The sequence below is a fragment of the Bradyrhizobium sp. MI1.10 genome, assembly GCF_055811035.1.
The window spans coordinates 99618-157288 of the sequence record NZ_JBVVPN010000010.1 but is presented as its reverse complement, the minus strand read 5'-3'; the positions used below and the strand labels follow the sequence as shown (position 1 = coordinate 157288).

At 63.9% G+C, this 57671-nt stretch carries 50 protein-coding genes; 21 read left to right on the top strand and 29 right to left on the bottom strand.

From position 1 onward, the window contains the following. Positions 1-75: 75 nt before the first annotated feature. On the top strand, positions 76-555 hold the full coding sequence (locus AC0L3K_RS13240; protein ID WP_473366225.1) for a secondary thiamine-phosphate synthase enzyme YjbQ: 480 nt from the start codon (positions 76-78) through the stop codon (positions 553-555). Between the two features lie 127 nt (positions 556-682). On the opposite strand, the gene AC0L3K_RS13235 is transcribed toward AC0L3K_RS13240, so the two are convergent. Then, positions 683-2308 (bottom strand): MFS transporter, encoded by a 1626-nt coding sequence (locus AC0L3K_RS13235; protein WP_198288262.1) that lies wholly within the window; start codon positions 2306-2308, stop codon positions 683-685. A 343-nt stretch (positions 2309-2651) separates the two neighbouring features. Between AC0L3K_RS13235 and AC0L3K_RS13230 the strand changes: the two genes are divergently transcribed. Then, entirely contained in the window at positions 2652-3323 is a 672-nt protein-coding gene (locus AC0L3K_RS13230) for a response regulator (protein ID WP_007599462.1), read from the top strand. A 1091-nt stretch (positions 3324-4414) separates the two neighbouring features. Here the strand turns inward: AC0L3K_RS13230 and AC0L3K_RS13225 are convergent. After that, entirely contained in the window at positions 4415-7255 is a 2841-nt protein-coding gene (locus AC0L3K_RS13225) for an ATP-binding protein (RefSeq protein WP_473366200.1), read from the bottom strand. A gap of 197 nt (positions 7256-7452) precedes the next feature. Between AC0L3K_RS13225 and AC0L3K_RS13220 the strand changes: the two genes are divergently transcribed. From AC0L3K_RS13220 to AC0L3K_RS13210, 3 genes are all read left to right on the top strand, one after another. Continuing rightward, positions 7453-7872 carry an organic hydroperoxide resistance protein gene (locus AC0L3K_RS13220; RefSeq protein WP_473366199.1) on the top strand — a complete coding sequence of 140 codons (420 nt, stop codon included), beginning with the start codon at positions 7453-7455 and terminating at the stop codon, positions 7870-7872. 37 nt (positions 7873-7909) lie between these two features. Then, positions 7910-8941 carry an alpha/beta fold hydrolase gene (locus AC0L3K_RS13215; protein WP_473366198.1) on the top strand — a complete coding sequence of 344 codons (1032 nt, stop codon included), beginning with the start codon at positions 7910-7912 and terminating at the stop codon, positions 8939-8941. A gap of 117 nt (positions 8942-9058) precedes the next feature. Next, positions 9059-9562, top strand: coding sequence for a cytochrome P460 family protein (locus tag AC0L3K_RS13210; protein WP_219681159.1), 504 nt, complete (start codon positions 9059-9061; stop codon positions 9560-9562). Between the two features lie 10 nt (positions 9563-9572). Here AC0L3K_RS13210 and AC0L3K_RS13205 read toward each other — a convergent pair whose 3' ends face one another. The 7 genes from AC0L3K_RS13205 to AC0L3K_RS13175 form a co-directional block, all read right to left on the bottom strand. Next, entirely contained in the window at positions 9573-13082 is a 3510-nt protein-coding gene (locus AC0L3K_RS13205) for a PAS domain-containing hybrid sensor histidine kinase/response regulator (protein ID WP_473366197.1), read from the bottom strand. A 395-nt stretch (positions 13083-13477) separates the two neighbouring features. Continuing rightward, positions 13478-14707 (bottom strand): 5-aminolevulinate synthase, encoded by a 1230-nt coding sequence (gene hemA, locus AC0L3K_RS13200; protein ID WP_354200516.1) that lies wholly within the window; start codon positions 14705-14707, stop codon positions 13478-13480. Positions 14708-14897: 190 nt separating this feature from the next. After that, positions 14898-15515 carry a HEAT repeat domain-containing protein gene (locus tag AC0L3K_RS13195; protein ID WP_354200515.1) on the bottom strand — a complete coding sequence of 206 codons (618 nt, stop codon included), beginning with the start codon at positions 15513-15515 and terminating at the stop codon, positions 14898-14900. Positions 15516-15530: 15 nt separating this feature from the next. Further along, the gene (locus AC0L3K_RS13190; protein ID WP_354200514.1) at positions 15531-16592 is read right to left on the bottom strand and encodes an MBL fold metallo-hydrolase; all 1062 of its coding nucleotides are present in this window, start codon (positions 16590-16592) and stop codon (positions 15531-15533) included. Positions 16593-16686: 94 nt separating this feature from the next. After that, a complete protein-coding gene (locus tag AC0L3K_RS13185) occupies positions 16687-18840 on the bottom strand; it encodes a methyl-accepting chemotaxis protein (RefSeq protein WP_354200513.1) in 2154 nt (717 codons plus the stop codon). Between the two features lie 163 nt (positions 18841-19003). Further along, the gene (locus tag AC0L3K_RS13180) at positions 19004-19729 is read right to left on the bottom strand and encodes an outer membrane protein (protein ID WP_007599475.1); all 726 of its coding nucleotides are present in this window, start codon (positions 19727-19729) and stop codon (positions 19004-19006) included. Between the two features lie 223 nt (positions 19730-19952). After that, entirely contained in the window at positions 19953-20273 is a 321-nt protein-coding gene (locus tag AC0L3K_RS13175; protein WP_007599476.1) for a hypothetical protein, read from the bottom strand. A gap of 236 nt (positions 20274-20509) precedes the next feature. Between AC0L3K_RS13175 and AC0L3K_RS13170 the strand changes: the two genes are divergently transcribed. Continuing rightward, complete coding sequence (locus AC0L3K_RS13170) at positions 20510-20857, top strand: hypothetical protein (RefSeq protein ID WP_007599478.1); 348 nt, start codon at positions 20510-20512, stop codon at positions 20855-20857. Between the two features lie 124 nt (positions 20858-20981). Next, positions 20982-21275: a hypothetical protein gene (locus AC0L3K_RS13165; protein WP_007599485.1), complete on the top strand. Its 294-nt coding sequence runs from the start codon at positions 20982-20984 to the stop codon at positions 21273-21275. Between the two features lie 91 nt (positions 21276-21366). Here the strand turns inward: AC0L3K_RS13165 and AC0L3K_RS13160 are convergent, their stop codons facing one another. Both AC0L3K_RS13160 and AC0L3K_RS13155 read right to left on the bottom strand, forming a co-directional pair. Further along, positions 21367-21576 (bottom strand): hypothetical protein, encoded by a 210-nt coding sequence (locus AC0L3K_RS13160; RefSeq protein ID WP_007599488.1) that lies wholly within the window; start codon positions 21574-21576, stop codon positions 21367-21369. Then, entirely contained in the window at positions 21573-21737 is a 165-nt protein-coding gene (locus AC0L3K_RS13155; protein ID WP_007599491.1) for a hypothetical protein, read from the bottom strand. The genes AC0L3K_RS13160 and AC0L3K_RS13155 overlap by 4 nt, the downstream gene beginning before the upstream one ends. A gap of 346 nt (positions 21738-22083) precedes the next feature. Between AC0L3K_RS13155 and AC0L3K_RS13150 the strand changes: the two genes are divergently transcribed. Then, a complete protein-coding gene (locus AC0L3K_RS13150; RefSeq protein ID WP_246648674.1) occupies positions 22084-22353 on the top strand; it encodes a hypothetical protein in 270 nt (89 codons plus the stop codon). Between the two features lie 18 nt (positions 22354-22371). Here the strand turns inward: AC0L3K_RS13150 and AC0L3K_RS13145 are convergent, their stop codons facing one another. The 5 genes from AC0L3K_RS13145 to AC0L3K_RS13125 all read right to left on the bottom strand — a co-directional run bounded on the left by AC0L3K_RS13145 (position 22372) and on the right by AC0L3K_RS13125 (position 27973). Then, entirely contained in the window at positions 22372-23991 is a 1620-nt protein-coding gene (locus AC0L3K_RS13145) for an ABC transporter ATP-binding protein (RefSeq protein WP_354200511.1), read from the bottom strand. Between the two features lie 2 nt (positions 23992-23993). Then, entirely contained in the window at positions 23994-24833 is an 840-nt protein-coding gene (locus AC0L3K_RS13140) for an ABC transporter permease (protein WP_018458168.1), read from the bottom strand. Next, on the bottom strand, positions 24830-25801 hold the full coding sequence (locus AC0L3K_RS13135) for an ABC transporter permease (RefSeq protein ID WP_007599498.1): 972 nt from the start codon (positions 25799-25801) through the stop codon (positions 24830-24832). Before AC0L3K_RS13135 ends, AC0L3K_RS13140 begins: the two co-directional genes overlap by 4 nt. A 91-nt stretch (positions 25802-25892) precedes the next feature. Continuing rightward, positions 25893-27443, bottom strand: a complete 1551-nt coding sequence (locus tag AC0L3K_RS13130) for an ABC transporter substrate-binding protein (RefSeq protein WP_007599500.1) — start codon at positions 27441-27443, stop codon at positions 25893-25895. A 218-nt stretch (positions 27444-27661) separates the two neighbouring features. After that, positions 27662-27973, bottom strand: coding sequence for a hypothetical protein (locus tag AC0L3K_RS13125; protein WP_354200510.1), 312 nt, complete (start codon positions 27971-27973; stop codon positions 27662-27664). Positions 27974-28150: 177 nt separating this feature from the next. Between AC0L3K_RS13125 and irr the strand changes: the two genes are divergently transcribed. Next, on the top strand, positions 28151-28633 hold the full coding sequence (irr, locus tag AC0L3K_RS13120; protein ID WP_007599502.1) for a Fur family transcriptional regulator Irr: 483 nt from the start codon (positions 28151-28153) through the stop codon (positions 28631-28633). 7 nt (positions 28634-28640) lie between these two features. Here irr and AC0L3K_RS13115 read toward each other — a convergent pair whose 3' ends face one another. After that, positions 28641-30191, bottom strand: coding sequence for a winged helix-turn-helix domain-containing tetratricopeptide repeat protein (locus tag AC0L3K_RS13115; RefSeq protein ID WP_354200509.1), 1551 nt, complete (start codon positions 30189-30191; stop codon positions 28641-28643). A 134-nt stretch (positions 30192-30325) separates the two neighbouring features. Between AC0L3K_RS13115 and mddA the strand changes: the two genes are divergently transcribed. Both mddA and AC0L3K_RS13105 read left to right on the top strand, forming a co-directional pair. After that, positions 30326-31111, top strand: coding sequence for a methanethiol S-methyltransferase (mddA, locus tag AC0L3K_RS13110; RefSeq protein ID WP_007599504.1), 786 nt, complete (start codon positions 30326-30328; stop codon positions 31109-31111). A 229-nt stretch (positions 31112-31340) separates the two neighbouring features. Beyond that, positions 31341-31763 (top strand): GFA family protein, encoded by a 423-nt coding sequence (locus tag AC0L3K_RS13105; protein ID WP_354200508.1) that lies wholly within the window; start codon positions 31341-31343, stop codon positions 31761-31763. A 42-nt stretch (positions 31764-31805) separates the two neighbouring features. Here AC0L3K_RS13105 and AC0L3K_RS13100 read toward each other — a convergent pair whose 3' ends face one another. After that, complete coding sequence (locus tag AC0L3K_RS13100) at positions 31806-33365, bottom strand: winged helix-turn-helix domain-containing tetratricopeptide repeat protein (protein ID WP_354200507.1); 1560 nt, start codon at positions 33363-33365, stop codon at positions 31806-31808. Between the two features lie 431 nt (positions 33366-33796). Here AC0L3K_RS13100 and pcaB point away from each other — a divergent pair, with 431 nt between their 5' ends. Beyond that, a complete protein-coding gene (pcaB, locus tag AC0L3K_RS13095; protein ID WP_473366196.1) occupies positions 33797-35158 on the top strand; it encodes a 3-carboxy-cis,cis-muconate cycloisomerase in 1362 nt (453 codons plus the stop codon). Positions 35159-35271: 113 nt separating this feature from the next. Next, a complete protein-coding gene (locus tag AC0L3K_RS13090; RefSeq protein ID WP_473366195.1) occupies positions 35272-36528 on the top strand; it encodes an aminopeptidase in 1257 nt (418 codons plus the stop codon). Here AC0L3K_RS13090 and AC0L3K_RS13085 read toward each other — a convergent pair whose 3' ends face one another. After that, positions 36529-37083, bottom strand: coding sequence for a hypothetical protein (locus AC0L3K_RS13085; RefSeq protein ID WP_354200506.1), 555 nt, complete (start codon positions 37081-37083; stop codon positions 36529-36531). Positions 37084-37318: 235 nt separating this feature from the next. Between AC0L3K_RS13085 and AC0L3K_RS13080 the strand changes: the two genes are divergently transcribed. Then, positions 37319-37774 (top strand): cupin domain-containing protein, encoded by a 456-nt coding sequence (locus AC0L3K_RS13080; RefSeq protein ID WP_219681121.1) that lies wholly within the window; start codon positions 37319-37321, stop codon positions 37772-37774. Between the two features lie 98 nt (positions 37775-37872). Here AC0L3K_RS13080 and AC0L3K_RS13075 read toward each other — a convergent pair whose 3' ends face one another. The 8 genes from AC0L3K_RS13075 to AC0L3K_RS13040 form a co-directional block, all read right to left on the bottom strand. Beyond that, entirely contained in the window at positions 37873-38922 is a 1050-nt protein-coding gene (locus tag AC0L3K_RS13075) for an amidohydrolase family protein (RefSeq protein ID WP_354200505.1), read from the bottom strand. A gap of 117 nt (positions 38923-39039) precedes the next feature. Beyond that, positions 39040-39561 (bottom strand): hypothetical protein, encoded by a 522-nt coding sequence (locus AC0L3K_RS13070; protein ID WP_007599519.1) that lies wholly within the window; start codon positions 39559-39561, stop codon positions 39040-39042. Between the two features lie 76 nt (positions 39562-39637). Next, positions 39638-40582: an EamA family transporter gene (locus AC0L3K_RS13065; RefSeq protein ID WP_354200504.1), complete on the bottom strand. Its 945-nt coding sequence runs from the start codon at positions 40580-40582 to the stop codon at positions 39638-39640. A gap of 70 nt (positions 40583-40652) precedes the next feature. After that, on the bottom strand, positions 40653-41468 hold the full coding sequence (locus AC0L3K_RS13060; RefSeq protein WP_354200503.1) for an MBL fold metallo-hydrolase: 816 nt from the start codon (positions 41466-41468) through the stop codon (positions 40653-40655). Between the two features lie 58 nt (positions 41469-41526). After that, on the bottom strand, positions 41527-41931 hold the full coding sequence (locus AC0L3K_RS13055) for a type II toxin-antitoxin system VapC family toxin (RefSeq protein WP_007599522.1): 405 nt from the start codon (positions 41929-41931) through the stop codon (positions 41527-41529). Next, entirely contained in the window at positions 41928-42182 is a 255-nt protein-coding gene (locus AC0L3K_RS13050; RefSeq protein ID WP_007599523.1) for an AbrB/MazE/SpoVT family DNA-binding domain-containing protein, read from the bottom strand. The genes AC0L3K_RS13055 and AC0L3K_RS13050 overlap by 4 nt, the downstream gene beginning before the upstream one ends. Before the next feature lie 68 nt (positions 42183-42250). Further along, positions 42251-43777, bottom strand: coding sequence for a permease (locus tag AC0L3K_RS13045; RefSeq protein ID WP_219681131.1), 1527 nt, complete (start codon positions 43775-43777; stop codon positions 42251-42253). Beyond that, entirely contained in the window at positions 43774-44523 is a 750-nt protein-coding gene (locus AC0L3K_RS13040; RefSeq protein ID WP_219681133.1) for an ABC transporter ATP-binding protein, read from the bottom strand. The genes AC0L3K_RS13045 and AC0L3K_RS13040 overlap by 4 nt, the downstream gene beginning before the upstream one ends. A gap of 263 nt (positions 44524-44786) precedes the next feature. Here AC0L3K_RS13040 and AC0L3K_RS13035 point away from each other — a divergent pair, with 263 nt between their 5' ends. From AC0L3K_RS13035 to AC0L3K_RS13010, 6 genes are all read left to right on the top strand, one after another. Continuing rightward, positions 44787-45662, top strand: a complete 876-nt coding sequence (locus tag AC0L3K_RS13035; protein WP_354159640.1) for a branched-chain amino acid ABC transporter permease — start codon at positions 44787-44789, stop codon at positions 45660-45662. 4 nt (positions 45663-45666) lie between these two features. Further along, positions 45667-46818, top strand: coding sequence for a branched-chain amino acid ABC transporter permease (locus AC0L3K_RS13030; RefSeq protein ID WP_027515317.1), 1152 nt, complete (start codon positions 45667-45669; stop codon positions 46816-46818). After that, on the top strand, positions 46815-47573 hold the full coding sequence (locus AC0L3K_RS13025) for an ABC transporter ATP-binding protein (RefSeq protein WP_007599535.1): 759 nt from the start codon (positions 46815-46817) through the stop codon (positions 47571-47573). The genes AC0L3K_RS13030 and AC0L3K_RS13025 overlap by 4 nt, the downstream gene beginning before the upstream one ends. A 4-nt stretch (positions 47574-47577) precedes the next feature. Beyond that, entirely contained in the window at positions 47578-48366 is a 789-nt protein-coding gene (locus AC0L3K_RS13020) for an ABC transporter ATP-binding protein (RefSeq protein WP_007599536.1), read from the top strand. Positions 48367-48455: 89 nt separating this feature from the next. Beyond that, on the top strand, positions 48456-50294 hold the full coding sequence (locus AC0L3K_RS13015) for an AMP-dependent synthetase/ligase (RefSeq protein ID WP_354200502.1): 1839 nt from the start codon (positions 48456-48458) through the stop codon (positions 50292-50294). A gap of 79 nt (positions 50295-50373) precedes the next feature. After that, entirely contained in the window at positions 50374-51573 is a 1200-nt protein-coding gene (locus AC0L3K_RS13010) for an ABC transporter substrate-binding protein (RefSeq protein WP_354127139.1), read from the top strand. 160 nt (positions 51574-51733) lie between these two features. Here the strand turns inward: AC0L3K_RS13010 and AC0L3K_RS13005 are convergent, their stop codons facing one another. Together AC0L3K_RS13005 and AC0L3K_RS13000 are read right to left on the bottom strand one after the other, a co-directional pair. Continuing rightward, positions 51734-52858, bottom strand: a complete 1125-nt coding sequence (locus tag AC0L3K_RS13005; RefSeq protein ID WP_354200500.1) for a lysozyme inhibitor LprI family protein — start codon at positions 52856-52858, stop codon at positions 51734-51736. A 212-nt stretch (positions 52859-53070) separates the two neighbouring features. Beyond that, positions 53071-53802: a transglutaminase-like cysteine peptidase gene (locus tag AC0L3K_RS13000; RefSeq protein WP_354200499.1), complete on the bottom strand. Its 732-nt coding sequence runs from the start codon at positions 53800-53802 to the stop codon at positions 53071-53073. A 620-nt stretch (positions 53803-54422) separates the two neighbouring features. Between AC0L3K_RS13000 and AC0L3K_RS12995 the strand changes: the two genes are divergently transcribed. Then, positions 54423-57671: VCBS domain-containing protein (locus tag AC0L3K_RS12995; protein ID WP_473366194.1), on the top strand; the 3249-nt coding region annotated here is incomplete at its 3' end.

The following is a 57671-nucleotide window of genomic DNA, read 5'->3' as shown; positions in this document are numbered from 1 at the left end:
CTCCGTTGAGTGAGTCGGTGGGCACGCTTCGCTTTGCCCACCCTACGGCAGCTTTCCGAATTGAGAGTGATGATGATGACATCAGCCAAATCCATCTCGCGCTCGGCGCCGTCGTCAGGGCCGGCCACCACCATCGCATCTTCGCTGCTGACCGTGCAGACGCCGGGGTGCGGCTTCAGCGACCTCACCGCCGAGGCGGCGCGGTTCATCGCCGACGTTCATGCGCGGGACGGCGTGCTCACGCTGTTCATCCGTCACACCTCGGCGTCTCTGACAATCCAGGAGAATGCCGACCCGTCGGTGCTGGTCGACCTCACTACGGTGCTGGCGCGGCTCGCGCCCGACGATGAAGATGCGGGCTGGACTCACGACACCGAAGGGCCGGACGACATGCCGGCGCATATCAAAACCATGCTGACGGGGACGTCGCTCCAGGTGCCGGTGCTGAACGGTAGGCTGGCGCTTGGCACCTGGCAGGGGATCTATCTGATCGAGCATCGCGCCCGCCCGCATCGGCGCGAGGTGGTGCTGCAATTTCTCGGCAGCAATCAGTAGCGCGTTTTCGAGCGAAGTGGCTGCCGGTTCGCGTCAAGAAAACGCGTCAAAACAAAGAATCTGGAGTTCAAAACAAAACCGGCCGCGGAGACCGCGGCCGGTTGGTGTTGATCTCGATCTGCGTCGATCAGGTCGACTTGATGTCGACGTCCTTGGTCTCCGGCAGGAAGAACAAGCCGATCACGACGGTAATCGACGCGAAGATGACCGGATACCAGAGGCCCGCATAGATATCGCCCGTCGAGGCCACGATGGCGAAGGCGGTCGCCGGCAGCAGGCCGCCGAACCAGCCGTTGCCGATATGGTAGGGCAGCGACATCGAGGTGTAGCGGATGCGGGTCGGGAACAGTTCGACCAGCATCGCGGCGATCGGGCCGTACACCATGGTGACGAAGATCACCAGGACGAACAGCAGTCCGACAACCGCCGCCACCTGCGGACGGAAGATGTCGAACGGATGCGCCATCTTCACGATGCCCGCATCGCCGGCCTTCGGATATCCGGCTGCCTGCACGGCGGCGAGGACTGCCGGATTGCCGTCCTTGGCGTTGGCGTAGGCAACTTCCTTGCCGTTGACCATCACCTTCACGCCGGAGCCGGCCGGACCTGGCGTGGTCGAGTACTTGACCGACGATTGCGACAGGTAGGCACGCGCGGTGTCGCAAGGCGAGGTGAAGACGCGGGTGCCGACCGGGTTGAACAGGTCGCCGCAACCTGCGGGATCCGCCACGACGTCGACCTTGACCGACTCGATCGCCTTTTCCAGCGCCGGGTTGGCGTTGGTGGTGATCATCTTGAAGATCGGGAAGAAGGTCAGCGCCGCGATCAGACAGCCGCCGAGGATGATCGGCTTGCGGCCGATCCTGTCGGAGAGCATGCCGAACACGATGAAGAAGCCGGTCCCGAGCAGGAGCGACCAGGCGATCAGCAGGTTGGCGGTGTAGCCGTCGACCTTGAGGATCGATTGCAGGAAGAACAGCGCGTAGAACTGGCCGGTGTACCAGACCACGCCCTGGCCCATCACGCCGCCAAGCAGCGCCAGCAGCACGAGCTTGCCGTTCTGCCAGTTGCCGAAGGCTTCCGTCAGCGGGGCCTTCGAGCTCTTCCCCTCGTCCTTCATCTTCTGGAAGATCGGGGATTCGTTGAGGCGGAGCCGGATCCAGACCGAGACGCCGAGCAGCAGCACGGAGACGAGGAACGGAATGCGCCAGCCCCATGCCGCGAAGTCGGGTTCGCCGAGCGCGGAGCGCGTGAACAGGATCACCAGCAGCGACAGGAACAGGCCGAGCGTCGCCGTGGTCTGGATGAAGGAGGTGTAGTAGCCGCGCTTGCCGTTCGGAGCATGCTCCGCGACGTAGGTCGCCGCACCGCCATACTCACCGCCGAGCGCCAGGCCCTGGGCGAGACGCAGCGCGATCAGGATGATCGGGGCCGCGATGCCGATGGTCGCCGCATTGGGCAGCAGGCCGACGATGAAGGTCGACAGACCCATGATCAGGATGGTGACGAGGAAGGTGTATTTGCGGCCGACGATGTCGCCGACACGGCCGAACACGATTGCGCCGAACGGGCGCACCAGGAAGCCCGCCGCGAAGGCCAGCAGCGCGAAGATGTCGCGGGTTGCCGGCGGATAGGCCGAGAAGAACTGCGCACCGATGATGCTAGCCAGCGAACCGTAGAGATAGAAATCGTACCACTCGAAGACGGTACCGAGCGAGGAGGCGAGAATGACGAACCGTTCGTCCTTCGTCATCCCTCCCGCGCCTGCTTGAGACACAGCCAATGTCGACATGTTGAGTCGCTCCCCGAAAAATCGTTTCCTCGCGCCCTGGATGTCCGGTCATGCCGGATCAACCCAAGCCTTGCCCCCAAGGTAACATTGGCGTGAAACCCGCCCCAATACGACTTTCGGCCTTTCGCACTGACGCTCGCCTGACGCCGCGGCCGTTCCATCCGGCAACATAGTGCCGGCTTGTGGATTAACCCCGTTGCCGCAAAGGGATAATGTCCACTTGCATGCCACGGCTGGTCGGGAAACAATTGACCAAGGCCCTGCGCCGGCCTACTGGCCCGGTGCGATTGCCAGCAAGAGAACGATGAACGCTCCCTCGACCCATCTCGTCATTGCCGATGACCATCCATTGTTCCGCGCCGCGCTGCGGCAGGCAGTGGCGGGCGTCCTGAGCTCGGCCAGGATCGACGAGGCTGGATCGTTCGAGGATCTGACCAAACTTTTGGAACAGACCTCCGACGTCGACCTGATCCTGCTCGACCTCTCGATGCCCGGGATCTCCGGCTTTTCCGGCCTGATCTATCTGCGCGCACAATATCCGGCCATTCCGGTGGTGATCGTCTCGGCGTCCGACGACAGCGCCACCATCCGCCGCTCGCTCGATTTCGGCGCCTCCGGTTTCATTCCGAAGCGATTCGGCGTCGAGACCTTGCGCGACGCCATCCTCAAGGTGATGGAGGGCGACGTCTGGGTTCCCGCCGACACCGATCTGTCGGCGGTCGCCGATCCCGACATGACGCGCCTGCGCGACCGGCTGGTGACGCTAACGCCGCAGCAGGTCCGGGTTCTGATGATGCTGTCGGAGGGGTTGCTCAACAAGCAGATCGCTTATGAGCTCGGCGTCTCCGAGGCCACCATCAAGGCGCATGTCTCGGCGATCCTGCAAAAGCTCGGCGTCGAAAGCCGGACCCAAGCCGTGATCGCTGCCGCGAAAATTGCCGGCGGCCAGTGGAAGCAGGGTACCCCGACGGGGTGAGCCTGGAAGAGGGCCTCTCGCAGCCTGTAGCCCGGATGAGCGAAGCGACATCCGGGACCGCTAGTGCGGCTAGCTAGCGAAAACCCCGGATTACGCTTGCGCTCCATCCGGGCTACCGGATCTTGCTGTGTCGCTCCCCCTGTCAATCCGCCGCCGCAAAAATATTCCACTTTACCGAAATTCGGTTTTGGCGTATGTGTCGCTCATCCCGGCTCATCCTTGAGGGGCGATCTTGTGGTCGTCACGTTCGCGAGCCGGGCTTGCGGTGGACGCGGCAGCGTTCGGGTGCGAGTGGCCAAGGGCAGGGCGGATTGCTCTCCGTGAGCCCAAGGCTTCGTTCCGACGAGCGGCGCTGCTAGGCTTCGTCTCGTCTGTAAGTTTCCGGCTCCGTCGACAGGGCTGGAAAAACTGCGGCGAAATGGCGGGCCGTGCGTACGGCAAAACCGTGTGGTCCTGGCCGTCGTTGCTACGGTCAAGCCCTGGCGAATGCGGCATCCGCGTCAACCGGCGCGGTGCCGGTGAATTTCGCGAAGGCGAGGGAGGCCAAAAGGAACTCGGCTCCCGGGAGAGCACGGCATAAGCCGTCCAACCATCGCGCAGGGAAGGCCGAGTGATTGGCACCACCTGTATGCTGCTGTGCGGTTTCCTTGCGCACCATTTTCGCGCAGCGGACCGCGGGTGCGAGGTCAGCACCCGGCCTTTCCTGCGCCCCCTTGGCTTAGAGGGTGGAGTGACGAAGCAAAGCTCGGGCGAAACACGTCGCGAGGACGCGAAGGTGTGTCTGCAAGTTGAATCTGCATTGGAGGATGACGATGCTGCCCCTTGCTCCGTCATTGCGAGCGCAGCAATCCAGTGTCTTTCCGCAGAGGGATTCTGGACTGCTTCGCTGCGCTCGCAATGACGATGTGGAGAGAACGTGCGACATACTCCGCTCTCGTGCCCCGGACGCAGCGCAGCGTCCCTTCGACGATGCGCTGCAGAGCCGGGGCCCATCTCGCCGCACTGTATCATGTCACTGCTGGGTCCCGGTTCTGCGCAGCAACGCAAGAGCGTTGCAGCGCGCCCAGGACACGAGCTGCACCGAGTCCGCGTCACAATGTTTGCAACAACTTGTCGGCGGCCCGGATATCGGCTGTCTCTGAGCCCTGGGCGAAGCCTTCATACGCCAATTGAAGCCATCGCTTCGCTTCCTCGCGCCGGCCGCGTTCGGCAAGGAGCCCCGCGAGATCGATCGCGGCCCGCAGCTCCCAGGCTTTGGCGCCTTTGCGACGACTCAATTCGAGTGATTGGACGAAGTGGGCTTCTGCCTGATCAGCGTCGGGCTGGGGCCTCGCCAAGAGAACCCTTCCCTTCATGCGCAGCAGCTCGGGCATGTACAGATGATCGCCGCTTTGCTCGACGAGGCGGATCGCATCGTCGATCAGGCCCGCACTCCGCTCGATCTGCCCAAGCGCCATCAAGCCCTGAACAAGCGCGATGTTGAACGTCGTGGTGAGCAGCTCGTAGCCGGCATCGTGGAGCTCACGCAGACACGTCCCGATCGTCTCGACGCCTTCGGCGGCATGGCCGCGCCGGATCGCCAGTTCGCCTTTGACGCCGCGGCCGACCGCAAGATAGGGGCCCATGGAGCGCGATTCGGCATGGGCGATGAAGCGGTCGATGTTCTCTTCCGCGGCATCGAGGTCTCCGCTCCAGAGATCGATCGAGACCGCCCAGATCAACGCAATGCAGAGCGTGATCGGATGGTCCATCTGCGCGGCCTCGACGACCGTCTGTCGGGCCAGTTGCAGCGCATCCGCGGGGCGGCCCTGCAACCAGAACTCGCGCGCGAGCGAGATGCCGGCCCGGTTGCGGTGATCGAAGCCATAGACGGTGCTGATCCGTTCCGTGCCCGGCCCATGCCAGGCGGCCTCCAGCATCGTCAGCGCGTCGCGGTGCTCGCCGGCAAGATGCAAGGAGACACCGAGGAGCGAATGGGCGAGGGCGAGGGAGGCGGCATCGCCGAGTGTCCCGGCGACCGTAAGGCTTTGCTGCGCATAGCCGAGCGCGGCGTCGAACTGTCCCATCCGCTCGTGGAAGATATGCATGCGCCCGAGCAGCTGGAGCTGGTTCGGCGCGTCGCCGCGCGCCTCGGCGATCGCAAGGCTTCGGCTCAAGGCGGCACGCGCCGCTTCGCTGCCGCCGCGCGTGAACATCAAGGTCAGTCCGAGCGCGGCCTGGATGTGCATTTCCTCGGCGCCGCCGCGCGAGAAGGGATCTATCGCAAGCAGCGCCCGTTCAGACCAGCGCCGGCACTCGACCAGCAACGACATCGCGAGAAAAATTGGCGCTGCAGCTGCGGCCAGTGCAATGCCGATGCTGGCATCGCCGTCCGTGCCAAAACACCAGTCCAGCGCCGCGCGCACGTTGTGAAGCGCGGAAAAGTGGATCGCGCGCTCGTCGGCGCTCGGCACCGTGGCCCACGTCGTGCCGGCCTGCTCCAGCCATTGCCGGTAATAGGTCGCGTGCCGGGCGGCGAGCGCCGCGTCATCAGGCTCGATCTCGAGCAGATAGGCGCGCGTCGTGTCGAGCAGACGGTAACGCATCATGGCGCCGACCGGCCGCGCCGCGACCATCGACTTGGCCACCAGGCCGTCGATGGCGTCGAACAGGCGGGAGCGGTCGACACGTTCGTCCGGCACGATCTCGAGTGCGGCGTCGATGGTGAAGTGACCGGCGAAAACCGCGAGCCTGCGCAGCACGAGGCGTTCGATGTCGGACAAGAGCCCGTAGCTCCATGCCAGCGTCGCCTGCAACGTCTTCTGTCGCGGCGGCGCCGTGCGCTGGCCCTGCCAGAGCAGATTGAGGCGCTCGTCGAGCAGTGCTGCGGTCTGCTCCAGGCCGTAGGCTTCGACGCGGCCGGCGGCGAGTTCGATCGCCAGCGCCATGCCGTCGAGCTTGCGGCAGATCCCGGCGACGATCGCGGCATTGACGTCGTCGAGCGCGATCTGCGCGCCGCCGGCCGTGGCACGTTCGAGGAAGAGTTGAAGCGCGGGATAAGTCTGCGCCGCGGCCGCCGTCAGCCCAGGATTGTCGGGCGGAACGGCGAGCGGCGCCAAGCGATAGACCTGCTCGCCCTCGACCCGCAGGGCTTCGCGGCTCGTCGCCAGGATATGGACATGCGGTGCGGCGTGGAAGATGTCGGCGGCCAGCGGCGCCGCCGTGGCGATGACGTGCTCGCAATTGTCGAGGATCAGCAGCATCCGCTTGTCCCTGAGATGCGCGAGCAGCGCAGGCAGAGGATCCTCGGTTTGCGCCGGCAAGCCCAGCATCAGCAGGATCGAGGTGATTACGAGATCGGGATCGCTCAGCGCGGCAAGATCGACGAAATGTGCGGCGTCGGAAAATGTCGCGAGCAGATCGTGAGCAATCGCAACCGCAACGGCGGTCTTGCCGACACCGCCCGGGCCGGCGATCGTGACGAAGCGCGAGCCGACGAGCCTGTCGGAGACGGCGGCGACCGCATCGTCGCGCCCGACCATCCGTTGCAGCCGGTTCGGCAGTTTGACGGGCGGCAATTCCGTTTGCGCGGCGGTGCGCCGCTCTGCCGGGATATTCACCTGCGAGATTGGCGCCACGAAGCAATAGCCGCGGCCGGAGAGTGTGGTGATGTAGCGGGCACCGTCCTTGCCGTCGCCAAGGGCCTTACGAAGCGCCGCGACGTGAAAGCGGAGATTGGCGTCCTCGACCGTCATGCCGGGCCACACCAGCGCCATCAGATCATACTTGCTGACGACCTGGTTCGGCCGCGACATCAGTGCGAGCAGCGTGTCGAAGGCCTTTGCGCCGAGCGGCAGCGCGACGCCGTCGCGCGTCACAAGTCTTTCATTTGGCGTCACGGTGAATGGCCCAAACGAGAGGGTTCCCGTTGCGGTGCCGGCCGGCTCGGTCATGGCGGAATCCTGATCCCTTCGAGCGGATCGGATAGCCAGATGATCGCAATCCGGCAAGGCCGTCCGCCGCCGCGATCAGACCGCGAATGCAGGCCCTTTGAGGAGCGCGAACCGGGACCTCACAACTTCTCACAAGTCCCAACGGGTGTGTCGCGGCAGCCGCTGCTAGTCAGTTGTGCGACGGCAAGGAGACCTTCATGACCCAGGCGGCAAAGTTGCTTTACACGTCCCGGACCCACACCAGCGGCGGGCGACAGGACGGGATATCGCGCAGTTCCGACGGCCGCCTGGATGTCAAGCTGTCGCCGCCGGGCGGCACCGGCATCGGTACCAATCCCGAGCAATTGTTCGCGGCCGGCTGGTCGGCCTGCTTCGAGGGCGCGATGGAGATCGCGGCCCGCAAGCGGAAGATCGAGCTCCCCAGGAAATGCGCGATCGATGCGGAGATCGACCTGGTGCTCGACGAGGGCGCTTATTCCCTCAGGGCACGCCTCGATGTCAGCCTGCCCGGCCTCGATCGCGAGATCGCGCGCGGGATCGTCGATGAGGCGCTTCAGACCTGTCCCTATTCCAAGGCCGTCCGCGGCAACATCGACGTCACGGTCGCGCTGATCTGACGGCACCACCTCCAACCATCAACAAGGTAGCACCATCATGAAACAGATCATCGATCAGCACCGCCGCCAGTTTTTCGGCATCGCCGCCGGAACCGTCGCCACCGGCCTCGGCGTGATCGGCCTCGCCCACGCCGAATCGCAAGCGCCGCGCTCTTCCGCGACGAACGCGTCGTTCGGCGCGATCAAGCAGATCGATGCCGGCGTCCTCAACGTCGGCTACGCGGAGGCCGGTCCTGCGAACGGCCCCGTCGCGATCCTGCTGCACGGCTGGCCCTACGACATTCACGCGTTTGTCGACGTCGTGCCGATCCTGGCAAGGGCAGGCTATCGTGTCATCATCCCCTATCTCCGTGGTTACGGCTCGACCTACTTCCTCTCCGCCGAGACGCCGCGCAACGGCGAGCCGGCGGCAATGGCCGCCGACATCATCGCGCTGATGGACAAGCTCGACATCAAGAAAGCGGTGGTCGCCGGTTTCGATTGGGGCGCGCGCACCGCCGACATTATCGCCGCGCTGTGGCCGGAGCGCTGCCGCGCGCTGGTGTCGGTCAGCGGCTATCTGATCTCCAGCCAGGCCGCGGGCAATGCGCCGCTGCCGCCGTCGGCCGAGCTGCTGTGGTGGTACCAGTTCTATTTCTCGACCGAGCGCGGCCGCGCAGGATACGCGAAGTACACGCATGATTTCGCAAAACTGATCTGGAAGCTGGCTTCGCCGCGGTGGAAGTTCGACGACGCCACCTTCGACCGCAGCGCGGCGGCGCTGGACAACCAGGATCACGTCGCGATCACGATCCACAATTACCGTTGGCGGCTCGGGCTCGCTCAGGGTGAAGCGAAATACGAGGAGCTCGAAAAGAAGCTCGCGGCAGCTCCCGTCATCGACGTGCCGACGATCACGATGGAAGGCGACGCCAATGGCGCGCCGCATCCCGACCCAAGCGCCTATGCCAAGAAATTCTCGGGCCGGTACGACTACCGCCTGATCACCGGCGGTATCGGCCACAATCTGCCGCAGGAAGCCCCAGAAGCGTTTGCCAAGGCCGTCATCGACGCCGACGGCGGTGCTTGATGATTTTGGCCACTTCGGTCCGGCAAGGCCGGCCCGAGGCCTGACATGCGATCGCAGTTCAATGAAGCGTCAGCGAAAATGAAATCCGGAAAGTCAAGAATTCCATCCTCTACGGCGATGATCGTGTTGGCCGTGCTCCTCCTCGTCGTTGTCCTGACCTGCGTGCCGTATCTGGTCACGATCGCGTTCGCGCACGGGCAGGCCGATGCCTCGCCGATCTTCGGCGTCACTGTCCCGGAAGGCTACAAGCAGTGGGAGCTGATCGCGCCGGCCGAGGAGGCGGCTCCCCTGGACGAGCTGCGTGCCGTCGTCGGCAACAGGACCGCGATCGATGCTTATCAAGACAACAAGCTTCCGTTCCCGGACGGCACAATTCTGGTCAAGCGGGCCTGGAAGCGGAAGCAATCGCCCGAATTTGCGTCCGCGACGATTCCCGGTGAGGCCACCACCGTCCAGGTGATGGTGAAGGATTCCAGAAAATATGCCTCGACCGGCGGCTGGGGATTTGGTCGCTTCGTCAACGGCAAGCCGGTCGACGAGGCCCAGCATCGCACCTGCTTCGCCTGCCACGAAGCTCGTGTGAAGAGCCGCGACTACGTGTTTACGAGGCTTGCACCTTGAGTGCGGAAGTTCACTCCGCCGCCACCATCTGCTGCGTGCGCCACTGGCCGAGCAGGGCGCGCAGCGAAGCCGGCTTGACCGGCTTGTTGAGCACCGCGACCTTTTCGTCGCGCGCAGCCATTTGCACGGCGGGGCTGCGGTCGGCGGTGATCAGGATCGCGGGGATGCCGTCACCGAAGCGGCGGCGGATGTCGCGGATCGCCGCGATGCCGTTGCCGCGGTCGAGGTGGTAATCGACCAGCAGGCCGGTCACGCGGCGGCCGGCAGTTTCGATCGCGGCGATCGCGCCCTCGGGATCGGCGACCGCGATCACTTCGGCGTCCCAGGCCTTCAGCAGCGTGCGCATGCCGTCGAGGATCGCGGCGTCGTTCTCGATGCAGACGATCAGGGTCCCCGAGATCGAGGTGCGTGCGAGCGGCGTCGCACTGGTCACGGCCGCGGTGTGGGTGATCGCCTTTGCCGTCGGCACCGTCACGGAAAATACCGAGCCGCCGCCGACATTGGAATCGATGGCGATGTCGTGCTTGAGCACGCGTGCCAACCGCTCGACGATCGACAGGCCCAGGCCGAGGCCGCGGGCAATTCGGGCGCCCTGCTCGAGGCGGTGGAATTCCTTGAAGATCTCGCCGCGCTTGACCGCCGGGATGCCGACGCCGGTGTCGTAGACGCAGATCTTCAGCGTGGCGCCGCGGCGGCGGCAGCCGACCAGCACGCGCCCGCGCGGGGTATATTTGATGGCGTTGGAGATCAGGTTCTGCAGCAGCCGCCGCAGCAGGAGACGATCCGACTCCACCGGCAGCGAGCACGGCACGAAGACGAGCGCCAGATTCTTGGCGCGCGCGATCGGCGCGAACTCGATCTCCAGCGAGCGCATCAGGTCGGCCATCTTGAAGCTCGAGATCGAGGTCGTCATCGCGCCGGCGTCGAGCCTGGAGATGTCGAGCAGCGCGCCGAGGATCTCCTCGATCGCCTGGAGCGATTCGTCAATGTTCTCGACCAGCCGCGTCTCCTCGCCGCTGTGCTGACGCTCGACCAGGCTCGTGACATAGAGCCGCGCCGCGTTCAGCGGCTGGAGAATGTCGTGGCTGGCGGCGGCGAGAAAGCGCGTCTTGGAGATGCTGGCGTCTTCGGCCGCGCTCTTGGCCAGCGCCAGCTCGGAATTCAGCCGGGTCAGCTCCTCGGTGCGGTCGCGCACCCGCTTCTCCAGCGTCGCATTGGCCCGCTCCAGCGCTTCGGCCGCCTCGAACGTGGGCGTGACGTCGGTGAAGGTAATGACGAAGCCGCCGCCGGGCATGCGGTTGGTCAAGATCTCGATCACCATGTGGCGGTCGGGCAGGCGCTCGAGATAAGGCTCGCCGTCGGTGGTGTAAGCCAGCAGCCGGCGCTCCAGCATGGCCTCGCGCTCGATCGGATCGGTCGGCTCGCTCACGCCCATGAATTCCAGGATTTCACGCAAGGGCGTGCCGAACTGGATGAAATGCGGGGGAACATTGAGGAGATCGCCGAACTGCCGGTTGGAGCAGATCAGTTGCAGATCGGCATCGAACACCGCGATGCCCTGGCGCACATGGTTGAGCGCGGTCTGGAGGATCTCGCGGTTGAAATGCAGCGCCGCATGGGAATCGTCGAGCAACTTGAGCGCAGCCTTCGCCGACACCGTCCGTTTGCGCAACAGCAGCGACATCACCAGACGCGAGGAGGCTGCGCCGATCGAGGAGGCGATCAGGTGCTCGGCGTGCTGCAGCAGCTCGAAATCGGCGGGCGCCCCGGACTCGAGCCGCACATTGCGCCGCGCGGAGAATGCCTCGAACGAATGCCGCGCGCGGTCAGGCCCGAGATATTGCGCCACCGTGGTCTGGATGTCCTGCACCGTGACGGTGGTGCGCCAGCGCCGGAAATTCGGGGAAATCGGCGCGAGCGTGTTGGGGACGAACAGATCGGCCTGGACCAGCTCGATCGAAGACGGCCGGCGCGCCAGCGACAGCAGCACATAGGTGAGGATGTTGAGCGACAGCGACCAGACGACGCCGTGCATCAGCGGCGGCAAATCGGCGCCGAACAGCGCCTGCGGCCGCAGCGCCTCGATCCCGAACGGGCCGTGCTGGAGCAGCAGGATGCCCGCCGTCGAAGTATCCATGAAGCTCGGGATGAACAGCGTGTAGAGCCACACCGCGAAGCCGACCAGCATGCCGCCGATCGCGCCGCGCGCGGTCGCGCGCCGCCACAGCAGCCCGCCGAAGAAGCTTGGTGCAAGCTGGGCGATGGCGGCAAAAGACAGCAGGCCGATCGCCGCGAGCTGAGTGTTGCCGAGCGCGCGGTAGTAGAAATAGGCCATCACCATGATGGCGAAGATCGCGAGCCGGCGCGAACGCAACAGGAAGTCGCTGAAATCGGCGCCGCCGGTGCGCCCCTCGGGTCGTCGTTGCAGCACCAGGGGCACCACGAGGTCGTTCGAAACCATGATGGAGAGCGCGACGCATTCGACGATCACCATCGCGGTCGCCGCCGACAGCCCGCCGACGAAGACGGCGACGCTGAGCAGATCCGCACCGCCCTCCATCGGCAGTGCCAGCACGTACATATCAGGATCGGCGGCGCCGAACGGGAAGCTGACGAGGCCGGCGAACGCGATCGGGATCACGAACAGATTGATGGCGATAAGATAGAGCGGAAACAGCCAACGCGCGCGGCCGACCTCGGCATCCGAGGAATTCTCGACGACGCTGACGTGGAACTGGCGCGGCAGTAGCATGATCGCGCAGAGCGACAGCAGCGTCATGGTCAGGAAGTTGCCGATCGACGGCGAATAGTTGATGACGCGCACCGCCTCCGGTGTCTTCATCGCGCGCTCGATCAGTTCGTGCGGCGAGAACATCCAGAACGTGACGAAGATGCCCGCGGCGAGGAAGGCGACCAGCTTGATGATGGATTCGGTCGCGACCGCCAGCATCAGGCCGTGCTGGTGCTCGGTGGCGTCCGTCTGCCGCGTGCCGAACAGCACCGCGAAGGCCGCCATCGCCAACGTCACCATCAGCGCCACGTCGCCGACGATCGGGATGTGGGAGAAGGCCTGGTCTTCGCTCAGGATGGTTTCGAGCGAGGAGGCGACCGCCTTGAGCTGCAGCGCGATGTAGGGCACCGAGCCGATGATCGCGATCAGCGCGACGGTTGCCGCCACCGCCTGGCTCTTGCCGTAACGCGCGCCGATGAAGTCGGCGATCGAGGTGATGTTGTGGGCCTTGGCGAGCTGGATCACGCGGCGGAGGACGCCGGCGCCGAGCCCGATCATCAGGATCGGGCCGACATAGATCGCGAGGAAGTCGGTGGAGGTGCGGGTGGCGAAGCCGACCGAGCCGAAGAAGGTCCAGGAGGTGCAGTAGATCGCCAGCGACAGCGGATAGATCAGCCCCGAGGCGCGGCCCCGCCCGGCCCGCGAGCGGCGGTCGCCATGGCTCGCCACCAGGAACAGAAAGCCGATATAGCCGAAGGCGGCGGCGATCACGCCCCAATCGTGCAGCATGGCGAGCGTGCTTCTCCCGGGGGCGCGCTGGCCGCGCCCGATCTCATTTTCCCTGTAAATCTAGCGCGTTGGGCGGGTGGAGGCGACAGCGAAATGCCGCGCGGGCGCGGGAACCGGGGTTGTCGTTAAGCGGTGCGCTGCCCCAAAGCTGCGCTGCCTCGGGCTCACCGAGAGAGTCCCCGCGCGGTACCCCCCTCCCTGACCCTCCCCCACAAGGGGGGAGGGAACGGAGAGAGCGTCCGCGTCGCAAGAATTCGAGACCGACCGTTACGCTGTGCGGCTACCCGATGTAAGGAGCCGCAACTCTCTCGCTCCCTCCCCCCTTGTGGGGGAGGGTGGGGAGGGGGGTAGCTCCGGGGACGGTGAAACTTAGATCGAAGAGAAGGCGAAGAAGCCTACTCCGCCGCCAGCGACTTCTCGCGCAGCGGCAGATCCAGGCGGTCCCACACCTGCAGCAGGGCTTCGGCGAGCTGATCGATCAGGCCATCGTCGTGATAGGGCGAGGGCGTGATGCGCAGGCGCTCGGAGCCCTTGGCGACCGTCGGATAGTTGATCGGCTGGATGTAGATGCCGTGCTGTTCGAGCAGGAGGTCGGAAGCCTGCTTGCACTTCTCGGCATCGCCGATGAACAGCGGGACGATGTGGGTGTCGCTCGACATCACCGGCAGGCCGGCGGCGTTGAGGATCGCCTTGACCCGGGCGGCGCGGTCCTGGTGACGCTCGCGCTCCCAGCTTGAGGTCTTCAGGTGCTTGATCGCGGCGGTCGCGGCCGAGCAGATCGCCGGCGGCAGCGCGGTGGTGAAGATGAAGCCCGGCGCATAGGAACGCACGGCGTCGATGATCTGGCCGTTGGCGGCGATGTAGCCGCCGAGGCAGCCGAACGCCTTGGCGAGCGTGCCTTCGAGAATGTCGATGCGATGCATCACGCCGTCGCGCTCGGCGATGCCGCCGCCGCGCGAACCGTACATGCCGACGGCGTGGACCTCATCGACATAGGTCATCGCGCCGTACTTCTCGGCGAGGTCGCAGATCTTGGCGAGCGGGGCGATGTCGCCGTCCATCGAGTAAAGGCTCTCGCAGGCGATCAGCTTGGGCCGGCTCGGGCCTGCAGCCTGCAACAGCGCTTCGAGATCGGCGAGGTCGTTGTGGCGGAACACGACCCGCTCGCAGCCGGACTGGCGGATGCCTTCGATCATCGAATTGTGGTTGAGCTCGTCGGACAGGATCAGGCAGTTCGGAATGAGCTTTGCGATGGTCGCGATGCCGGTCTGGTTCGAGACGTAGCCGGACGTGAAGAGCAGCGAGGCTTCCTTGCCGTGGAGATCGGCGAGCTCGGCCTCGAGCTGCACCAGCGGATGATGCGTGCCGGCGATGTTGCGGGTGCCGCCGGCGCCGGTGCCGACGCGAGTTGCGGTCTCGACCATCGCGCCCACCACTTTCGGGTGCTGGCCCATGCCGAGATAATCGTTGGAGCACCAGATCACGACGTCGCGCTTGCCCTTGGGCGAGTGCCAGAGCGCATGCGGGAACCGGCCGGCGATGCGCTCGAGATCGGCGAACACGCGGTAGCGCCGCTCGGTGTGGAGACGATCAAGGGCGGAATTGAAGAACTGGGCGTAATCCATCGTCAAACCTGCAGCGGAACCGACCAAAGACCCGCATATCCTTAGAGCTTTTCCAGCTCCAATGTCTATGCGCTATCCCACATTTGGACCTGCGGGGCATTTGGGCAAAATGCCCTATCGTGCGATTTGAAACTTGATCCGGATCAAGTTCGCGCGAGATGCAATGTTGCTCTGCACCATTGTGCCCAGGCTAATTGCGCGCCCCGATCGCCTGATGGGCGTGCGCGGCGGACTTGCGCACATGTCCGTCGTCATCGTTCAGCAGCAGGGTCAGCGCGGGTAGGACGTCCGGATCGCCGAAAGTCTCGGCGATCTCGCAGGCCCACAATCGATGCCGCGGAAGCTCATCCCTGGAAAAAGCATCGAACAGCAGCCGCCAATTGCCCGCGGCGGCGCCTCGCCGTAAGGTCCGCGCGGCTTCCTTCCGAACTCCGATTTCCGGATCGCGCCTGTAGAGATCAAAGGTCGAATGGAAATCCGCCTCATGCCAGATTTCCGCAAGGGCGCGAAGCGCGCACTCCCGCGTCGATGCTTCGGGCGCCCTCAGAAGGGGCAGCACGAGATCATGAGCTTCGGCAAGCTTCCATTGCTCGACGATGCCGCAGGCGGTGCGCCTGACGTAATCTGACGTGTCGGAAAACGCAGCGGCAATAATTGTGCGGAGTTCATGCCCCCGCTTGTGTTGTCCGATGACTTCGATTGCGGTTCGCCGCACAAAGGCATCGCTCGCCGTTGACAGTGTCCGAAGCTCGCCCAGGGCTTCGTCGTCGTCCCGTGCTAGCAGATTGCGGATGGCCTCATGGGTCATCGGCGGCCCTGCAACTCAGGTCGTCCTGAACTGAAGCACGCCGTCCTTCGTCTCGGCCGTCAGCCGGCCTTCCACGATCATGTAGTTGACGTGGGCGACCAGTTCGCCGGCGGCGAAACCCATCTGGTGTTCGTCCAGCACGTGCTTGTTGAACACCACGGGCACCAATGCGCGCGAGGTCTGCGGCACCTCGCGGCAGGCTTCCGCGATCAGGCGGCAGCGCTCCTCGTGGTGATCGGCGAGCTGCTTGATGCGGGTCTTCAGCCCGTAGAACGGCACGCCGTGGCCGGGCAGCACCAGCACGTCATAGGGGAGAGTCGTGGTGAGGCTGGCGAGCGAGGCCAGATATTCGCCGAGCGAGTTCTGGTCGGGTTCGACCGCCCACACGCTGACGTTCGGCGAGATCTTGCTCAGGACCTGGTCGGCCGAGAGGAACAGCTTGTCGTCGGCGCAATACAGCATCACTTGGTCGAGCGCGTGACCGCCGCCGGTGATCACCTTGAAGCGGCGCGTGCCGATCACGACGTCCTCGCCATGCGAGATGCGGCGGTAGGACGGCGGCAACACCGAGACGCGCTTGAGATAATCCTGGCCGCGGCCGAGCAGCTTTTCGGTGAGCGACTCGTCCATGCCGTGGCGGCGGAAGAACAGCCGTTGCGCCTCCTGCCGCTCCTCGGTGCCGCGGTTCTGGTGATAGACCGATTGCAGATATTCGACCTGCGACATCACCAGCGGGCAGTTGAACCGCTCGACGATCCACCCGGCCAGACCGACATGATCGGGATGGGAATGGGTCACGATCAGGCGCGTGATGTTGACGCCCTTCAGCGGTCCGTCGAACAGCTTCGTCCAGGCTTCGATCGTCTCCTCGTTGCCGAAGCCGGCATCGATCATGGCATAGCCGTCGCCGTCGGCGAGCAGGTAGATGTTCACATGGTTGAGGCGGAACGGCAGCTTCAGCCGCGCCCACAACACGCCGGGCTTCACCTCGACGACCTGTTCGGGGCCGGGATGCTGTTCCCAAGGATAGCGCAGGGCGTCGGCGGAGGACTGCACGGTGTCGGTCTTTGCGTTCATGCTACCGGCTTAAACCCGCCGCCCCCGCCGCGCCAGCCGAAAAAGGGCGCTGGCGGGGCCCGCATAGCGGTCATTCCGGGTTACGGAACGGCGCCTACGCCGCCCGCATGTTGTTGAGAAACGCGTCGATCTCTCCGCGCAGCATGTCGGCCTCGCGGCGGAGCGCGTCGGAGGCGCCGAGCACTTCGTTCGCCGCTGCACCGGCTTCCGCCGAAGCCGTGGAGACGCCGACGATGTTGCTGGAGACCTCGCTGGTGCCGCCGGCCGCATGCTGGATGTTGCGGGCGATCTCGCGTGTCGCCGCGCCCTGTTCCTCGACCGCGGCGGCGATCGTCGTGGTGACGTCGTTGATCTCGCCGATGATCCGGCCGATGCCCTGGATGGCGCCGACCGCCGAAGTCGTCACTGACTGCATGCTGGCGATCTGGCTGCGGATCTCCTCCGTCGCTTTCGCAGTCTGGCTCGCGAGGCTCTTCACCTCGGAGGCGACCACCGCGAAGCCGCGGCCGGCTTCGCCCGCGCGCGCCGCCTCGATGGTGGCGTTGAGCGCCAGCAGATTGGTCTGCGAGGCGATGGTCTGGATCAGGTCGACCACGACGCTGATGCGGCTCGCGCTATCGGCGAGGCTCTGCACAGTGGCGTCGGTCGCGCCGGCTTCGTCGACCGCCTTCCTGGCAATCGCGGCCGAGGTCACGACCTGCTTGCTGATCTCCTCGATCGAGGACGAGAGCTGCTCGGTGCCTGACGATACGGTCTGCACGTTGACCGAGGTCTCTTCGGCTGCGGAGGCAACCGCGTTCACCAGCGCGTTGGACTGGTCTGCCGTGTTCGACATGCTCTGAGCGGTCGATTGCATCGAATTGGCCGACTGCGCGAGATTGTCGAGTGCGGAGCGGACCGCGCCCTCGAAGTCTGCAATCTTCGCCTCCATCTGCGCCGCACGCTCGGCCTTGGCGACGCGGTCCCTGTCCTGCTCGCTCGCAAGCGCCCGGGCTTCGATCATGCTGTCGCGGAACACTGTCAGCGTTTCCTTCATCGCGCCGATCTCGTCGTTCTGCCGGGAGCGGACGATCTCGGTGTCGAGGTCGCCGGCCGAGAGCAACTGCATGGCGCGTTGAAGCTCGCGAATGCGGCGCAGGATGTTGCGCCCGACATAGAGCCAGACGAACAGCGCCGAGCCGACCAGCGTTAGAGCGCCGAGTGCCAGCATCGCGGTGGTCGCGAGCGAGATCTCCTGCCGCGCCTGGAAGGTCGATGCGTTGGTCTCCTTCTGCACGCCCTCGACGAGTTGCTGCACGCTGATGCCGAGGCCGACATTGAGCTTGCGGGTCTCGTCCAGGATGGTCTGGCCGTAGTCGATGGCGTCGAGCTCCTTCTGGCGGATCTTGAACACGCCGGCTTTGCCCTCGCCGAAGGCGAACAGCTTTTGCACGGTGTCGCGCACCGCTTGCGTCGAGGCCATGTTCGGCAGGTCCTCGAGATTCGACTTGACGCGGTCGCGTGTCGCCTTGAACTCCTTCTCGATCGCCTCCAGCGTGTCGCTGTTGTTGGCCGACAGCGCCGCCATCATGTCGGCGGCCATCAGATTGCCGTTGGCGGAGATGGTCGCAACCTGGGAGACGGTGCGGGCGGCTTCGGTAGCATCGTCGGCGGACACTTCCGCCGCGCCGAGGATCGCGTTCAGGCGCGTTTGCGCATCCAGCATGGCAGGACCGGCCGCACCGACGAAGGTGAGCTGCGCCTTGCGGAGTGCTTCATATTGCTTGTCATGCAGCGCGCCGGTATCGAGCCGCTCGCGCGCGGCCGACACCAGGCTCTGGGTCGCCTCGTCGATGCTCTTGGCGGTGTCGCGCAACGCGGTTGCGATCTGCTTGTCGGCGCCGAGCTCGATGATCTCGCCGAGCTTGGCCATGGCGAGCTGCTGGATCTCCTGCACCTTTTTGGTGCGTTCGTTCAGCGCCTCGTCGGACGGCGACGCCAGGAGGCCCGGCCCTTGTGCCGCGAGCGTTGCGCTTTGCGATGCGAGTTGAAGGCTGGCGGACAGGCGCGGGATGTCGCGGCCGCTCAGGTCTATCATGGTGCTGCCGAGATGGTTGAAGACGAAGCCGGCGCCGGCTGCAATCACGAGGCCCATGCCCGCGATCACCGCGAAGGCCGTGAACAGGCTGCCCCGCACGCCCCATGTCGGCATTTTGAAACGGGGCCGGATACGACCAAGCAAACGGCCAAGGCCCAGACGGATCGCCATCGAAATTCCCCCACGCGTGATCTTTACGTTTTCGCCGCGGAGTATCCTCGGGTCAGGTTAAAAAATCGCAAGTTGCTCAATCGGTTGCGCGTTCCGCACAGCGAAAAAAAGAAGGGCCGGCAACGATGCCGGCCCTTCATCATGATAAGGTTTTGATAACCGTTCAGTAGCGCGCGACCGCCGAGTTGGCCCAGTTGAAGCGGTAGTTGACGCCCGCCTTGATGGTGTGGTCGTCGGTGGTGAAGTTGCCGGTGCCCGCCAGCGGACCACCGGTGAAGTGCGCGTCGCCGAAATTGTAGTACTGGTACTCGGCCTTGGCCGACCAGTTCGGGGCGAACATGTATTCGAGGCCGGCGCCGACGGTGTAGCCGTTGCGGTGATCGCCCGTGATGACGAAGGCCGCCGGCACGCCGCCGACAGTGACCTTCTCGTTGTTGTCGGAGTAGGCGTAGCCGCCCTTCACATAGAGCAGGCCCGGACCCCAGGTGTAGCCGACGCGGCCGGTGATCGAGCCGAGACCGCGCTGGTCGTTGGTGTAGGCGACGCCGCCCGGGAACACCGCGCCGACGCTGCCGGAGAGCCAGGAATACTGGCCTTCGACGCCGACGACGAAGTTCGGGTTGAACTGCCAGTCCGCACCAGCCTGCACGCCGCCGAGGAAACGGCCGTTGCCGTTATTGCCGGTGGAGAGGCCGCTGAAATTGTTGTCGCTGGAGAACGCGCCGCCGACATGGCCACCGATGTAGAAGCCGGTCCAGTTGTAGATCGGCGCGGCATAAGCGGGCGCGGGCGCCTTATAGTAATTGCGGTTACCGAGATCGGCACCGACTGCCGGCGCAGCAGCGCCCAGCACGAGCAGCGCAACGGTCGCAAACAGAATCTTCTTCATCGTCCAAACTCCAACACTTAGGTCCCCGGCAGGCGCGCTTTCCGCGCCGTCGTTGATTTTGCAGATAGCTCGCTTTTGACGAAAATGCTGTCACATCCGTGGCACAGCGGCAGCCAACCTAACGTATTGGGCCGTAAATGATTTTCGTGCTTAATGTCGGCTTAAGAAGTGGTGAAGGAAGGCTTAACTCGGCGCTGTCAGTGTAACTTGCGCGCGCATCTCATTAACCAAGACGGCGCCGCGCCTCATCGCGCATCTGTTCGCGGAATGCAGCGCGCTTTGCGGGCCGGTCTTCCTCGCGCACGTCATGACGATCGAAGACGTCGAACTTCTCCAGGATCGGGTAGCGCTCGCTCGCCATCGCGAGCACGCGCAGCACCTTGGTCGCGGACGGTGTCGGGCCGCTGACTTCCCAGCGCCGGATGGTGTCGGCGCCGCCCTTCTCCGGCAATCCGCAAAGCCGGGCCATGTCGGCCGCGGTGAGCTTGCGTTCGAGGACGTCCGAGAGATCGTTGCGGAGTTGCTTCAGTTCGGGACCGGTCATATCGCCTCAATACGCGAAGTCGATGAGGTGAATGCACTAGAGCATTATCGGTTCTGATTGAATCAGAACCGAAGCTCTAGATCCTTGTTTCGACGCGTTTTCTTCACGCGAACCGGCATCCACTTCGCTCGAAAACGCTTTAGCGCTGATTCGGGTCCATCCGAAGGCGAGGCGCGGTAGCGGGCGGGCGTGCTAGTCTCGCGCCCGCCGGGCTCAGCAAAGGAAAGAATAGTCGCATGCCCGTGTTCAAGCTGCCTCTGTCGGGGGACGTCGTGCAGTCCATCAACCCGATCACGTCGTTCTTCAGCCCGGCCGGCGGCCAGTTCGGTCTCGTGAACATCACGGTGGGCCAATCCTCGGCGCCCGATGTCGAGAAGGACCTACTGTCGGATGTCGGCAGTTACGGCAAGCAGATCGGCCAGGTCGCGGATGCGCTGCTCGTGGTCATTGAGCATCTGGAAGCGCTCGGTGACAGCGCATTCGGCGATGACAAGGCAATCGCGGCCTTCAAGGAACTGATGCACTCGGTCGCGACCGTCAAGGAGCGCCACAACCGCAAGGCCTGTCGTCCGCGGCGGCGCTGATCATGCCGTGCGACCGCGCTCCGGCACCTTCGTGTGCGCACGGAGTTATGAACGGAGTGCTATGGAATTCTTCCGAACAATGAACACTTGGCGTACGGGGTCTACGGCGACGAAAGGATCAGCGATGACAGGCATCAAATTCGCGATTGCCGCACTTATCACGGTTGGCCTAGCTACGGCCCCCTCCGTTGTCGAGGCGAAGAAGCACAGGTCCGCCAGACACTACAGCTCCGTTATGGCGGCCCCGAGTTATGGCAGCGTTGGAGGGTCGATGGCCGTGCCGTCGAGGGCTTACGGCAGCTCAGGACAGACGGTGGGGACGGTCACGGCGCCGTCGATCGGCACGTATAATTGGCCTTCCGTCGGCGTCACCAACTCGGTTCCGACCTGGAGCAATACCAACCCGCCGGTTCGATAGCACGCGAACGCTCTGGGCGAGAGCCGATGTCGATCAGCGCGGCCGGTCGCAAGGTGAAGATCGCAACGCCCCCAGAGGGGAGCATGCGCCCTCAGGCGCCCCGGCCGGCCTGTTGGCCGATCACGCAGCGCCATCCCGCGAGGCGCTCGGCCGGATGCTGGTTCATCCATTCGGCAAGCTGCGGCGCACCCATCAGGCACGATTGCATCGAGACGTCGGCGAAATCGGATGTGGTGACGGTCTGCTCATGACAGTTCGCTGGAGAGGCGAGGTTGCAGAGCACGGCGATGATCTTGATCACGCGAGGTTGCCTCCGTCGCTGCGACGCGCGGAGGCTCCGCTTGATGGTTCGCTCACCGGATCAGCCGGCGGGAAGATGCTGTCGTAGATCGCGCGCGCTTCCTGGATGAGGCGAATGCGCTCGCGCTCGGATTTCGAGACAAACTCAATAACCTGGCCCATGTCGTCTCCAATAGATTCTCAATCCATCATCACATGATGGAAATCATTTCATCCGGATGTGGGGTGTCGCCTTCGGCTTTGCAGCCGTGCGGGCGGTCACGAGGGATAAAAAGCCCGTGAGGATTCCGCTCCTGAGGGGGAGCGGGGTACCTTCAGCGATGCGCCGATCTCACGGCGCATCTGTTCGGCGGGGACCGCTTCGCAGCATCGTGATGAAGAGTTGAGCCCCGCGGGATGATGGCACTGCGGCACATTTTGTCGCGCGTGGAGTTGTAAGGTCACTCAGTGCACGGGTGCCTCGACGAACGGCATCGCGATTGAGAGACCGCGCCCGAAAGGATCAGCCATGACAAGAACGAAACGCTCCATTGCTGCACTTATCGCTCTCGGATTGGCTGCAGCGCCACTCGCCGTCAACGCACAAACGTCGGGGACGGGGACACCAAGCAGCACGAGCGGACGCTCCGGAGCACCAGTACAGCAAGGGACTATTGGAAGTTCCGGGCAGACCGTCGGGACCGTGACAGCGCCATCGGTCGGAACGTCCAACCAGCCCTCCGTCGGCGTAACAAACTCGGTCCCCACCTGGAACAACACGAATCCCCGACCGAAGTAGAAATCGCGATCGGCTGACTTACGCCGCCGGCGGGCGATCCTTGCGCCCCGGCACTGCCGCGAGCAGCTCGCGCGTATAGGCATGTTCGGGCGCGGCGAACAGCTGCGCGGTCGGCTTCAGTTCGACAATGGCGCCGCGCTGCATCACCGCAATGCGATCGCAGATTTGAGCAGCGACGCGCAGATCGTGGGTGATGAACAGCATCGACAGGCCAAGACGCGCCTTGAGGTCTTCAAGCAGTCTCAGCACTTGCGCCTGCACCGACACGTCGAGCGCGGAGACGGCTTCGTCGGCGACGATGATTTCGGGTTCGAGCGCGAGCGCGCGCGCGATGCCGATGCGCTGGCGTTGGCCGCCGGAGAATTCGTGCGGATAGCGTTCGAGTGCGCCGGCATCGAGGCCGACCATCTTGAGGAGATCGCGGGCGCGGTCGAACGCCACCTTCGGATCGGTGCCGGCCGCAATCGGGCCGTCGGCGATGATGTGGCCGACCTTGCGCCGCGGATTGAGCGAGGCGAACGGATCCTGAAAGATCATCTGGATGCGGTGGCGCTCGGCGCGCAGCGCCTTGCCCGCGAGCTTTGTGAGATCGGTCTCGCCGATCCGCACGGTGCCGCGATCGGCTTCGACCAGCCGCATCACAAGACGGGCCACCGACGATTTGCCGGAACCGGATTCGCCGACCAGGCCGAGCGTCTCGCCCTTGAGAATCGTGAAATTGACTTCGCGTGCGGCATCGACGCGACGGTCCTCGCGAAACCAGCCGCCCGAGGTGACGTAGGTCTTGTCCAGTCCGATCACCTCGACCGCTTTGGCCTGGTCGACGAGAGGGTTGCGGGCGGGCGGGTCCATCGTGGGCACGGCGGCGAGCAGCGCCTTGGTGTAGTCGTGCTGCGGCGCGTTGAAGACGGCCGAGGCGGGGCCTTCCTCGACCACCTTGCCGTGGCGCAACACGATGACCTGGTCGGCGATGTCGGCGACCACGCCGAAATCATGGGTGATGAACATCACCGCCATGTTGCGATTGCGCTGGAGGTTGCGGATCAGTTTCAGGATCTGCGCTTGCGTGGTGACGTCGAGCGCGGTGGTCGGCTCGTCCGCAACCAGCACCGCCGGTTCGAGCGCGAGCGCCATCGCGATCATGGCGCGTTGGCGCTGGCCGCCGGAGAGCTGGTGCGGATAGGCGCGCACGATGCGCTCGGGGTCGGGGAGGCCGACCTCGCGCGCCAGCGACAGCGCCTTGGCGCGCCGCTCCCTCGGCGTGAGCAGCCCGTGCGCCTCGAACATCTCCGCCATCTGATCGCCGATCCGCATCAACGGATTGAGCGCGGTCATCGGCTCCTGGAAGATCATCGCGAGCCGGCGGCCGCGCAGATCTCGCCAGCCGTCGTCGTCGAGTTTGAGCAGGTCGCGGCCTTCGAACTGGATCTCGCCGGAGGTGACGGTGACCGTGTCAGGCAACAGTCCCATCAGCGCATGCGCGCACATCGATTTGCCGGAGCCGGATTCGCCGACGACGCAGACGATCTTGCCGGGCCGCAGATCGAGCGAGACGCCGTCGACCGCGAACGGACGCTCGGCGCCCTTGGGCAACGCGATCCGCAAGTTCTTGATGGAGACGGCGGGCGGAGCGGTCATGATCAGCGGCCCTCCCGCGACAGCCGCGGATTGAGCGCGTCGTTGAGGCCTTCGCCGATCAAATTGAGGCCGAGCACCGAGATCAGGATGGCGACGCCGGGAAACACGGTGATCCACCACGCCTGGCGGATCACGGTGCGGCCGGCACCGACCATGTAGCCCCAGGAGATCAGGTTGGGATCGCCGAGGCCGAGGAACGCCAGCGAGGATTCCAGCAGGATCGCGGTCGCCACCATCAGCGAGGCCAGCACGATCACCGGCGACAGCGTATTCGGCAGGATTTCGCGCAGGATGATCCAGGTGTTGCTCTGGCCCGTGACCACGGCGGCCTGGACGTACTCCCGCGTGCGCAACGACAGCACCTCGCCGCGGACGAGCCGCGCGACCGGCGGCCAGCTCACCAGCGCGATCGAGGCGACGATCGAATAGATCGAGGGCTGCAGGATCGCGACGAGCACGATCGCGAGCGCAAAGCTCGGAATGGTCTGGAAGAACTCCGTGAAGCGCATCAGGGCGTCGTCGACCCTGCCGCCGAAATAACCGGCCATGGCGCCAATGGGAACGCCGACGACGAGCGCCACCAGGGTGGAGACCATGCCGACGAGCAGCGAGACGCGTGCGCCAAAGATCATGCCCGCGAACACGTCGCGGCCGAGTGCATCGGTGCCGAGCGGCACGGTCGCGAGCGTGAACGGCGGCAGGAACGGCCGCTGCACCATGCGCCAGGGCGAGTTCGGGAACAGCATCGGACCGAACAAGGCGACCGAGATCGCAAGCAGCAGGATGATGAGCCCGATGACGCCGCTCGGGCTCCTCAGCATCGATTTCCAGAACTGTTTCATGTGGTGAATTCGATGCGCGGGTCGACCAGGCGATAGACCAGGTCGGTGATGAGGTTGAAGATCAGGACCATGGCGGAGCAGATCACGAAGACGCCGAGCAGCAGATTGTAGTCGCGCTGCAGCAGGGCGTCGTACATCAGGCGTCCGATGCCGGGCCAGGCGAACACGGTCTCGGTGATGACGGCGCCGCCGATCAGGGTGCCGGAGTGGACGCCGGCGAGCGTCACGACGGGCAGCAGCGCGTTGCGCAGGACGTGGCGGCGCTGGATCACGGCGTCGGACAGGCCTTTGGCGCGCGCGGTCTTGACGAAGTCGAGCCGCTTCACCTCCAGCATCGAGGCGCGCGTCATGCGGGTGTAGGTCGCCATGAAGAACAGGCCCAGCGTCATCGCCGGCATGATCAGGTGCTTCGCGACATCGACGGCATGAGCGAAGCCAGTGAGGTTGGCGCCGACAGTCTCGTAGCCGAAGCTCGGCAGCCAATCCATGGTGACCGAGAACAGCAGGATGCCCATCAGCGCCACCCAGAAGATCGGCATGGCGTAAAAGATCAGCGCAAAGACGGTGATCGCGGTGTCGAGAAAGGTTCCGGCAAAGCGCGCGGCGAAGGTGCCGAAGAGAACGCCGAGCACGAGCGAGATCGCGAACGCCGTCAGCGTCAGCAGCAATGTCGCGGGCAGCCGCTCGCCGATCAGCTTCGCGACCGGCGCCTGCTGGCGGAAGGAGAAGCCGAGGTCGAGGGTAGCAATGCCCTTGACGTAGATGAAGAGCTGCTCGGGCAGCGGCTTGTCCAGGCCGAACTTCTCCCTGAGCTGCTGGACGAAGATCTGGTCGCTCGCCCCGGCCTCGCCCGCCATCACGACGGCGGGATCGCCGGGCGCAAGCCGGATCAGGAAGAAATTGAGGACGACGATCGCAAGCAGGACGATCACGCCCTTCACGACACGCTGAGCGACGAAGGAGAGCATCTAGAGGATCATATCGGTGATGTGACCTGGAGCGACAGAGATGGAGCGATCACCTCTCCCCGCCAGCGGCGAGAGGTGACGGAGGCAGCCCTCACTTGTCCAGCCATGCGTCCTTGAAGCCGTCGTTGACCCCGATCCCGGTCGTGATCAGGTTCTTGACCTTGCAACGCATGATGGTGGGGAATTGCAGCTCGAGCATCCAGGCCACCGGCACGTCCTCGACCAGGATCTTCTGCGCCTTCTCGTAGATCTCCTTGCGCTTGGAGTCGGGCGTTGCCACCGCGCCGTCGGCGAACAGCTTGTCGATTTCCGGGTTGGAGTAACCTTCGACGTTGTTGAACACCTGGCCCTTGGCAATGGCGCTGGAGACGTAGTTGCGGCCGACGCCGAGTGCGGGATCACCGTACTGGTAGAGATAGGTGAAAGCGATGTCGTAGTCCCAGTCGCCGATCTTCTGGTTGCCGCCGGCAACGTCGGTGGCGATGGTCTCGATGTTCATGCCGACGTCCTGGAGGTTCTGCTTCACGGCTTCACCCCAGCGCTGCCAGGTCTCGCCATAGGCGAGCGGCAGAAGGCGGATCTTCTCGCCCTTGTAGCCGGCTTCCTTCAGCAGCGCCTTGGCCTTGGCGGGATCGTAAGGGTATTTCGGCACGTCGTCGGTGTAGTATTTGATGGTCGAGGCCGACGGGCCGGTCGCGACCTTGCCGAGCCCGTTCCAGATCACGTCCTTGGCGAAGTCGCGGTCGATCGCAAACATGACCGCCTGCCGCACCCGCTTGTCGGCGAGCGGACCCTGGCGATTGTTGAGCCACAGCCAGGCCAGCGGCGAGAAGAACTCCCAGCCGGCGCCGGTGACGCAGGTGTCCTTCAGCTTGGACAGCCGCGGCACGTCGAAATTCTCGACCGAGCCGCCGGGCAGCACGTCGACCTTGCCGGTCTCATACGCCACCGAGCGCGCCGCGGCATCGGGAATGATTTGCCAGTAGATCTCGTCGAGATAGGGCTTGCCCTTCTCGTAATAGTTCGGGTTCTTGACCAGGCGGATGAAAGAGCCCTTCTGCCATTCCTTGAACATGAAGGGGCCGGTGCCGACAGGGGCGTTGTTGTAGGGATTGGTCTTCCAGTCGGTGCCTTCGTAGAGATGCTTCGGTACCATCGGCATCGAGCCGACCTCGAAGATGCCGAGGAACGGACCGAACGGCTGCTTCAGCGTGAACACCACCGTGTAGTCGTCGGGAGCCTCGACCTTGTCGACCTGCGCCAGATTGTTGCGGGCACGCGCGTGGGTCTGCTTCAGCATCTCGATTGAGAACAGCACGTCGGCGGCGGTGAAGGGCTTGCCGTCGTGCCAGGTCACGCCCTTCCTGAGCTTGAATATGTAGGTTTTGGCGTCCTCGCTGACGCTCCAGCTCTCGGCGAGCTCCGGCTGCGGTTCGAGCTTGGGGCTGTAGCGCAGCAGGCCTTCGAAAATGTTGCCCGACACCATCTGCACCGGGCCGTTCTGGACCATCGCCAGCATCAGGCCGGGCGGCTCGGGCTGAATCACGGCATTGATCGCTCCACCCGCTTTCGGCTCTTGCGCCAGCGCCGGGGCCGCGAGGCCGCAAGCCAGGAGGACACCAAGCAACACTCGTTTTGACATGTCGTATCTTTCTCAAGCGAGACCAGCCGCAAACGCTTCGCACGTCATGGCGCGCAAAGCTACGGCAGGCCCATCCCAGTCCCCATCCGGGATCGAGGCTCACACAGTCTCATTCGGCGCCGCAAGATGAAAGTCTCGACAGTGTTCGCCCAAAAAATGTACAGCGCGTCCTGTTATGGCATTTGACGGCCAAGCCGACGCCGCCGCGCCGCCCTGCTTCAGGAGGGCCGCAGCACCCGTTGCAACTCGGCAAGCGCGTCCGCGAGTTGCTCCCGGTGCGCGATGTCGTCCTTGGGGATGGCCGCGACACTGCCCGCGAGTTCGCGCAGGATTCCGGCGAGCGGGCCGAAATTGAGGTGCAGGTGCACCGATTTGCGCTCGTCCGCCGTGCCCGGATGCTGCAGCACCAGCGCAACGCCGCTTCCGTCGAGACGTGCCTCGAACCGCGATGAATGCCCGAAGGTGCCGACATAGAACTTGTCGGGATATTCGAGCGCGATCTCTGCCTTGTCGGGAACCGGCTTGGACATGTGAGCCTCATTGATGTCAGGCCATTCTGGCCGGGAATAAACTCGGCCGCCTTGCGATAGGTCAGAGGCGGGCTCGTTCCGGATTTGATTCGGATCAAAGCCGGGCTGCCGCTTCTGCGATCTGATGGCAGGACGGGTGAAGCCCCGCGTGCCCGGTCAACTGCGAGTCCATCGGCGATGAACGTCCATTCCACCCCATCCGAAGCGGATTCAGACGATAGCGCCATCTCTTTCGCAGACGAGGCGTCGGCACGTTGCGCGCAATTGCTCGGCGATGCTGGCCTCAGGCTGACGCGCCACCGCCTGGCGCTCGGCCAAATGCTGTTCCTCTGCCCTCATCGTCATGTGACAGCGGAGGGGCTTTATGAAGAAGCCACCGCCGCCAATCTGCGGCTGTCGCTTGCGACCGTCTACAACACGCTGAACCAGTTCACCGAAGCCGGCCTGTTGCGGCGGATCGCCGCCGACGGCATCAAGTCGTTCTTCGACACCGATACGTCCGTGCATCCGCATTTCTACCTCGAAGGCGAGGATGTGCTGGTCGACGTCACCGACGGCCTGACCTTCACCAGGATGCCCGAGGCGCTTCCGGGCCACGAGATCGCGCGGCTCGACGTCGTCGTCCATCTGCGCCGGAAGCGTGACGTAGACCCGGCATGACGATCGTCTAGCGCAAGCCCGCCCGCCGGAACCCTTCCAGATAGTGTTCGCGGTCGGCGTCGTTCGCCCATGGCAATTGCGTCGCGATCCAGCGCAGCGAGATGTTGGGCTGGGTGCGGCGGAGCTCGCCCAGCGCCATCTCCGCAAGCACGCCGTCGCCGGTCATGCCAGCAGAAACCGCCAGCACGCGGTAGGCGCCGGTAAGGTCGCCGCGGTGGCGGATCGCCTCCCGCGCGAGCGTGATGGCCTCGCCATAGCGCCGCTCGGTGAAGCGGGCATAGCCGGCGATGCCGTGATAGATCGCCAGGGATGGATCGCGCGGCGAGAGCCGCATTGCCCTCTGCGCTGCCTCGAATGAATCCTTCGGTCGTCCGGCATAGGACAGCGCCAGTGCGTAATAGCCCTGTGCCAGCGAGAAGTTGGGATTGAGCGCGAGCGCCTGCTCGAACTCGGACAGCGCGTCCGCAAGCCTTCGCGTCGAGAAGTAGACGCTTCCGAGCGCAGCGTGCGCCCAGGCATCCTCGTGGTCGCAGCGCACCGCGGCGAGCGCGGCGGCTTCGGCCACCGGTGCCACCACGGCAAGCTCGGCCCAGCCGAGATGCACGCCGAACATGTGGTTCGCCGCGAGCACCGACCGCGCCTGGCCGTAGTTCGGGTCGATGCCGACCGCGCGTTCCAGCAGCGCCCGCGCGGTCTCGTGATCCCGCCGCGTCACGCGCCAGTAATGCGACAGCGCCCGCATCAGGAGATCCCAGGCATCCAGGCTCGCGGGGGGCTTGCGATGGGCGCGAAAACTTTCCGCCGCATGAATCTGCGGCTCGATCGCCGCCGCGATCGCGTTGGTGATTTCGTCCTGCACGGCGAACACGTCGACCAGCTCGCGGTCGTAGCGCTCGGCCCAGAGATGGCTGCCCGTCGTGGCGTCGTTGAGCTGCGCGGTGATGCGCACCCGGTTGTCCGACTTGCGCACGCTGCCTTCGACGACGTAGCGGACGCCGAGTTCCTCGGCGATCTGCCGGATGTGGACAGCGCGGCCCTTGTAGGTAAAGGACGAGTTGCGGGCGATCACCATGAACCAGCGCTGCTTCGACAGCGCGGTGAGGATGTCCTCGCTGATCCCGTCGCCGAAATAGTCCTGTGCGGGATCGCCGCTCATGTTCTCGAAAGCGAGCACCGCGACCGCCGGGCGGTCCGCCAGGGCGCGCGGCAAAGCAGCGACGGGTTGCGTGGGGGCGGGCGCGGATGCCATTTCTTCCCGGACTTCGCCGACGAAACGAAAGCCCTTGCGCGGAATGGTCTTGATCAGCCGCTGGGTCGCACCGTCGTCGCCGAGCGCCTTGCGCGCGGCGTTGATCCGGCTGTTCAGGGCGGAATCAGAGATGATCCGATCGCTCCAAATCTGGCTGATCAGGTCATCCTTGCTGACCACACGGGTGCGCTGCGCCACCAGATAAAGCAGGAGATCGAACACCTGCGGCTGCAGCGGCACAGCCGCTCCGCTGCAGATGAGTTCCCGCAGGTCGCCGTCGAGCACGTTGTTTTCAAAGCGAAATCGCACGTTTCTGTCGTCTCAAGCAAAAATCAAAGTCGTCTCAGGCGAAAATCAACCGTCCGCGAAAGTCTTGGGACCTCCGGTGCGGCATGGTGCAGCGACCAATGAAGTGCCGGCGTTTTGGCACAACGGAGCTGTTTATGACCCAAATTGATCATCAGGTTGATCCTATCGGCCCGGTTGCGGGCTCACGCATTTTCAAGTTCATCGCCTTTCTGTACGGAATTGCGGCGTATCTCGTGTTTTTCGTCACCATTCTCTACGCCATCGGCTTCGTCATGGGGCTCGTGGTGCCGAAGACCATCGATACCGGGACCGATACGCCCGTGGCCGAGGCCGTCATCATCAATCTGCTCGTGATGGCCCTGTTTGCGATCCAGCACAGCGTCATGGCGCGCCGGCAATTCAAGGCCTGGTGGACGCAGTACGTCCCCAAGCCGGTCGAGCGCAGCACCTATGTGCTGTTTGCCAGCCTGTCATTGCTTCTCCTGTTCTGGCAGTGGCGTCCGCTGCCCACGGTCATATGGGACGTCGCGAACCCGGATCTTGCTGTGACGATCGTCACGCTGTCGCTGGTGGGCTGGGTCCTGGTGTTTACCTCGACCTTCATCATCAATCACTTCGAGTTGTTCGGATTGCATCAGGTGACCAATCATCTCGTCGGCAAGGAGGCGTCGCCGCCGCGCTTCAAGACGCCGCTGCTCTACAAGTTCGTCCGTCATCCGATCTATCTCGGCTTCATCATCGCGTTCTGGGCGGCGCCGGTCATGACCGCGGGCCATCTGCTGTTCGCCGCCGTGACGACGGCCTACATCTTCGTCGGCATCGCGCTGGAGGAGCACGACCTCATCGATCTCTTCGGCGACGAGTACCGGCACTACAAACAACGGGTGTCGATGCTTATTCCCTGGCGCAAGTCAGTATAGCTTGCGCGTCGTTCGGCCGCGTCCGCCGAAAGGAGGACGCGCGGCGGCGCCGAGGCGCGTAACGGAGCTTGCCGACCCGGCCTTCCACGTTTCTCGGGGTGAATCCCCCTCACCCCGGCGCTATTAGTGCGAGCGAAGCTCGTCGCGACCCCCGCATTCCTTTTTGCCGAGTTATCGGCAAACAGGAGCGGGGAGAGGAATCTAATCAATCATCAACGGAGACGACCTAATGAAACATGTTGGAAACTGCTTCTGTGGCGCGGTCACGATCGAGGTCACAGGCGCGCCGGAGGCGATGGGCTATTGCCACTGCAGCTCGTGCCGGTCGTGGTCGGGCGGTCCGGTGAACGCCTTCAGCCTGTGGAAACCCGAGGCCGTGCGTATCACCGAGGGTGCTCAGAATGTCGAGACCTTTGCGAAGACGCCGCTCAGCCAGCGCAAATATTGCAAGAAGTGCGGCGGTCATCTCATGACCAACCATCCGCCGCTCGGCCTGGTCGACGTCTTCACCGCCACCATCCCCACCCTCGCCTTCACGCCCGGCGTCCACGTCAACTACGCCGAGACGGTGCTGCCGATGCGCGACGGCCTGCCCAAACTCAAGGATTTTCCGGCCGAATTCGGCGGCAGCGGCGAGATGATGCAGGAGTAGCGGTCCCTTCTCCTCTCCCGCAAGCGGGAGAGGAGAAATTCGCTACCTCATCCCCGCACGCCGCAATCCCTCGAGGTAATGCTCGCGATCCTCTTGCCGCAGCATCGGCAGCTCGCGCGTGATCCAGGCCAGCGAGATGCCGGGTTGGGCGCGGCGCAAGCCTTCCAGGGCGGAAGCCGAGAGCACGGGATCCCCCGACATGCCGGCGGCGGCCGTCAGCACGCGATGCGCGCCGACGAAATCGGCGCGCTGCCGCATCGACTCGCGCGCCATCTGTGCGGCGCCTTCGTAATCGCGGCCGATGAACCGGGCATAGGCCGCGACGCCGCAATAGATCGCCGCGAGCGGGTCGCGCGGGCTCAGCCGCAGCGCGCGGCGCGCGGCGACATCGCCGTTCTGCCATCGTCCGGCGTAGCACAGCGTCACGCCGTAGAAGGCGTGCGCCATCGCAAAGTTCGGATTGAGGTTCAGCGCCAGCTCGAATTCCGCCAGTGCGTCGTCGAAGCGGCGGCGGAATAAATAAGCGTATGCCAGGCCGTGATGGGCCCAGGCATCCTCACGATCGGCCTCCACCGCCGCGAGCGCGGCGTGCTCGGCGACCGGCACGGTCGCGGCCATGTCGGACCAGCCCATATGCGCGCCGAAGATGTGGCTGGTCGCGAGCAGGCCGAGCGCCTTGCCATAGGCGGGATCGAGCGCGACGGCCTTCTCGAGCAATCCTTGCGCGGCGGCATTGTCCTCGCGGGTGATGCGCCAGTAATGCGACAATGCGCGCATCACGAGGTCCCAGGCATCCAGGCTTCCCGGCGGCTTCTGCTGGGCGCGAAAACTCTCGGCGGTATAGAGCTGCGGCTCGATCGCGGCGACGATCGCCTCGGTGATCTCGTCCTGCACGGCGAAGATGTCGGCAAGCTCGCGGTCGTAGCGTTCGGCCCAGAGATGGCTGCCGGTCGAGACGTCGTTGAGCTGCGCGGAGATGCGCACGCGATCGCCGCTCCGCCGCACGCTGCCTTCGAGCACGTAGCGCACGCCGAGCTCGCGCGCGACCTCGTTCATGTGCACCGCGCGGCCCTTGTAGACGAAGGAGGAGTTGCGCGCGATGACGAAGAACCAGCGCAGCTTCGACAGCGCGGTGATGATGTCCTCGCTGATCCCGTCCGAGAAATAATCCTGCTCGAGGTCGCCACTCATATTGGTAAAGGGCAGCACCGCGATCGCCGGCCGGTCCGGCAGCGCCAGCGGGGCCTGCAGTAGCTTCGCTCCGAAATCGGAGTCCGGCGCGGTCGCCCCACGCTTGGTTTCGACGTCGCCGACGAAACGAAAACCCTTGCGTGAGATGGTGCGAATCAGCGCCTGGTTGGCGCCGGTGTCTCCGACCGCTTTGCGTGCCGCATTGATCCGGCTGGTCAGGGTGGATTCGGACACGCTGCGCCCATGCCAGATCTTGTCGATCAGCTCGTCCTTGCTGACCACCCGGTCGCGGTTCTCCATGAGGTGGACGACGAGATCGAAGACCTGCGGCTCCACGGCAACGGGAACTTGCTCGCGGCTCAGCTCGCGCAAGTCGGTATCGAGCAGGTGATCCCGGAACAGAAACTGCACGTCGAAAACTCAGACCTCACGACATCGGGCAACGATGAAAGCAAAACGGATTTCGGCTGATGTCTGTGAGTCCACCGAGGGGCCTGCCCGGTTCACCACGATCGCGTGATGGCAGGCATGCAGTTTACGGGGAGGAATGCAGCCTTGGTTAGAACGTGGCCGGTTCGGCCGGATTGTCGCGATTTCCTCACGTCATTGCGAGCGTAGCGAAGCAATCCAGCCTGTCGCCGCGCAGACAGCGTGGAGTGCTTCGTCGCAAGGGCTCCTCGCAATGTCGGTGTTGAGGCAATGGCGTGCGGGAGCTTCCCATGTTGTCCTGGCCTTCGCCGCGATGGCATCGAATGTGTGACGAACGGTGAATGTCCATTGCCGAACAGTTCCGCGTGCGTAAGCTGCCGCCCACACAAAACACCAACCACGAAGAAACGCCCATGCCCGCTTTTCATGCCTCGACCACCGTGCTCGATTCCGTGCTGTTCCGCGATGCCTTCGGCACGCCGCAGATGCGGGAGGTGTTTTCCGATATCGCGACGGTCGCGCGCTATGCCGAGGTCGAGGTGGCACTGGCGAAAGCGGAAGCGAAGTGCGGGGTGATTCCGCACGATGCCGCCGACCAGATCGCGGCGCGGACCGATGTTGCCGCGCTCGATTTCGACCTGTTGCGGCAGGAGACCGATGTCGTCGGCTATCCGATCCTGCCGCTCGTGCATCAGATGGTGAAGCAATGCGGCGATGCCGGCCGCTATGTGCATTGGGGCGCGACCACGCAGGACATCATGGACACCGCCGTGGTGCTGCAATTGCGCGCCGGGCTCGAGCTCGTCGAGCAGGACATCGCCGCGCTGCGCACAATCCTTGCCAACCTCTCGAAGCGCCACCGCGACACGCCGATGGCGGGCCGCACCCATCTCCAGCAGGCGCTGCCGGTCACCTTCGGCTACAAGACCGCGATCTGGCTCGCGATGTTCGACCGCCACGCCGAGCGCCTCAGTGAATTGAAGCCGCGCGTCCTGGTCGGCCAGTTCGCCGGCGCCGCCGGCACGCTGGCCTCGCTCGGCGACAAGGGGTTCGAGGTGCAGGAAGCGCTCTGCGCCGAACTGAGGCTTGGCGTCCCCGCTTCGACCTGGCACGTCGCACGCGACGGTTTTGCCGAGGCCGTCAACTTCCTGGCGCTCGTCACCGGCTCGCTCGGCAAGATCGCGCTCGACATCATGATCATGGCCTCGACCGAATTCGCCGAGGTCTACGAGCCCTTCGTCAAGGGACGCGGTGCTTCCTCGACTATGCCTCAGAAGCGCAACCCGATCTCCTCGGAACTGATGCTCGCGGCGTCGAAGGCGGTGCGCCAGCACGCCGGCCTCATGCTGGATGCCATGGTGCAGGATTTCGAGCGCGCCACCGGGCCCTGGCACGCCGAATGGATGGCGATCCCCGAGAGCTTCGTACTGACCGCCGGCGCCTTGCACCAGGCGAAGTTCGCGCTCGCCGGCCTCATCGTGGATGAAAGCAAGATGAACGAGAATCTCGCCGTCAGCCGCGGTCTGATCGTGGCCGAAGCCGTCATGATGGGGCTCGCGCCGCAGATAGGGCGGCAGGAGGCCCATGACGTGGTCTATGACGCCTGCCGGCTCGCCAATGAGAAAGGTCTTACGCTGGCGGACGCGCTCTCGTCCGATTCCCGCGTCTCTGTCAGAATCGACCGTGCCACGATCGAGGCGCTGACATCACCGAAAAATTACCTCGGCCTTGCTCCCGCCATGGTCGACCGGGTGCTGAAATCGGCAACGCGTTGAAAACCAAAATGCGCGAAACTGCGTATCTTTGGGGGGTCGCAAGGCACTCGCGCACTTGTGTCTCGCGATGCTAGACTTAGATTGGACGAGAGACGTTCGGCAGAGGATCCGGCATGACTGATCAACGCATCACCTCCACTCCCATCGATCCCGTGAAGCTCGACCGGCTGGCTGAGGTGGCGGTGAAGGTGGGCCTGGGCTTGCGGCCGGGCCAGGATCTGCTCTTGACGGCACCTGCGATCGCGTTGCCGCTGGTGCGGCGGATCGCGGTGCATGCCTACAAGGCCGGCGCCGGCATCGTGACGCCCATTCTCTCCGACGAAGAGATGACGCTGGCGCGCTATCGCCACGGCCACGACGACAGCTTCGATCGCGCCGCCAACTGGCTCTACGAGGGCATGGCCAAGGCGTTCTCGAACAACACCGCGCGTCTCGCCATCGTCGGCGACAATCCGATGCTGCTCTCGGGCGAAGATGCTTCCAAGGTCGCGCGCGCCAGCAAGGCCAATTCCATGGCCTATCAGCCGGCGCTGGAAAAGATCGTCAATTTCGACACCAACTGGAACATCATTGCCTACCCGAGCCCGTCCTGGGCGAAGCAAGTCTTTCCGAACGATCCTGAAGAGGTCGCGATCGGCAAGCTCGGGGACGCGATCTTCGCAGCGTCCCGCGTCGATCGCGACGATGCGCCGGCCAATTGGGCGAGCCACAATGCGGTGCTGCGGGAGCGCACCAACTGGCTCAACGGCCAGCGTTTCCGCGCGCTCCAGTATTCGGGACCGGGCACCGACCTCACCATCGGGCTCGCCGACGGCCATGAATGGGAGGGCGGCGCCTCGCTCTCCAAGAACGGCATCAGCTGCAACGCCAATATCCCGACCGAGGAGGTCTTCACCACGCCGCATTGCCGGCGCGTCTACGGCCATGTCGTGAGCTCGAAGCCGCTATCCTACCAGGGCACGCTGATCGACAACATCGCGGTGCGCTTCGAGGACGGCCGGATCGTCGACGCCAAGGCTTCGCGCGGCGAGGAGGTACTGAACAAGGTGCTCGACACCGACGAGGGCGCGCGGCGTCTCGGCGAAGTGGCCCTGGTGCCGCATTCCTCGCCGATCTCGCAGAGCGGGTTGTTGTTCTATAATACGCTGTTCGACGAGAACGCGGCCTCGCACATCGCGCTCGGCCAGTGCTATTCGAAGTGCTTCGTCAACGGCGCCCAGCTCACGCCGCAGCAGATCGCGGCGCAAGGCGGCAACCAGAGCCTGATCCATATCGATTGGATGATCGGCTCGGCCGAGACCGACATCGACGGCATTCTGGCCGACGGCAGCAAAGTGCCGGTGTTTCGCAAGGGCGAATGGGCGAAGTAACTACGCCGCCGCGTTGCGCAGCATCGGGCTGTTGTCGATGCTGAAGCGGTTGAACAGCGTCGTGAACGGGCTGCCGTCGGTGGCCCGCACGACGGCGTCGGAGGCCGCCACCGCGTCGTAGAGCGCACCGACCGGATCATTCGCCTCGGGCAGGTCGAGACCCCCGCGGATTTGCTCGCGGGCCTCGTTGACGTCGTCCTCGTCGTCGAGTGTGGCCTCCAGCGCATCCGCCGCCCGCCGCATCTCATGGAGATCACCGCCGGCGGAAAATTTGAGGATGTCGACCCAATAGGGGCGCGCCACGACGAGCTTGACGAAAGCCTCGAAACTCTCGGCGATGATTCCCGCGCGGCCTTCCGACGAGACGTAGAGCACATTCTGAGACGGCAGCAGAACGAACGCGCCGCCGGAGCCGTCACTGCCGATTTGCCGGGGGCTTTCGATGCCGTCGACGGTGAACCAAGGCTCCTCGTCGGTTGCGAAGGAGACATCGAGGCTGCCGAGCCAGGCCACGACCTCGCCTTGAGTTGCGAGAACCTCCGGGGTGAGGGGCATCGGCATGGCTCCTTTCAGATAGCTTCGCGCACTTTGTCGCACCCCGGAAAAGAAGGGTTCATGTGTACGAAATTGCAGGGAAATTGGGACGTTAACCGTTTCGCGTCTGCAACTTGCGGCTGATTGTCGGACCCTGCGTAAGAAAGAATTAAAAACCGGCTACTAGCGTTCCCGCCATCTTTGAACAATCCGGGCCGAGACCCGGCGGATCATATTTTATCCCCTGGGGGAACAGATGTCGCGCGCATTGATTGAAATCAGTAGTTGCAATGTAGATCTCGAGCTGCGGCCGATCGAACCGTCCTGGATCATCGAAGGCAATCCGGTGTCGCGCTCGCACATCCTGTCCACCAGCGCCGACGGCACCGCTTCGACCATCATCTGGGCCTGCACCGGAGGCCGCTTCAACTGGTATTACGACATCGATGAGACGATCATGATCATGGAAGGGTCGATCGTGCTCGAAAGCGACGGCATGCCGCCGAAGCGCTACGGCCCGGGCGACGTCATTTTCTTCCGCAACGGCGCGCATGCCAAATGGCATGTCGAGGGCCACGTCAAGAAGATCGCCTTCTGCCGCAAGACCAATCCCGTGATGATCGGCTTCCTGATCCGCGTCCTCAACAAGCTCAAGAAGATCTTCGTCTCCACCGGCGAGCGCCGTCCTGCCTCGCTGATGGGCGCCGGTTAGAGTTCAATCAGTTTCAAGGACGCTTCCCAGCGGTCACGACGGAACAGGGGGCCGGGATCAACATCCCGGCCCCTGTTCTCGTCATGGCGCCAATCACTTTAAGGCAGATCGAGCCGGTAGAAATCACTCGCGGTCTGCGAGAACAACGCCGTCTTCTCGGTCTCGCTCAAGGGCGCCGCGATACGCTTGAAGGCGTTGAAGATTACCTGATAGCTGCACTGGCCCTTGTCCGGCGGGAAATTGCTCTCGAACATCGCGCGCGTGGGTCCAAACGCCTCGATGCAGGTTTCAATGTAAGGCCGCCACGCCGCGGCAAGCTCCTCGGATAACGGCGGCCTCTCGCGCAAATGGAAGTCGTAGCCGAGCAGGCACATCGCGAGCCCGCCGAGCTTCACCACGACGTTCTCGCATTTCGCGATCTCCCGGATCGAGGCGCGCCATTGCGCAAACACCTCCTCGCGTCGCCCGGCAAAGCGGCCGATTCCGGCCGGGCCGCCGCAATGGTCGAGCACGATCCTGGTGTCGGGAAATGCGCGGGCGAGCTCGGTCAGCTCGCCGATTTGCGGATGGAACAGCCAGGCGTCGAAGCTCAGGTTCAGCGGCGCGAGACAGGCAAAGCCCTTCCGGAAGGTCGGGTCCTGCAACAATCCCTGCGGCCGGCTCGCATACATGCCGGCGACCGCGGGATCTGCGTCCCAGGCCGAGGAATGCCGGATGCCGCGGAAGCGACCGTTGCCCGCCGCGATCTCGGCCTCCAACACCGGTTGTGCGGCATCGCCGAGCAGCAGGTTGACGTGGCTGACGATGCCGGCGCAGATCGCCGCCTTGCCATAGCCGCCGCTGGCGCTCATCGCGGCGACGCCATTGGCGAACTCGACCTCGCCGACCGGCCGGAATGCTTCGGGCCCGTGCGCACGATACATCGAGCGGCAATCGACATAGACGGTGGCGGTGATGTTGTGGCCGGAGGCGATATCCGCCGCCATCTCCTCGATCAAATAGCGGTGCCCGCGATTCCAGAGATGGTGATGGGGATCGACGATCGGCCGTAAGGGATCGATGATCTCCTCGTGATGCAGCGCGAGCCAGTCCTCGCGCGGCTCGACGAATAGCCCGCTCGTGTTGGCGGGCAAACCGCTTGCGGCCATCGGCGTTCGCTCCCTTGATGTATGCTTCTTGTTCTGGGAGCCTAACACCTCGTTCTCGCGTGCAGCAGCGCGCGTTTCGCAACCGCACCCGTCATCGCGGGCACAGCGGCGCCGTCGTCAATCCTTGCGCCGCTTCGCCCTCACATCGACCAAAAGCCGCCAATCGGTTGCGGTGGCCGGCTTGACCTCGCCGAGCCAATGGAAGAAATCCTCGGTGATTTCCGTAAAACTCCAGCGCGTCAGGTCGCCGGCTTCGGTCGTGCCTTCCTGAACGATGTCGGCATCGCGTGGACGGCCGATCTGCTGGCGGAATATGCCGCGGCCGGGATCGAACCAGGAGATCCGCCAGGCATCGATGGTCGGATCGTAGACCCGCAGCGTCGTGCCGTACCAATTGCCGGCGATCGGCAAGGCCGGGCTGCCAGCCGGGCGCGGAATGATCCAGACGTCTTGCACGGCGCGGCCCTCCAGCACCCAGCCGAAATGGATTTCGCCGGGCGCGGTGTGTTTCGTTCCATCGGGTCCATGGGCGGTGATCTCGGCGTCCCAATCGCCGACGAAGCGGCCATAAAGCTGGAGCGCCGCCGCGTGCTCGGGGTTCGGTCCGTCCGCGTGCAATAATCTCGCAAAGTCGGTCATGTCCATCTCCTGTTTGCGAGGAGATCAGCACGACCGGACGGCAGCCGACTTGGAGAAAATTGCGCGGCGCCCGCCGTCAAGTCTTGTTGGGCGACAGATGCCCTATGCCAGGATTGGGCCTGTCGTTCGTTCGTCGGCTCGTCGCGCGTTCCGCGAGCCAAATGACGATGACGGAGACAATCACGAGACCCGCACCAAGCAACATCAGGCGCGAAAATGGCTCGCTCAGCACGAGGGTGCCGAGCAGTACAGCGATCACCGGGTTGACGAAAGTGTAGGTCGACACCAACGAGGTCGAGACGTTTTCCAGAAGCCAGTTGTAGGCAACGAATCCGATCACGCTGCCAGCGATGATCAGCCAAAGCACCGCTGCAAGCGAAGTCAGCGAAACCTCGCTCGGCCTGAAGTTTCCGATCTCGCCTGTCAGCCAACTGATCGTGAACAACACGGTACCGCCTATCGAAAGCTGGATGCCCGAAAGCAGGATAGCGGATGCCTGGCTCGACATGCTCCGGGACAAGATAGTCCCGGCCGACCATGACAAGGCCGCAGCCAGCAGCCAGACGACGGGAAGGATACTGATGCCGGCCTGCTCGACGTTTTGCCACGCCACGAGTCCGACGCCGAAGAAGCCCGGCACAAGAGCGAGCAGGGCGAAGGGCTTCGGTCGCTGATCGCCGGGGAACAAGACATCGATCAGCAGGATCCAGAACGGGATCGTGGCCAGCACGATGGCCGCCACGCCCGAAGGAACCGATTGCTGCGCGAAGGCGAGTACGCCATGGCAACCGACAAAGAACAGGAGCCCGCACAGGCTCGCCCTTATCCACGCCTGCGCGGATAGGTTCGCGACCTCACCGGCACTCATGGCCAGCAACAAGATGCCGCCACAGAGCGAACGCAGCGCCATCAGCAGAAATGGCGGAATCGATTTCAGGCCCAAAGTGATGGCGAAGTAGGTGGAACCCCACAGCAGGTAAATGGCCGCAAATGAGCCTATGACCAGCAACCTTCTGCTCATGACTGCTCCGATCGTAACTTCTTTCGAAGCAACCAAGTCGGAGGAGGCTCATGCGTTCCGGCTCGGCGCGTCACACCCCGTCGAGGATGATCACCGTCGGCTTCGACGGCAACGCATCCCGAGACATCCGGAAACTTCGTTCCATGCGCCGGTCGATCTCGAACTGCTGGCCGATACGTTGCATGAAATCGTCGAGCGGGGTGGCGAAGCGGTGCATCGGCAGCACGACCGAGGCGCGCAGCCGCTTGGTGATCTCGGAGACGCCGTCGAGCGACATGGTGTAGGTGCCGTCGATCGGCACCATCACGATGTCGAGCCGCCCGATCTGGGCAAAATGGCTGTCGTCGAGCTTGTGGTGAAGATGGCCGAGATGGCCGATGCAGAGGCCCGCGACCTCGAAGATGAAGATCGAATTGCCGTCGCGGATCATGTCGGCGCCGGAATCGTCGCCGAAATAGCGACGGATGTCGGTGGTGACGTTGCGGATGAAGGTGTCGCCGATGCGCTCCGACACGATGGCCGGCTTGCCGTCCTCGCCCCAGCCATGCAGCACATGAGGAATGCGCTTGTCGGGATATAAAGAATAGTGCGTGCTGTGGGCCCGGTTCATGGTGACGACATCGGGCAGCCGGCCCACTTGGTAGGCCCCGCTATAGTCGGTCGCGATGCGCAAGCCGCCGGGCGTGTCGATGAAATAGGTGGAATGGCCTGCATAGGTAATCTGGACTTCAGCGGAGGCTGCGGCCTGCCGGAACGCGACCGGCGTCACGCGGGGTGCCGCATGCGCCATCGCCAGGCATTCGCTGCGCTGAGGTGATTGCTGCGCGAAGGCAGATGTTACCAGCCAACCGAGAAGCGCACAGACCGTCAGCAACAATCGAGACATCAGGAACCGTCCGGCGCTTATCGACGATCTGTGAGTGTATCTACGAATTATCCTCGCGTCATGTGGTGCCGGCGAGCCGCGCCATTCCACCGCTTGCTTTGATCAGTTTCACGGCCGCTTTGTCGAACGACACGAAAGTATCGGCCCCAAGCCAGTTGCCTTCGTGGGCGATGACGCCATCGGTAAAGTCACCCCCGGCCTCGAGGAGCGCTAATCCAGCCTCAGCTATGGGCCGGTTGACGACGACATTGGATGCATTGATCAAGTGCCGGATCGAAGCCGCGATATTTCCAGCAGAGGTTTTGTAGCCTCGTGAGAGGACCCAAGCCAACTCACATAATGCGGGGATCGAGATGGCTATGAGGTCCGCGTTCTCGAGAAGGGCTTCGGCCACCTTGCTCTGTTCGGCATCATCTTCGACCAGCACCCGTACCAGGACGTTGGTGTCGGGTGTTATCTTCATCGCTTGCTGGCCCAGCCGTCAGCAATGACCGCATTCATCTCCTCGATCGAGAGCGATCGACCGTTCGTCTTTCCCTTCAAAAAGCCGAAGGCATCCGAAATCTCTCCGGTGGGCCGAACTGCTCTCACCTCAACTCGCCCGCCAGGAAGCTTTTCTATCGAAATCTTGTCGCCCGGATGTACACCGAGGTGCTCCAGGAGGTCTTTCCGTAGCGTAACCTGCCCCTTTGCCGTGACCGTGAGCGTGCTCATGGGGATCCCTCAATACTGAGTCCTCGATAGGTAAGGCATTTTATCCTTACTTTCAAGGCAGGCAGCCTTCACTCCCGCCTTGGGCTGAACTTCCAGGTGATGGCGACGAGGCCCGCGGTGATCAGGCCGCTGACGAGACCGACGATGGGCAGCGTGAGCACCAGCGCGGCGCTGGCAGCCCAGCCGATCGAGGAGAACGCCTCGGCAAAGGTCGCAAGTCGCGACGAGGTCTGGCGACGGCGAAATTGGCTGCGCCGGGCCTGCACCCGGAACCAGAGCTGGATTGCGGTGGCGGAGGCCGCGCTGACGATGACCGCACCGGCGCTGACCGCGGCCTGGAACGCCGAGGCGAAAGCGAGCGCCGCGATCAGCGGGCAGAAGACGATGGCGATCGCGATCAGCACCACCTCGATCTTGGCGCGGATGACGCTGGACGGCGTCAGCGGCGCGGTCGCAACCAGGTCGGGCGCGTCCTCGCCCGAGATCGTCAGCCAGGCAAGCCCGCCGGCGAGTTGGCCGGCCGCCATGACGATGACGGGCGTGATCAGCGTCAGCGCCGCGGAGCTGTCGGCAAAGTTGCGCCAGAGCAGCAGCGCCGGCGGCACCAGATAGAGCAGCTGCATCAGCGTCTGCGAGATCAGCCAGGGATCGCGCCAGAGCAGCGAAAATTCCTTGCGCCGCAGGGCATGCTGACGCGATCCGCCGCGGAACGGGCGCTCCTTCGCGCTGCGACGGCCGGACGCGCCATAGGCGGCGGCATCGATCGCCGTGTCGGCGAAGCGGCCCGAGAAGATCGCCATGACGCTTCCGAGCAGCACGAGCCCGAGCGCTAGGAGCAGCAGCAGCGCTTCGGCGTCTCCCATCGCCGCCCGCGCCGGCCACCACCAGATGCTGTCGGCATCGGGCGCGTAAGCGGCCAAGCTACCCGAGGTCAGGATGGTGAAGCGCGACAGCGTGCCGTAGGACATGATCGCCGCCACCTGAAGCGCGATCACGAAGCCGGCGCCGATGATGGCGGCGAGGATCTGGGCGACGAACCGTGTCCGCGCCGGACCGATCAGGCGAAACAGCAGGATGGTGACGGCGATCGCGATCGCTGCGGCCGACAGGCCCATGGCGACAACGACGCCGAACGCAGCAAGCCAGCGCGCGCCGCCCCCGAATACCAGCACGTCGATGAAGGGCGTCGAGAACAGCAGCGCCATCACCGTGATGGCGAGCGCGATCGCGGCGATGCGCACCGAGAACAGATTGGCCAGCGTCGCGGGTGAGGACATGATGAGGTCGAGATCGGCGCGTGCGTAAAACACCCGGGTCACCGATTCGATTGCCTGCGACAGCATCAGCGTCCAGGCGAGAAAAATCGTCGCCGAGATCACGATCAGCGAGGATTTGTCGAGTGGCAATTGCAGGTCGGCGAAGCGGCCGATCACCGCCCAGGCCGGTACGTGCAGCAGCGCCGCGAAGAACAGCAGGCCGATTACCGCCGCACGTGTTCGTTTGCGCCGCCCGCCGGTCATCATGGCGAGCCATTCGCGCCAGGCGAGCCGGAGCTCGTGGCGGGCGAACCAGGACAGCGCGGTGGCCGAGCTCATGCGGCTTCCGGAAGCGTCACCAGCGCGATGAAGAGATCTTCCAGGCTGGTGTCGGCGTGCCCGTTTTGCTGCCGGAGCTCGGTTAGCGTGCCCTCGGCAACCAGGCGGCCGGCTGCGATCACACCGATACGGTCAGCCATGCGTTCGGCGACCTCGAGGATATGCGTGGTCATGATGACGGTGCAACCGGCGCGGACGCGCTCGCTCAGGAGTCCCTTGACATGGCGGGCGGAGACGGCATCCAGTCCCGTCAGCGGTTCGTCGAGGATGATGAGGCGGGGATCGTGCACCAGGGCGCCGGCGAGGGCGACCTTCTGGCGCATGCCCTTGGAAAAACCCTCGCAGCGTTCGTGCCGGTGCGGCTCGAGCCCGAGCGAGTTCAGGAGACCCGCGGCGACCGGTTCCGAGGCCGATGGTGCGATGCCCCACAGACCGGCCACGAATTCGAGATATTCGAGCGGCGTGAGCTTGTCGTAGATCATGGGCTCGTCGGAGACCCACGCCATCACCTGCTTGGCGGCGACGGGGTTTTGGAGCGCATCGATGCCGAAGATGGAGACCGCGCCGGCATCGGGCCGCAAAAGGCCTGCAACCATGCGCAAAGTGGTGGTCTTGCCGGCGCCGTTGGGGCCGACCAGCGCATAGAATTCGCCGGCATGGATGGTGAGATCGAGGTTATCGACCGCCAGACGGTCAAAACACTTCGTTAACCCCATGACTTCGAGCGCCGAGTCGTCCGTCTTCATGGCGGCCACACCTTGCGGTTTTGCATCGCTCGCGACCATGCCCCGAAGATGTTTCGGCACCGTGAATCGCGCTGCCGCAAATTCCGTCATCCGGATTGGACTAATGGCAAGTCACCGTTTGTTGACAGCGCTTGGCGGTTCAGGCTGAATTGGCAAAGGGACGAATGGCGCTAACGCAGCGAAACGACTGCGTAGCGACTGAACACAAGATGCGGCAAGGCGGTCAGGAAGAACCGCCGGTTGTATCGGGAGGATGCGCGACGATGCTGGATTTCGTTCAGCAGCTGGTCAGCGGTGTTGCGCTCGGCTGCGTCTACGGCCTGATCGCGCTCGGCTTCGTGCTTGTCTACAAGGCCACCGAGGTCGTCAATTTCGCGCAGGGCGATTTGATGATGCTGGGCGGCTTCTTTGCCTTCACCTTCATTGGCATGATGGGGCTGAACTACTGGGTCGGCTTTGCCGGCGCGGTGGCGGCAATGGCGCTGTTCGGCATGCTCGCCGAGCGCGTGGTGGTGCGGCCGATCCTCGGCTATCCGCAATTCTCCATCATCATGGCCACCATCGGGCTCGGCTATTTCCTGCGCTCGGTCTCCGGCATGATCTGGGGCACCGACGATTTCAAGATCGACACGCCCTTCAGCCAGGGCGTGCTGCGGATCGGTTCGCTGGTGCTCGCCCATGACAAGCTCTCGGTGATCGCGGCCACCGTCATCCTCTGCGCCCTGCTCTGGCTGTTCTTCAACAAGACCACGCTCGGGACCGCGATGCGCGCCAGTTCCGAGAACATGCTGGCCGCCTATTACATGGGCATCCCGGTCAAGCGCGTGGTGTCGATCGTCTGGGCGATCAGCGCGGCGGTTGCGACCTGCGCCGGCGTGCTGCTGGCGCCGATCACCTTCATCCATTCCAATGTCGGTCTGGTGCTGGGGCTGAAAGCGTTTCCGGCCGCCGTGCTCGGCGGCTTCGGCTCGATCCCCGGCGCCGTCGTCGGCGGCGTCCTGATCGGCGTCATCGAGAGCATGGCCGGCTTCTATCTGGCCGAGGGCTGGAAGGACGTCGCGCCCTACGTCGTGCTGCTCGCCGTGCTCTTGCTCAAGCCCGAAGGCCTGTTCGGCCTTCATGTCCGCAAGAAAGTCTGAACGCATGCGCTTCCTGTTCAAGACCGACTACGAGGACGACATCAGGCTGTTTCCGCATTCTGGCTATTACGTCTCCTACGGTCTCCTGCTGGCCGTGCTGCTGATCGCGCCCTATGTGCTCTCCAGCTATCTGATGAGCCAGCTCGTCTTCGTCTGCATCTATGCGACCGTCGGCGTGGCGCTGCTGATTCTGACGGGTTTCACCGGGCAGGCCTCGCTCGGGCACGCGGCGTTTCTCGCGATCGGTGCGTATACGGCGGCCTATTTGCAGAAGTATGGTGTGCCGTTCCCGGTCTACTTTCTCGCCGCCGGGCTCCTGACCGGGCTGATCGGTGCGCTGGTCGGATTCCCCGCGCTGCGGCTGCAAGGCATTTATCTCGTCATCGCCACCATCTCCTTCGCCTTCATCGTCGAGGAGATTCTGGCGCGATGGGAGAGCGTCACCAACGGCAACGAGGGCATGCGGATCAAGGCGGTGTCGCTGTTTGGGGTCGCAGTCTCGCGCGACAGCCCCACTTTCTATTTCCTTTGCCTCGCCGTGCTGGTGCTGACCATCGTCGGCACGCTCAATTTGCTGCGGTCGCCCACGGGGCGCGCCTTCGTCGCGATCCGCGACAGCGAGACGGCGGCGCGCAGCATGGGCGTCAATGTCGCGCTGTACAAGGTGAAGTCCTTTGCGATCTCCGCGGCGATCACCGGCTTCGCCGGCGTGTTGTTCGCGCACAAGCTCTCCTTCATCTCGCCGGAGATGTTCACGCTTCAGCTCTCGATCGAGTTCATCATCGTGATCCTGATCGGCGGCACCTTCAGCCTGCACGGCGCAGTGCTGGGAGCGATCTTCATCGTGATGATCGATCCGTTCCTGACCTACCTCAAGGACGACATGCCCGGCATCATCGCCGGCATTGCAGCGACGTTCGGAGCGGGCACGCAAGCCGCGGCCAATGTCCAGTCCAAGGTCGCGGCCTTTGCCTCGCTCAACGGCTTGAAAGGCGCCATCTACGGCATCATCATCGTATTGTTCGTGCTGTTCGAGCCGCTCGGGCTTTACGGCCGCTGGCTCAAGATCAAACTCTTCTTCCAGCTGTTCCCGCTTTACAAGCGCGCCACCTTCAAGCGGCAGAAGATCTACGTGAAGTCGGAGCGCAACCGATGAGCTATTTTCGCGCCGAGAGTTTGTCGCTGCATTTCGGCGGGCTGAAGGCCGTCGATGCGGTGTCGTTCGCGGTCGAAAAGGGCGAGATCCTCTCGATCATCGGGCCGAACGGCGCCGGCAAGAGCTCGATTTTCAACCTGATTTCGCGGATCTACCGGCCGACCTCGGGTCGCATCTTTTTCGAGGATCAGGACATCACGGAGCAGCCGCCCCATGACATCGCAAGGCTTGGCATCGCCCGCACGTTCCAGAACATCGAGCTGTTCGAGAATGCGACGGTGTTGTCGAACCTGCTGGTCGGCCGCCACCGGCATTCGACCACGCAGCTTTGGCAGGAGCTGTTGTTCCTGCCAGGCGTACGCGCCGACGAGAAGGTGCATCGCCGCAGGGTCGAGCAGGTCATCGAATTCCTCGATCTCGAGCCCTACCGCGACAAGCTGATCTCGGGTCTGCCTTACGGCGTGCGCAAGGTGATCGAGCTGGCGCGCGCGCTATGCTCGGAGCCGAAGCTGATCCTGCTCGACGAGCCGTCCTCGGGCCTCAACGTGGAGGAGACTGACGACATGTCGTTCTGGATCCGCGACCTGAAGAGCGAGCTCGGCGTCACCGTGCTGATGGTCGAGCACGACATGTCGCTGGTCAACCGCGTCTCCGACCGCGTCATCGCGCTGAACTACGGCAGGGTGCTGGCGATGGGCTCGCCGGCCGAAGTGCAAGAGCACCCCGATGTCGTCGCCGCCTATCTGGGAGCCTGACGCGATGGATGCCGTGGCGACACCAGATATCATCCTGAAACTCTCCAACATCGAGAGCTATTACGGGCCGATCATGGCGATCCGCGGCATCTCGCTCGAAGTGCCGCGCGGCCGCATCGTCACGCTGCTGGGCGCCAACGGCGCCGGCAAGACCACGGTGCTGAAGACGATCTCGGGCATTCTCGACCCGCAGAAGGGCGCCATCGAGTTCATGGGCAAGTCGATCCAGCGCATGGAGGCGGACAGGATCGTGCGGCTGGGCCTCAGCCATGTGCCGGAGGGCCGCGAGGTGTTCCCGTTCCTCTCCGTGCGCGAGAACCTGATGATGGGGGCCTATCCGCGCAAGGATCGCGACGGCGTCGCGGACGATCTGGAGCGCGTCTACGGCTATTTCCCGCGGCTGAAGGAGCGCATCAACCAGCCGGCCGGACAGCTCTCCGGCGGCGAGCAGCAGATGCTCGCAATCGGCCGCGCGCTGATGAACCGGCCGACGCTGTTGCTGCTCGACGAGCCCTCGCTTGGGCTGTCGCCGCTGCTGGTGAAGGAGATCTTCGCCATCATCCGTCGGGTCAACGAGGAGCAGGGCATGTCGATCCTGCTGGTCGAGCAGAACGCCAAGGTGGCGCTGGAGACGGCGCACTATGGCTATGTGCTGGAAATCGGCCGGATCGTGATGAACGACAGCTGCGACCGCTTGATGCATTCGAAGGACATCCAGGAATTCTACCTGGGCGCCAAGGAAGCCGGCGCACGAGGCGAGCGGCGCTGGAAAAAGAAGAAGACTTGGCGTTAGAGGAAGCCTTAAATACCAAAGTCCATCCGCTAATATAGACCGCCGGCAAGGCAGGCAGTGGAGGGGAGCGCGACAAGGAGGAGACGTGCATGGCCCGACCGGCGGTGCTGACGGTCGCTGACACGATCGCGAAAAGCTTTTTGCGCGCCGCGGAGACGCGGGGCGACAGGCCGGCTATACGCGAGAAGAAATTCGGGATCTGGCAGCCGACCAGCTGGCGCGAATGGCTGGAGATCTCGAAGGAGATCGCCTACGCGCTGCACGCCATCGGCTTCAGGCCCGGCGACGTTGCTTCCATCATCGCCAACGCCGTGCCGGAATGGGTCCATGTCGACATGGGCATTCTGTGCGCCGGCGGCGTCTCTTCCGGGATCTATCCGACCGATGCCTCATCCCAGGTCGAATATCTCGTCAACGATTCCCGGACGAAAGTGATCTTCGCCGAGGACGAGGAGCAGCTCGACAAGATCCTGGCCTCCCGCGCACGCTGTCCGTCCCTGCGAAAGATCATCGTGTTCGACATGGAGGGCCTTAGCGGCTTCTCCGACGACATGGTGATGTCGCTCGACGAGTTCCGCGCGCTCGGGCGCAACCACATGGCCGGCCGCGAGGCGCTGTGGCAGGAGATGGTCGACAGTCGCAGCGCGAGCGATCTCGCGGTCCTCGTCTATACATCCGGCACCACGGGCCCGCCCAAGGGCGCCATGCACGCCAATCGCAGCGTCACGCACCAGATGCGGCACGCCGATGATTTCATTCCAGCGCGCGAGAACGAGGAGCGGCTGATTTTCCTGCCGCTCTGCCACGTCGCCGAGCGGATCGGCGGCTATTACATCTCGGTCGCGCTCGGCTCGGTGATGAATTTTGCCGAGAGTCCCGAGACTGTGCCGGACAATCTGCGCGAGGTGCAGCCGACCATCTTCCTCGCGGTGCCGCGGATTTGGGAGAAGTTCTATTCCGCGATCACCATCGCGCTGAAGGATGCGACGCCGTTGCAGCAATGGGTGTACCGCCGCGCCATCGACATTGGTTATCGCATGGTCGATTGCAGGATCGAAGGGAAGCCGCCGCCGCTGTCGTTGCGCATCGCCAACGGCATCGCTTACCGGCTCGCTTTTCGCAACATCCGACGCATGATCGGGCTCGACCGATGCCGCATCGCCTTCACCGGCGCGGCGCCGATCGCGCCGGAGCTGATCCGCTGGTATCTCGCGCTCGGCATCGACATCCACGAACTCTACGGCCAGACCGAGAATTGCGGGGTCGCCACCATGATGCCGGCGGAAGGCATCAAGCTTGGCTCGGTGGGCAAGGCGGTGTCGTGGGGGGAAGTGGCGCTGTCGCCCGACGGCGAGATCCTGATCAGGGGCGACTTCCTGTTCATGGGCTATCTGAATCAGCCGGAGAGGACAGCTGAGGCGATCGACCATCGCGGCTGGCTGCATACCGGCGACGTCGGCACCATCGACAATGAGGGCTTCGTCCGCATCACCGACCGGATGAAGGACATCATCATCACCTCGGGCGGCAAGAACATCACGCCGTCCGAGATCGAGAATCAGCTGAAATTCTCGCCCTACATCTCGGATTCCGTGGTGATCGGCGACAAGCGGCCATACCTCACCTGCCTCGTGATGATCGACCAGGAGAATGTCGAGAAGTTCGCGCAGGACCACGACATCCCCTTTACCAATTATGCCAGCCTGTGCCGCGCGGCGGAGATCCAGGATCTGATCTGGCGCGAGATCGAAGCGGTCAATGCCAATTTCGCCCGCGTCGAGACCATCAAGAGATTCTATCTGATCGAACGCCAGCTCACTCCGGAGGACGAGGAGCTGACGCCGACCATGAAGCTGAAGCGCGGCTTCGTGAACAAGCGGTATGCCGCCGAAATCGACGCGATGTATCCGGCGCGGGCGGTGGCTTGAACAATCTTGTTTAAATAACAGCGAAGGAGTGATGGCCCCACCCTTCGCACCATAAGGGCCCCAAGGAGAGGAGACGTCAATGTCGAGATCGTTGAGAACGTTCGGCCTTGCGGCAGGCGCGGTGGTGCTCACCTGTCTGCCCGCCGTCGCGCAAACCAAGGTCACCAATGAAGGCATCTCGGCGTCCGAGATCGTCATCGGCACCCATCAGGATCTGTCGGGACCGATCAAGGTCTGGGGCGTGCCGGTCTCCAACGGCATGAAGATGGCGGTCGAGGAAATCAATGCGGCCGGTGGCATCAATGGCCGCAAGATCAGGATGATCCTCGAGGACAACGGCTACGATCCGAAGAAGGGCGTGCTGGCGTCCCAGAAGATGGTCGAGCGCGACAAGATATTTGCAATGATCGGCTCGATGGGATCGGCGCCGACGCTCGCCGCGCAGGACATCCTGTTCGATGCCGGCGTGCTCCAGCTCTTCCCGCTGACCGCCGCCGAGTTCACCTTCAAGTTCGACCCGGCCAAGCCGCAGGAGCGGCTGAAGTTCAACAACCTCTTGCCCTATGTTGAGAGCACGCGCGCCGCGCTGAAATACATGGTGGAGTGGAAGAACTTCCAGAAGCCCTGCATCATGCACCAGGACGACGAGTACGGAAAGAACGTGCTCGACGGCTTCACCCAGCAATTGACGGTCATGAAGCTGCAGCCGGCGTCGGTGACGAGCTACAAGCGCGGCGCCTCCGATTTCAGCGCGCAGATCGCCAAGATGAAGTCCGACGGCTGCGATCTCGTCGTGCTCGGCACCGTGATCCGCGAGACCATCGGTGCGATGACGGAGGCGAAGAAGCTCGGTTGGGAGGTCACCTTCCTCGGCGCGACGCCGACCAACGTGCTGGAAGTGCCGGCGCTCGGCAAGGACGCCGTCGAGGGCCTCTATGCGGCGAGCGGCTTCGAGATCCCCTACGAGGACACCGCCAAGGGCAAGGTCCACGACTGGCTCATCAACTACAAGAAGATGTTCAACACCGATGCCAATACCCAGGCGATCATCGGCTACAACGCGGTGACGACGTTTGCGTTCTACGCCAACAAGGCGGGCAAGGATCTGACCGGCCAGAAGATGCTGGACGCGCTGGAATCGGGCGACAAGTTCCTCGACATCTTCAACTCGCCGCCGACCAAATTCTCCAAGACCGACCACCTCGCCAACACCATCACCCAGGTGCAGCAGGTCAAGGGCGGCCGCTGGGTTCTGGTGAAGGACAATCTGATGTTTTGATTTCTTCGCCTCTCCCCGCATGCGGGGAGAGGCCGGGATTTGCGCAGCAAATTCCGGGTGAGGGGGCTCTCCGCGAGTCGAACTGTCACCGGATTCGCTGAAGCAGCCCCACACCCCAACCCTCTCCCCGTAAGAACGGGGCGAGGGAGAGCACACAGCCCTACGATCCCCCACCCGCGGTGCCTGAATTCACCGGGGCCAGCTCGTCTTCCCGGCAGCGCCAGCCATCGGCGGCTTTGACAAACGCAAATGTGCGCTGGATTCGCAGGCGGCGCGTGACGTTGAAGGCGTCTGCGGAGCGCTCCTTGTTGCTGACGCCAGGCTGCGGACGACCCGTCCTGGGGTCCCAGCAGGTGCCCGTGCACGTCGTGGCGACCTTGCTGCAGGTGGCGAAGGGCGCCAGCACGGCCATCTCGATTTCGCCCGTGACCTGCGCCTCCTGCTCGCCCACCTGGCTATCGAGCGCATAGACGCGGTTGATGCGGAGGAAGTTGCCGCAGGAATTGGCCGCGTGGATTCGCGCGGCACAGAAGTCGACGGCATCGGTGTCGGGCGCGCGGGCTGCGACCTGCCGGCCGAACACCTTCTTCGGATCGCCTTTCGCCGCGCCAATCTCGTCGGTCTTGTGCTTCAGATAGCCGGCGAGACAGTCCTCCGCGGACTCGAGCTCCCCGAGCGGCACGTTCTCCTTGCCGACCAGATTGCATTTGCGATCGCGCTCCCGCGTCCACCGGCCATATTCGGCAAAGGCAAAGCGTGCCGAGGTCGGATCGAGCTTGCCGATCAGGCCGAGGACCTGGCTGTTCAAGTCGGTCTCGGCAAGCGCCAGCGACGGGTCCGCACAGATCAGCGCGCCTGCGGCGGTGTTGGCGGCGAGACAGTCGAAATCCGGATCGCGTACGATCGCGGCGCGCTCCTCGGTCACCTTGAGAAGACATGCCTTCACCCGGTCGAAATCGTCGGTGCGGATCGCGGTCTGGCCGACGATGCCGCAACCGAGGTTGCGCTGGCGAATCCAGATCGCGTTCTCCTCGATCCCAGGCAGACGATCGGGGAGGCGGGCAAGCCGTGCCTCGATTCCCGTGCTCAGCTTCTCGGCGGCGGCGGCAAGCTCGGCATCACCGCAGAACAATTGATTGCCGGGATCGCGGATCTGCTGGCAGTTGTTCCTCGCGAACAGCGGCAGCCTGTCGGCGACGGAGCGGTCGGACGGGCCGGATTGCGACAAGCCTGGAGCCGCCGGCAAGGCCAGCAGCGCAAGCACAGTCAGCACGATGAACCGCATTCCGGTCGCCCCCGCATAGCCGCGGCCATGCTAGCGTCCTGGATCGCACTGTGGAATGGGTTTGTGGGTAAGCGTACTTTGTGCTGGTAGCCCGGATGGAGCGCAGCGCAATCCGGGATTCGTGCGACAGGCGGCGGCCCCGGATTTCGCGGAGCCCGTCATCGGGCGGCGCTGTGCGCCGACCCGGTGGCTCCATCCGGGCTACAAGAAAGTCAACGCGCCTCGGCGGCGATCATCGAGAACCGCACGGGTTCGTCGACATACTTCATCACGGCCGACTGGTAGAGCACGAACAACGGCTGGTAGCTCCGTGCGGCGTCGTCCTCGACCATCGCCATGCGGCGGTTGTCGAGCATCAGCCAGTGGCCGTCGAGCCGTGCAGCGACAACCGCATGCTCTTCGCCGGCCCTGACGTCGCGCACCACGACGATACGGAGATCTTCGGCGGCAACGCCCGCGAGCTTAAGAGCGGCGAGCTTGGCAATGGCGTAATCCTCGCAATCCCCGGCGCCGCGCGCGAAGGTCGCGAGAGGTGAGCTCCAGACGTCCTCAGAACCGTCAGCGGCGGCACGGATGGCGAGGTTGATGGCGCGATTGGTCTCGCCCAGCAGAGCGCGGCCGTCACGGCTGCGGGCCTGGTCGACGATGGCGAGCAGTTTCAGCGCAGCCGGCGAAGCGCAATTGTCCCGGTCGCCGTCGCACAGCGCGAGCTGCACCATGTCATCGTCGAGCCTGGACCTCAGCGCGAGCCATTTTTGTTGCAGGCTGCCGGCGGAGATGGCGAAGGCGAACACGCCGAACGGCTCGGCGGATTTGCGCACGAGGACGCCGGCTCCCGGCGACAACAGCGTGCCAGCGCGAAGCTCGGCGGCCGATCCGAGCAGGATCAATCCGCACAGCACTAGGATTGCGCGCCAAGCGCGCGAACGAGCAGCGGTCTCCATCTGACATCCCCTTCCGGCTTCGCTAGGTCCCCCTCGACCTGCACGTGCCGGGCTTTGTTGCTTTCGCGGAGATAGTGCGAGGCAGGCGGTTTTGTTCTGCTTAACGCGCCCGGCTGGGGTCCCAAAACCGGGCAACAGGCTGAAACGGGCCTGCTCATATTGCGTAAAATTTTACGATTCGCCGGCTAGGAGAGCGGCAGTTGCCGCGAAGAAGGACCAATTGCAGGCACAAGTTGTGGTGGAACTGATTCTGCGCCTTATGGCTAACGGCTCGCTATTTCACGGCTTCTGTTGGTTGGATCACAGATTTGGCCCCGTATTTGCCGCAGGGTGGTGCGGGGCACCACGAACAAAAGATGACATAAGTATCTATTGTGGGATTTCTGCAATATAATACATGAGGTTACTTGGAATGAGCGAAAATAAGCGCTGCTTTACGTATGAGTATTTGAAAGATTACTTTGACTTCTCTGCAGGTGCCCAGCCGCCTGAGAGCATCGACCGCTTGGTGATGCGAAATCACACAAGCAATAGGTGGTTTCGCTAAGGACTTGGTAATGATATGCAAGTTTAGGCGAGCGATACTTACTTAGATTTTAACTCCTTTTTTGGTGCCCGGATTGAATTACGCTGGCAAATTTGACGCCGCGATTTCCTTGGACGGCTTGGGTTCCCGATCGCCCGCCGATGGCCACGTCGATTCCTTTACCGCAAAGGCACATGGTCATGTGCCTGACGGCGCATTCGTCGTTCCCGACCCGAACCTGATCTTCAACGGCGATTTCAAGCGCGCCGGTCTCGACCTCGTGCTGTCCCATGACGGCCACGACTTCGTCGTTCACGACTATTTCAGGGGCGACAAGCGCGCGGCGATCGCCTCGCCCGACGGCGCGCACCTCACCGGCGACGTCGTCAACGCACTCACCGGCCATGTGCAATATGCGCAGGCCGCCTCCGGCATTGCCGCCGCCCAGGTCATCGGCCACGTCACCAAGCTCTCCGGCAGCGCGACCGCGGTTCGTAACGGCGTCTCCGTCATCCTGAACAACGGCGACAACGTCGAGAAGGGCGACGTGGTCTCGACCGGTGGCGACTCGACGCTCGGCATCACGTTCATCGACGGCACGGTGTTCGGCCTGTCCTCCAATGCGCGGATGGTGCTGAACGAGATGGTCTACGACCCCAACGGGTCGAACAATTCCTCTCTCCTCAGTCTGGTCGCGGGCACCATCACCTTCGTTGCCGGCGAGACCGCCAAGCACGGAGACATGAAGGTCGACACGCCAGTCGCCACCATGGGTATCCGCGGCACGGCGGTGCTGAGCCAGATCAACTTCGTCGTTCCCGCCGGCGGCGGCGATCCGCAGCCGCAGGCGAGCTTCCAGGTGCTGGTCGAGCCGAACGGCACGACGGGCTCCTACATCCTGTTCGACAAGGTCACGCTGCTGCCGATCGCGACGGTCAACCAGGCCGGCCAGATGATCCAGATCAGCGGCGGCAACGTCTCGATCTCCAATGCGCTGATGTCGCCGGACATCCAGAAGCTGATCACGGACGTGTTCACGCTGAAGTTCACGGACAACAACAGCAACACCAAGCTGACCCAGAACTTCACCGACTCGATCACGCAGACCGGCAACATTGTCGTGATCAAGACGGACACCGGTGCCACCGCGACCGCGACCTTCACGAATCTCACTCAGCCGGGAGCGCAGGATTCCGGCCATGATCCGTCGAGCAGCACCCGCATTCCCGGCCCGCCCGATGCACGCAGCCTTGATCTCAATGGGAATGTGCAGAAGGCGTTCGCGCTGACTGAGCGTGCGGATACGACCGGCGACACGACGCATTCCGACACCATCTCCGGCCTGATCACCTTCGTCGACCAGAACCTGGGCGACCGGCCGACGGTGAGCATAGACCTCGGCGACGCGCCGAACTATCTCTACAAAAATGCCGGCCAGCAGGATGTCACCAGCGCGCTCTCTGCACTCCAGAAGCAGGACATCGCGGCAACGCAAATCCAGATCAGCGTCGCCGCAGCCGGCGGTAACAACAACAACGGCTCGGCGGTCTGGACCTACACGATTCCCGACCACGTCTTCGACTTCCTAGCGGCCGGTGAAACGTTGACGCTGACTTACAAGGTTCGCGTCAACAATAATTTCTCGGTCAATCCCGAAACGTCGCCCATCGACATCACCATCACGATCACCGGCACCAACGACAAGCCGGTGATCACCACCAGCGTTCCCGTCATCATCTTCGAGGGCGGCACCAGCAAACCCGGTGGCCCGCTCACCAGCGAGGTGCCGACTTCGGGCACGCTGACCTTCACGGATGTCGACCTCACCGACGCCCACACGGTCGCGGTCAAGCTGACCAGTGCGACCCTGCCTGATGGTAGCGTTCCGCCCGGCCCACTCGCGGCGTTCCAGAGCGCGATGTCGGTCGCGATCGCGGCGGGCGCCGACAGCAAGGGCAGCGGCACCGGCACCATCAGCTGGTCGCTGGCCGACCTGCCGGTCTACCTCGCCGACTTCATCCCCAAGGGTGAGGTGCTGACGCTGGCCTACACCGTGACGCTCAAGGACGCGCAAGGCGCCACCTCGCAGCAGACCATCACCGTCACGATCACCGGCACCGACGCTCCCGCCGTGGTGTGGATCGCGACCGACAAGCCCGGTGCTCCCTCCGGCGGCTTCTGGAAGGATGCGGCCAATTGGGCAACCGGCACGGTCCCGACCATCAATGACGACGTCATCGTCATCACCGATCAGTTGCACGGGCTGACGCCGTCCTACCCGGTGACAATCGACACGGCAGCCTACGCCAAGTCGATCACGATGAACGACTACGACACCGCGGTCGGCCACAAGGCACCGGAAGTCATCAACAAGAGTGCGCTGACGATTGCGGGCGAGATCAGCCTCAAGGCCGATTCGAAGCTCACCAATTTCGCGGCAAGCACGATCTCGGTTGGTGGCAAGGCCGAGTTCCTGGACAGTAGCGTGCTCACCAATGCCGGCTATCTGACGCTTGCGGCCGGTGGCGATTTCGCTGGCGGTACCACGATCGCCAATTCCGGCACGATTGAGCTGTCCGGCGGCACGCTGAAGACGCTCGCCGCAATTAACAATGCCGGCGGCACGCTCAAGGCCGATGCCGGCACGACGCTGATCGTCGACACTGCCACCATCAGCGGCGGCACGGTCACCATCGCCGGCACGTTGGAACTCGATGGCAGCAGCGTCCTCAAGAACGGCACGCTGAACAATTCAGGGGCGGTCAACGTCAAGGGCACAGCGGAGTTCGCCCACGAGACCGTCTCCAACACCTCCGGCGGCACGATCAAGGTGCTGGCGAATGGCTGGCTGACGATCGACCAGGGCGCGACCGTTACCAATACCGGCAACGTCACGATCGATGCCGCGGGCAAGCTGACAGTGAACGGCGCCACCATCAGCGGCGGCACGATCAACGGTCTCGGCACGATCGACGTTACCGGCGCCAGCACGATCGATGGCGGCGCGACGCTGAGCACGGCCATAGTTATCGCCGATGCTAAGCTGACGCTGGACGGCATCACGGTTTCGGGCTCGACGATCACGGACAATGCCGGCATTGAGCTCGACAACACCGTCAAGCTCCAGGACGGCGCCAGCATCCAGGATGGCGCGGTCGCCAACACCGGCACGCTGAAGATCGCCGGCGCTGCGATGCTGTTCAACGATGTCGTGACCAACACCGGCACGGTGTCGGTCGATGGCGGTCAAACGCTGACACTGTCCGGCACGGAGATTTCGGGCGGGGCCGTCAACGGCGCCGGCATCATCGATGTCATCGTCGCGAGCAAGATCGACGGCGGC

Coding starts and splice junctions, on each gene's coding strand:
- AC0L3K_RS13240 (WP_473366225.1), top strand. CDS start 76: ATGACATCAGCCAAATCCATCTCGCGCTCGGCGCCGTCGTCAGGGCCG.
- AC0L3K_RS13230 (WP_007599462.1), top strand. CDS start 2,652: ATGAACGCTCCCTCGACCCATCTCGTCATTGCCGATGACCATCCATTG.
- AC0L3K_RS13165 (WP_007599485.1), top strand. CDS start 20,982: ATGACAGGCATCAAATTCGCGATTGCCGCACTTATCACGGTTGGCCTA.
- AC0L3K_RS13070 (WP_007599519.1), bottom strand. CDS start 39,561: ATGACCGACTTTGCGAGATTATTGCACGCGGACGGACCGAACCCCGAG.
- AC0L3K_RS13145 (WP_354200511.1), bottom strand. CDS start 23,991: ATGACCGCTCCGCCCGCCGTCTCCATCAAGAACTTGCGGATCGCGTTG.
- AC0L3K_RS13035 (WP_354159640.1), top strand. CDS start 44,787: ATGCTGGATTTCGTTCAGCAGCTGGTCAGCGGTGTTGCGCTCGGCTGC.
- AC0L3K_RS13140 (WP_018458168.1), bottom strand. CDS start 24,833: ATGAAACAGTTCTGGAAATCGATGCTGAGGAGCCCGAGCGGCGTCATC.
- AC0L3K_RS13085 (WP_354200506.1), bottom strand. CDS start 37,083: ATGCCCCTCACCCCGGAGGTTCTCGCAACTCAAGGCGAGGTCGTGGCC.
- AC0L3K_RS13225 (WP_473366200.1), bottom strand. CDS start 7,255: ATGACCGAGCCGGCCGGCACCGCAACGGGAACCCTCTCGTTTGGGCCA.
- AC0L3K_RS13080 (WP_219681121.1), top strand. CDS start 37,319: ATGTCGCGCGCATTGATTGAAATCAGTAGTTGCAATGTAGATCTCGAG.
- AC0L3K_RS13105 (WP_354200508.1), top strand. CDS start 31,341: ATGAAACATGTTGGAAACTGCTTCTGTGGCGCGGTCACGATCGAGGTC.
- AC0L3K_RS13030 (WP_027515317.1), top strand. CDS start 45,667: ATGCGCTTCCTGTTCAAGACCGACTACGAGGACGACATCAGGCTGTTT.
- AC0L3K_RS13015 (WP_354200502.1), top strand. CDS start 48,456: ATGGCCCGACCGGCGGTGCTGACGGTCGCTGACACGATCGCGAAAAGC.
- AC0L3K_RS13005 (WP_354200500.1), bottom strand. CDS start 52,858: ATGCGGTTCATCGTGCTGACTGTGCTTGCGCTGCTGGCCTTGCCGGCG.
- AC0L3K_RS13020 (WP_007599536.1), top strand. CDS start 47,578: ATGGATGCCGTGGCGACACCAGATATCATCCTGAAACTCTCCAACATC.
- AC0L3K_RS13180 (WP_007599475.1), bottom strand. CDS start 19,729: ATGAAGAAGATTCTGTTTGCGACCGTTGCGCTGCTCGTGCTGGGCGCT.
- AC0L3K_RS13155 (WP_007599491.1), bottom strand. CDS start 21,737: ATGGGCCAGGTTATTGAGTTTGTCTCGAAATCCGAGCGCGAGCGCATT.
- AC0L3K_RS13125 (WP_354200510.1), bottom strand. CDS start 27,973: ATGTCCAAGCCGGTTCCCGACAAGGCAGAGATCGCGCTCGAATATCCC.
- AC0L3K_RS13045 (WP_219681131.1), bottom strand. CDS start 43,777: ATGAGCTCGGCCACCGCGCTGTCCTGGTTCGCCCGCCACGAGCTCCGG.
- irr (WP_007599502.1), top strand. CDS start 28,151: ATGAACGTCCATTCCACCCCATCCGAAGCGGATTCAGACGATAGCGCC.
- AC0L3K_RS13190 (WP_354200514.1), bottom strand. CDS start 16,592: ATGAACGCAAAGACCGACACCGTGCAGTCCTCCGCCGACGCCCTGCGC.
- pcaB (WP_473366196.1), top strand. CDS start 33,797: ATGCCCGCTTTTCATGCCTCGACCACCGTGCTCGATTCCGTGCTGTTC.
- AC0L3K_RS13195 (WP_354200515.1), bottom strand. CDS start 15,515: ATGACCCATGAGGCCATCCGCAATCTGCTAGCACGGGACGACGACGAA.
- AC0L3K_RS13170 (WP_007599478.1), top strand. CDS start 20,510: ATGCCCGTGTTCAAGCTGCCTCTGTCGGGGGACGTCGTGCAGTCCATC.
- AC0L3K_RS13050 (WP_007599523.1), bottom strand. CDS start 42,182: ATGAGCACGCTCACGGTCACGGCAAAGGGGCAGGTTACGCTACGGAAA.
- AC0L3K_RS13135 (WP_007599498.1), bottom strand. CDS start 25,801: ATGCTCTCCTTCGTCGCTCAGCGTGTCGTGAAGGGCGTGATCGTCCTG.
- AC0L3K_RS13025 (WP_007599535.1), top strand. CDS start 46,815: ATGAGCTATTTTCGCGCCGAGAGTTTGTCGCTGCATTTCGGCGGGCTG.
- AC0L3K_RS13040 (WP_219681133.1), bottom strand. CDS start 44,523: ATGAAGACGGACGACTCGGCGCTCGAAGTCATGGGGTTAACGAAGTGT.
- AC0L3K_RS13150 (WP_246648674.1), top strand. CDS start 22,084: ATGACAAGAACGAAACGCTCCATTGCTGCACTTATCGCTCTCGGATTG.
- AC0L3K_RS13075 (WP_354200505.1), bottom strand. CDS start 38,922: ATGGCCGCAAGCGGTTTGCCCGCCAACACGAGCGGGCTATTCGTCGAG.
- AC0L3K_RS13010 (WP_354127139.1), top strand. CDS start 50,374: ATGTCGAGATCGTTGAGAACGTTCGGCCTTGCGGCAGGCGCGGTGGTG.
- AC0L3K_RS13220 (WP_473366199.1), top strand. CDS start 7,453: ATGACCCAGGCGGCAAAGTTGCTTTACACGTCCCGGACCCACACCAGC.
- AC0L3K_RS13130 (WP_007599500.1), bottom strand. CDS start 27,443: ATGTCAAAACGAGTGTTGCTTGGTGTCCTCCTGGCTTGCGGCCTCGCG.
- AC0L3K_RS13000 (WP_354200499.1), bottom strand. CDS start 53,802: ATGGAGACCGCTGCTCGTTCGCGCGCTTGGCGCGCAATCCTAGTGCTG.
- mddA (WP_007599504.1), top strand. CDS start 30,326: ATGACCCAAATTGATCATCAGGTTGATCCTATCGGCCCGGTTGCGGGC.
- AC0L3K_RS13055 (WP_007599522.1), bottom strand. CDS start 41,931: ATGAAGATAACACCCGACACCAACGTCCTGGTACGGGTGCTGGTCGAA.
- AC0L3K_RS13205 (WP_473366197.1), bottom strand. CDS start 13,082: ATGCTGCACGATTGGGGCGTGATCGCCGCCGCCTTCGGCTATATCGGC.
- hemA (WP_354200516.1), bottom strand. CDS start 14,707: ATGGATTACGCCCAGTTCTTCAATTCCGCCCTTGATCGTCTCCACACC.
- AC0L3K_RS13185 (WP_354200513.1), bottom strand. CDS start 18,840: ATGGCGATCCGTCTGGGCCTTGGCCGTTTGCTTGGTCGTATCCGGCCC.
- AC0L3K_RS13210 (WP_219681159.1), top strand. CDS start 9,059: ATGATCGTGTTGGCCGTGCTCCTCCTCGTCGTTGTCCTGACCTGCGTG.
- AC0L3K_RS13090 (WP_473366195.1), top strand. CDS start 35,272: ATGACTGATCAACGCATCACCTCCACTCCCATCGATCCCGTGAAGCTC.
- AC0L3K_RS13175 (WP_007599476.1), bottom strand. CDS start 20,273: ATGACCGGTCCCGAACTGAAGCAACTCCGCAACGATCTCTCGGACGTC.
- AC0L3K_RS13060 (WP_354200503.1), bottom strand. CDS start 41,468: ATGTCTCGATTGTTGCTGACGGTCTGTGCGCTTCTCGGTTGGCTGGTA.
- AC0L3K_RS13065 (WP_354200504.1), bottom strand. CDS start 40,582: ATGAGCAGAAGGTTGCTGGTCATAGGCTCATTTGCGGCCATTTACCTG.
- AC0L3K_RS13235 (WP_198288262.1), bottom strand. CDS start 2,308: ATGACGAAGGACGAACGGTTCGTCATTCTCGCCTCCTCGCTCGGTACC.
- AC0L3K_RS13215 (WP_473366198.1), top strand. CDS start 7,910: ATGAAACAGATCATCGATCAGCACCGCCGCCAGTTTTTCGGCATCGCC.